The organism is Flavobacterium sp. UBA7680, from assembly GCF_002482975.1.
Classification (GTDB): domain Bacteria; phylum Bacteroidota; class Bacteroidia; order Flavobacteriales; family Flavobacteriaceae; genus Flavobacterium.
Genome location: NZ_DLHA01000058.1, coordinates 128137 through 185807, shown reverse-complemented (window position 1 = coordinate 185807; position 57671 = coordinate 128137). Strand labels below are relative to the sequence as shown.

Here is a 57671-nt window from a genome sequence, read left to right as displayed (position 1 = left end):
AAATTACAGTTCGATCATAAACATGATGAAAGTAATTAAAGATTTTAATTTAATCATTTCCGGAAATAACAATAAAAAATACGGTGAAGAAATCAAGAAATTGATTATTGACAACGGCTTAAGCAATCAGGTTTTTTTGACTGGAAAAGTATCTGATGAAGGAAAACAGTTTTATATGAAAAATTGTACTGCATTTCTTTTTCCGTCAATTCGCGAAGGTTTCGGACTTCCGCCAATTGAAGCGATGAGTTTTGGTAAACCGGTATTTTTATCTGATAAAACTTCGCTGCCTGAAATTGGAGGTGACGTATCCAATTATTGGAACAATTTTGATCCTGAATACATGAAAGATATTCTTTTTAACGGATTAACGAATTTTGACAATAATAAAACCGAAATCGAAAATCAGCTTAAAAAAAGAGCTGCAAGTTTCGATTGGAAAGTTGCAGCTGCTGAATATTTTAATGTTTATAAAGAGATTTTAAAATAAATCTTATTTATTTAAATGCTTAAACCACTGCCCGACGTTTTTTTTCCAAATGAAAAAATCTGAGGGCAGAACTTTAAAAAAGTCGAGGTTATTTTTGATTTCATTAAAAGTTGAGCCTTTAACAAACGCCAGTTTTTTCCATTTTTCTGGTTCCATGTAAAAGAAGTTTCGCATGCTTTTGTAGTTGCACTCGTTTACGGTTTCCCATTTATTCAGAAACTCTTCTTTATTGATATCGGTATCATGTCCCCAATTGTTAAACTTCATTTCCAGTTCTTCTTTTGTTCTGGATATGCATTCGTGTAAAATTGGGCCTTTAAAATAAATGATTCTCTTGCGTGTTTGTCTTCCTATTTTGTAACTAGGATAATTTGTAGCCACCATAATTTTGGTTGGCTTTTTAACATACAGTACTCCTTTATCTAATCTTTTATAAAGATTAATAAGGCATGGAGATATTTGAACCTGATTTTTTTCAGGATTCTTCAAGAAATGGTTTTTAGATTTTAAGAATTTTACAAATCCTTTGAAATCCAAAAAATATTCATCTGCATCTAATTGAATGAGCCAGTTTCCTATGCCCATTTTTTCGGCAAGAATTTTTCGTTCCAAAACTTCACATTGCATGCTGGTCAGCTCCGGATGATAAAAATTATCTTCTAGTATTTCTATTTTAGAATCGACATCAATCGTCCTCAACCATTGAAAAAAATCGTCTTCTATAACAAAAGATTCTCCTTTCCAGGTCTTTCTTTCCTTATCAATTGCTAAAAAAATTGAGTCAGATTCTTTATATACTTGTGGAATAGCAATTTTAAGCAATTCATAATCATACGACACTAAAAATCCGACCTGAATTTTTTTCATTTAATTAAATTTGTTAGGGGCAAAGATAAAAACATTCCGAAATTATCTACGAAATTTGCTTTCGAATTTTTAAGATAATTTTAACTTAAACATTATCTTTGCCTTATAAAACAAAAACCATGCAAATTCTTCAATTTCCTGAAATTTCTGTGATAATTCCTGTGTTTAACGCTGCTTCATTTTTGCACGAAAGCATTGAAAGTATCTTAAGTCAAACATTCTCAGACTTTGAACTTATCATATTAAACGATAAATCTACTGATGAAAGTTTAGAGATAATTAAAAAATTTCAAGCTAAAGATAATCGAATAATTATTATAGACAAAGAACAGAATGTTGGACCTGCAAACCTTAGGAATGAAGGTATTAACGCTGCAAAAGGCACTTATATTGCATTGATGGATGCTGATGATATTGCTTTGCCAACTCGTTTTGAAAAACAAATTGAAGTATTAAAAAACAATCCTGAAATTGGAGTCTGCGGAACATGGTTTACCTTTTTTGGATCAAAAAAAGATAAAATCATAAAGCATAACACAAATCCTGATGCTATGAAAGTATCTTTTTTACACAGTTGTAACATTGGGAATCCAACTGTAATGTTCAAAAAAGAGGTTTTAGGAGATTTAAAATTCGATAATGATTATGTTCCCGTTGAGGATTATGATTTATGGAGCAGATTATTGGCTAAAACTAACTTTTATAATATTCCCGAATCTTTATTAAATTACAGACAACATAATAACAATATCAGTAAAACAAAAATTAATAATGTAAACCGATCTGTAAAAAGAGTAAAAATAAATCAACTGGCTGCACTTGAAATTAATCCTGCAGATCCAAAAATTGATTTTTACCTAAATGCTGTTTCGTTTAAAAAAGGGCTTTCTCCAGAAGAAATTATCGAAACTATTAATGCATCAAAATTTCTGCTTTCGCAAAATGAAAAGTTGGGATATTTTAATCATGAGATTTTTCAAAAACATATCACTAAAAATTTAATCCGCATTGTTCGAAATGCAGGTTCTTATAAACTTCCATTTTATAAGCATTTGAAAAATAACGAAAGTAGATTATTCCAAAAAATAAACTTCGTTGATAAAGTGCTTCTCTATTTTAAATCCTTAACCGGGAAGTAATAATTAGATATTTGTTTTAATATAACGCCACAGGTATTTCATTTTTAATGACAGATTGGCTTTATCTAAAAATTCACTTATAGCTTTCTCTGGTTCTTCAATAGTTTTATACTGATCCGTTTTACGTAATTTTAAAGCTTCAAATGCTGAAGCTTTTAATAAGGTTGCCATAACTTTTTTCATGTTATTAGTTCTGGCCTGCGGAATATTATCAAGTATTTCTTTTATATTTAAATAAGAAGAATATCGCTGGAAAAAAGGTGTTTTTAAGGAATAAACCCCGCCTGAATGCCATCTGTAAACTGCGCCTTGAAAATTTAGAAATGCTCCTTTTCCATTGCAAAGTGCTAATGCATAAAGTGTATTATCTTTTCCGTACTTGAATTTTTTATAATCTAAAGGATCAACAGCTTCTTTTCTAAAAAGACTTGTTAAGGTATAAGTGCAATAAGGTTGAAAAAGGGTATTAAAATCAATCGTATAAACAGCTGGCAAAGTGTTGCTGAAATCATTAGGAATTAATTCTGTTTCTTTTTTGGTAAGGAAATCTGTCCAGGTAATTGCATAATCAGGATTGTTTTCTAAAAAGTCTACTTGTTTTTGCAGTTTTAATTCATCGATCCAATAATCATCTCCTTCACATAAGGCGATGTATTTTCCTTGCGCCATGGGAAAAGTAATATCACTCCAAAAATTAATCTTTTGAGAATATTGATTTTCTTTCTGTAAAACGGTTTTAATAATTAAGGGATATTTTTGGGCAAATTCAGTAACAATACTGGCTGTATTATCTGTTGAAGCATCATCATGTACAATGATCTCAAATGGAAATGTCGTTTTCTGATTTAAAAAACCTTCTAAAGTTTCTGTAATAAATTTTTCATGATTAAAAGTATCGCATAAAATACTAACGATTGGTTTTTGTATATCGCCAGTCCAATTTAAAATAATGCTGTTTTGATCTCTCATGAAATAGTATTTCAATTTTTTAATTATTTTTTTAATTGTATTCTAAAAGTCCAGTTTCTTTGCCGGAATACCAAAAACGGTAGTATTTTCTTTTACATTTTTGATCACAAGACTACAGGCACCAACTGTAGCGCCTTTGCGAACAGTTACACGCGGAAGCACAGTTGCACGGGTATTAAGAGTCGTTTCTTCTTCCAAAACAACAAAACCTCCCGTAAAAGAATATGAACTTAAATGTGCCCATTTACGAATTTTAGTATCATGTCCTAAACCAACATATCCTTGTATAGTTACAAAATCTTCGATAATGCAGTCATTACTGATATTTGCGTACATGAAAACCAGTAAACCAGTACCTACAACAGCATTTGTATTTAATTTTGTAGAGGGATGAATTAAATTAATAAACTTACCTCCTTTTGCCGTAATCAGTTCGGCGTAATGTTTTTTCCATGCAACAGTTCCTAACGCGCAGACAAAAACATCATTTTCTTCAATTTTATAATCTTCGACAGAAGAAATAATCGAAGGATAATTTTCAAAACCATCAAGCGCATCAATCTTATCGTCAAGGAAACCTTTTATTACATATTCGAGATTATAACCTGAACATTGTATTGCAAGGTCATAAACTTCACGTCCAAATCCTCTTGCACCTACTATTACTAAATTTTTCATTATTCTATAATTAAGTTACAGGCAGCCCAGGAATATCCTACTCCAAAACCAGCTAATATTAAATTTTTAATGTTAGTTAGTTTTTCTTGTTTTTGAGCTTCATATAAAGCGATGGGAATTGTTGATGAAACGGTATTACCACAATGTTCCATTGCAATAAAAAACTTTTCTTCAGGAATTTTTATCTTTTTTCTTAAGTGATTCAGCATGTATTTATTTGCCTGATGAAAGATAAACAAGTCGATATCTTCTTTAGATAAGTTTGATTTATCTAAAATAGCTTCTGTAAGTTTTGGAACAAATTCACCTGTAAAATTGAAAATTTCAGTTCCGTTCATGAACAAATTTTTATCGTTTCTCACGTTTCCAAATTCATCCTGAATATCTTCATTTTCATTAGAAACCGGAAAACGCATTCCGCCCTGTTTTACAATTAAGTTTTCTGCCCCTTTTCCATCGGTGCCAAAAATAAAATTACCTACTGAACAAAAACCTTTGTCGCTTGTAATTAAAGTTGCCGCTGCGGCATCTCCAAAAATCGTTTTATTACTTTTATCTTTTGGATGAATAAATTTTGAATAGGTCTCTGAAGTAATCAACAAAACATTTTTTGCCATTTCACCTGCAATCAAACCTTTAGCTAAACTCAATCCGTAAACAAAACCCGAACATCCTAAATTAAAATCTAAAGCTCCAACTGAAGTATTTAATCCTAATTTATCCTGAATAATACAAGCTGTTGTAGGTAAAAAATAGTCAGGGCTTTGCGTACAAAACAATAAATAATCAATTGTAGACCGATCAATATTATGTTCTGCAAATAATTTTTCTGCAGCTTTAACCGCCATGTCTGATGAAAATTCATCACCAGCACTTATATGTCGGGAATTAATTCCTGTTTTTGAACTTATCTTTTCAATATCCCATTCTGGAAATGCCTGATTAATTAAATCATTAGATAAAATTTCTTCAGGTAAATAATATGATATGGCTTTAATATTTGCTTTCATCTTCAAATTATATGGTTGAAGTCCTTCCGCCGTCTAATACTAAATTTTGTCCGGTAATCCAGCTGCTTGCGTCAGATAACAAAAACACAATTGGATTGGCAACCTGAACAGGATCTCCGTATCCTAAAGGATATTTTTTTTCGTCTTGCTGAATTACTTCTAATGATAAATCTTCAATAGATTTTGATGTAATTTCTGTTTTTACCATTCCCGGCGAAACGCAGTTTACACGTGTTTTACTTGATGCAAATTCGTTTGCCCAAACTTTAGAAATCGCAATTAATGCGCCTTTACTGGCTGCATAAATTCCGTTTCCTTTCATACCGAATAAACCGGCAATTGAAGAAACTAAAACAATGGAGCTTCCTTTATTAATTTTCTTTTTTTTGAAAATCAAATTAACCAAGTAAGCAATTGAATCAAAGTTGATACTTCGCATTTCATTCATTAATTCTTCTGAATAAAATTTAACGGGCGCCAAAGACACTATTCCTGCCGAATGCACAATTCCGTCAACATTTTCGATTGTATCAACAATAGATTTAATATCTTCCATTTGAGATAAATCTGCCGTTATGAAACTATTTTCATTTCCGCATTCTTCTATTAATTTTTTCAAAAAATCTTTACGTCTTGCAATTGCTATAAAACTTCCGCCTTGTCTTGTAATGGCTAAACAAGTTTCATAACCAATTCCCGAAGATGCCCCGGTTACTAAAATTTTTTTTCCTGATAAATCAAATGGATTCATTGTATTTGTTTTTGTTCTTTTGTTTATTAAAATATTCGTAAAACTTTAAAATTCTAAATTCTTCATCGCCAAATATTGGAGAATGGTCTTTAAAGTTTTTCAAGTTAGACTGAATATTTTCTACAATTTTTTTATCTTCATTTAAAACTAAATCCAAAGAATCGTTTGAACTTGTATTTATAAAATCAATAATATTTTGTTCTGATTCGCTTAACTCTTTTTCAAATTTTGGAGCAAAATAGCGTACTCTTAAATTTGTTTTTGAAGGAGATTCGGGAAGCATAAATCCTAAATAAAACCCTTTTCCTTCAACTGAACTTACAAATGCATTTGGATAAAGATAAAAATGTAAATATCCCTGCGTTTTAAAAGTTCTTCCTGCCAAAGATTTTTCGATAATTTTATTTGGTTTTACATCTTCGCCTTTTGGAAATTCGCACCAGCTGTGCGCATCAAAAAAATCAAATTTCTCGGGAGGAACAGATCCGAATCCCATTTTTGCAAATGAATTTTCGTGAACCGATGTACAATGATAGCATTCCAAAACATTTTCTATCAAAAGTTTCCAGTTTACTTTATGCTCAATTGTATAATCGATTGTTTTTGAGCCAAAATGCTGGCTTATTTCTTCAAGCGGTGTAAATATATTTCCTAAATACTGCTCTAAAGTTTTATCAAACTTATCATTAAGTTTTAAAAAGATAAAATCACCACAAAAGGCAACTTCATATTCTTTAAGTCTTAACTCGTTTATGTGATCTCTTTCGAAAGAATTTCGGCACATTAAACCCACGACATTTCCTTTTTTTCCGTAAGTCCAATTATGATACAAACAAGATGAAACTCTGTTTCCAAAAGGTTCTTCGTGTATAGTATTAAATCTGTGAAGACAAACGTTTTGAAAAGACTTTATCGTGCCATTAAAATTTTGAATAAAAATTTTATCGCCGTAATATTCAAAAGTTACAAAATCGTTGTTGTTTGAGAGTTCATTTTTGTGAGCCGCTAAAATCCAGGATTCATTAAAAAACAAGGATTTTTCTTTTAAATAAACTTCATCATCTATATAATCCAGATTCTTTATCATATTTCTATTAAATCAGAAATCACAACATTATCCAGCTTAATTTTTGCTGTTCCCCAAGATAAACCAACTCCAAATCCGCAAACTATTAAATCTTTAGAAGTGTTTGTTAAACTCTCTTTTAATTCGGCAGTAATAGTTAAAGGAATTGTGGCTGAAGAGGTATTTCCAAATTCTTTTAAGGAATAAGGAACTTTTTCAACCGGCAGTTTTAATTTTTTGACAATCATTTTATTCATCATCAAGTTGGCCTGATGAAATACAAAATGATCTATTTTATCAATATCAATTTCAAATTTTTCAACAAGTTTTTTTACGGTTTTAGGAGCTTGTGAAATTCCGAAACCAAAAACGTCCATTCCGTCAAGAACTAAGTTGCAGGCATTCCGACTGATTCCTTCTTCAATATCTTTTACAATAAGGGAATCTTCATTTATTCTGTTTCTTGATCCTCCATCAGGAACAATAATAGCTTTATATCCTGAACCATCTGTACCTAAATCAAAAAGTAAGTTTTCTGCTTTTTCATCAAATTCAAATGCTGTTGCACTTCCTCCATCACCAAAAAGCGGAACGGTACTTTTATCTTTTTTAGACAATAGTTTACTGCTTGTATCTCCGGCTAAAAGCAAACCTTTTTTTAAACCAGTTGCTTTCATCATTCCGGCAATAATAGACATTCCGTAAACATAACCAGAACATCCCAGTGGAACATCAAAAGCAATACAATTAGTAGACAAACCCAATCTGTCCTGAAGTATCGCGGCAGAAACAGGTAAAATATAATCGGCAGTCTGAGAAACAAAAACCAGGATTTCAATTTCGTCTTTCTGCCAATTTAAATCTTTAATAAGCTTTTCGGCGGCTTCGCAGCATAAATCAGATGTGCAAATTTCTTTTGTAGCAATACGTCGTTCTTCAACTCCGGTTGCATCAATAAATTTTTGAATTTCTTCTGATGTTAATATATCTAAATCGATATTCAGTTCCTTATTTTTAGGAACGCAGCAGGAAATACCTTTTATTGCAATATCATTTACTGAAAAAGCTGCCATTTAATTATGCTTTATTTTTAATTATTTCGAAGATGTCATTTAATGAATTTGAAGATTTAATTTCATCTCCTGTTAACTTTACATCGTATTCTTCATCTGCCATTGCAATTAATGATAAAGCTGTTAATGAGTTCCACTCATCTAAATCTCTAAAAACAGTTTCCTGCGTGATTAAAGCTGCATCTGTATCATCTAAAATATCTGCAAAATTTTTCAAAAAAGCGTTGATTTCCATAGTAATCTTAAATTTATTTTGTGTTCATTTTTTACATTAATCATACCAAATATCAAAAACACATCCTTATTAATTGGATTCAAAACTTTAACTTCCTGTTTACCAATCAGGTTAACCAAAAGTTTTACTTCTTAAAATGTTATAATATTCAGTTATGTCAAAAATTAAGGTTTCTTTTCCTAATTTTACCCCGCAAATATAACAATAGTTTATCCGTAATGATAAATTAAACTCATTAAATCCATAATTAAATGATTCCTGTAACCAAAACTTTTTTGCCCCCGCAAGAAGAATATAATTCTTATGTAAAACGTGCATGGGATAAAGTTTGGCTAACAAATAGAGGCGAACTTACTTTAGAATTAGAAGATAAGCTTAAAAATCTTCTTGACGTTTCTAATTTGATAATTACTAATAACGGTACAATTCCTATTCAAATTGCCTTAAAACTTTTTGGAGAAGGCGGTGAAATTATTACTACACCATTTTCATATGTTGCAACCTCTGCGGCAATTGTATGGGAAAACTGCAAGCCTGTATTTGTAGATATCAATCCGGATTATTTAACGATTGACGAAACCAAAATCGAAGCTGCCATAACGCCAAAAACAACTGCCATATTAGCAACCCACGTTTTTGGAAATCCGTGTGATATTATTGCTATCGAAAATATTGCAAAAAAACACAATCTAAAAGTCATTTATGATGCTGCACATTGTTTTGGAGTTAAATTCAATAACCAGTCTGTATTTAATTTTGGTGATGTAAGCACTTGTAGTTTTCATGCCACTAAATTATTTCATACGGGAGAAGGCGGTGCTATGTTTTGCAACGATGATGCTATTTTTCATCAGCTTTATTACAGTCATAATTTTGGACACAATGGTCCTTTAGCCTTTCATGGTTTAGGGATAAATGCTAAAATTTCTGAGCTGCAGTCGGCAATGGGGCTTGCGGTTCTTCCTTATATGGATCATATCGTTTCTGAAAGAAAAAAAGTAGTTGATTTTTACAATAACAATTTAAATTTCAATACTGTAAAAACTTTAAAAATAAGAGAAAATACAGAATGGAATTATAGTTATTATCCTGTAATTTTAGATTCTGAAGAAACTTTATTAAGAGTTTTAGAAGCTTTAGCAAAAGACAATATCATTCCACGACGTTATTTTTATCCTTCTCTAAATACTATAGAATATACAAAAGGAGAAAAAATGCCTATTTCTGAATCTATTGCATCAAGAATTTTATGTTTACCACTTTATGTGGGAATTTCTGAAGCAGATTTAGAAAATATAACGCAAATTATAAATACACAAACAGCATAATAACAGTATCTGTTATTATTAAAAATATTTTAGGTCATGAGTCAAGATATAAATACTGAAGTCCACAATGCTTATGAAGTGATTAAAGAAGGCGGAATTATTCTTTACCCTACAGATACTGTTTGGGGAATAGGTTGTGACGCTACTAATCCTGAAGCTGTTACCAAAATCTATAAATTAAAACAACGCGCCGAAACACAAAGCATGATTGTTTTAATGAATGGAGAAAAAATGATGTACAACGTTTTTAAGAACATTCCCGAAGTTGCCTGGCAGATTATGGATTTATCTGAAAAACCAACTACTTTAATTTTAGATGATGCCAGAAATGTAGCTCATAATGTTATTTCAGCCGATAAATCTCTTGGAGTTCGATTGGTAAAAGAACCTTTTTGTTTCAAATTAATGGAAAGAATGAAAAAACCATTGGTTTCGACTTCTGCAAATATTTCAGGTCAGCCAACTCCAATATCTTTTAAAGACATTAATCCTGAAATCATTAAAGGCGTTGATTATGTTGTAAAACTAAATCAGGACAAAATCGCCGGAAAACCATCAACGATCATAAAATTGACAAACGATTCACAGGTAAAAGTTATTCGTAGGTAATTTTAGATTTTAGAGTGTAGATTTTAGATTTTTTGAATAAACAACTCAGAATCTTATCAACTCAAAATGGCTTCGACTTCGCTCAGCCTGACAGGTCTATAATGTCATCCTGAGCGAAGTCGAAGGATATTTCAATTAGAACTTAGAATCTTAGTAGCTCAGAGCCTTAGAAAACTTTGTTCCTTTGTAACTCTGAACCTTTGTAACTAAAAACTAAACAACTTTAAGACTCTCAATCAGCCAATCGATATCTTCTTTTGTATTGTAATGGCTAAATGAAATTCGGAGATTTGGTAATTTTAAATCATCCTCTGAGAGCATTTCTTTTAAAACATGCGAAGGTTTTATACTTCCGGATTGGCAGGCACTTCCTCTGGAAACTGCAATTCCTTTCATATCTAAACTAAATAAAAGCATAGACGTTTTATCTGAAGAAAAAGGAAGCGTTATATTAATGATATTATAAAAATCATCTTTTTTTCCGTTGATTCTAAAACCAGGAAAATTAAGTTCCAATTGTTCTATAAGATATTTTTTAAGGTCAGAAATATGAATTCTTTCTGCCTCTAAATTTTCATAAGAAAGAGACAACGCTTTTGCCATTCCGGCAATTTGATGCACGGCTTCAGTTCCTGCACGAAGGCCTTTTTCTTGTTCTCCGCCAAAAATTAAAGGCTGTAAACCAGAATTTTTTCGGATAAAAGCAAAACCAACACCTTTTGGTCCGTGGAATTTATGCGCACTTGCTAAAATAAAATCTACAGGAATTTTTTGAAGATCGATTTCCGCTTTTCCAATCGACTGAACGGTATCTGAATGAAACAATGCATTATATTGTTTGCAAATAATTCCAACTCTATCCAAATCTAAAACAGTTCCAGTTTCGTTGTTCACATGCATTAAACTCACAATTGTTTTCTTTTCATCAGAAAGTAAATTAGAAAGATGCGTTAAATCAATACTTCCGTCTTGATTAACATTCACATAATCAACCTGAATATTATAATCAGACTGCAATGCTAAAACGCTGTATAAAACAGCGTGATGTTCAATTTTTGTAGTTATGATACGCTCTGCTTTTAAATCTTCAACCGCCGATCTCAAAATCCAGTTATTTGCTTCCGTTCCGCCAGAAGTAAAAATAATTTCCTGTGCAGAGCAGTTTAAATGCTTGGCTATACTTTTTCTTGAAAGTTCTAAAACTGTTTTGGCATTTCGTCCAAAACTATGCGTAGAAGACGGGTTACCAAAATCTTCTGCCATAATTTTAGTCATTTCCTGAATGACTTCAGGTCGCATAGCAGTTGTTGAGGCGTTATCGAGGTATACTTTTTTCATTGATGCAAAGTTATGAAATATCAATTGTCTAATCTAAAAGTTCATTTGCCAAATTTTTCACTATTTTTGACCCAAATAAAATTACGATGAAAAAATATGTAAGCCTTTTAATATTGGCTCTTTTGTTAAACAGCTGCGACGACGGCGATTTAACTGTAGATACAATCAATTTTGAAGATATCCAAACTTCGGCAAGCTGTCCTAATTCAAGCACTGACGAGACTGCTCCAACTTTAATTTATAAATTAAAAACTCAGGAATCATTAGTAATGCAGCTGCCTGCAAACAGTATCAAAAACGACGCTACACCAGTTGGCGACCCGCTTACTTACGACATTAACAATTCAACTTATCGTGTGCTTTACAGAGCTTACGACGGCAAAGTTGAAGTTAATAATATTTGCGGTACAATACCTCCAAGAACACCAAATGTAACAGAAGAATGGCAGGCTACAGCAGGTATAATTGAAATTACATCAACACAGGTTACAGGTGATAAAAGCCAAACTGACGGAAGTACAAGAATTACAGGTTACAATCATCAAATTGTTTTTAGAAACATTACTTTCTTAAAACCTGCCGGTCCTCAAACAGAAGAAGAATTTGTTTTTGGAAATTACACGACTGGGCCAGATCCGCTAAATTTAGTTTTTACAACTCCAGCATTACAATGTACAGATAAGAAACAAGTTTATAATTTTAATCCAACTTCTTATATGCAGGTTAATAATCTGAGCCAGGATCTTATTCAACAAGTAGTAGGTACAAGATCTGCAGCAATAACAGCAACAACAAACAATATAAATTATACTACTTTTAAATCTAATACAGGAACTTTAACCAGCAATTATTTTTGTATAAGTCCGGCACCTTCAGCACCAGCTATAAGCACAGTTTGGAATAGCGTAGCGGATAATAATGGTACGGTTGAAGTTACAACAACAGCAACAGGAACAACAAGTGTTGTTTACAAACATACTATTAAAATAAAAAAGGTGAGTCTTAAAAAAGGAAACAGCAGCTTTTATTTAGCAGATGAATTTGTTCTTGGCACAATAACTGATCCTCCTGTAACCGTTACAGCTAAAAAATAGCAAAAAATATTCTTACAAAAAACGTCTGTTTTTTGATCCGGTTTTTTATTAAATCAGATTCAAAAAACAGACGTTTTTTTATGCTTAAAAATAAACGATTTTAAGACTTTAAAATTCTTTTATTTATTGTTTTGGCGAATATAAACTTCGGTTGCGCCTAAGCCATATTTTTGATAATTGGCATCCTGAAAATCAATTCCGTCGTAACGGCCCAATAAAAAATCAAGTTCGGCTTTTAAAATTCCTTCACCGACACCGTGAATAAAAACGATTTTTGGAATGCGGTTTTTGATCGCAAATTCGATATGTCTTTTTGCGGTTTCTGTCTGCAGCGTCAGGATATCATAATTTGACATTCCACGTTTATTTGGAACCAGTTTTTCGATATGCAAATCAAATTCCGGAGCTGCTATTTCGCGTTTATCTTTCTTTTCTTTGACAAAACTTCTTGGTTTTGGCTCTGTTTTTTCTTTTGAAATCTCTTCTAAATCAATTCTTTTAATAGAATTCATTAAATTACTGGAATCCTGAATTTTAAGCAATTCATTGACAAAAAATGTCATCATGAATCCATCTTCAGTTTCTATCAAAACTTCTTTATTTTTAACCGAAACTACTGTTCCGTTTATCGCTTCGTCTAAAACCGAAACTTTATCTCCTTTAGTCAACATCCTGCTCCTCTTTTTCTTGATTTTTACTCGGCGTTTTTGCGCTTAACTGCATCATTCCATACATAAAAACGGCAATTGCAATTACCATTATATAGATATTTTTATCATCAGAAACTTGCTCATATAATGCAACTGAAATGGCAAGAATCATAATTAAAATTTTAAAAGCTTTCATTTTCTAAAGTTTAAGAATCCAAAAGTATAAAACTTTAAAATAGAAGTTTCTTTCTTCTGAAATGTTATCGAATATTTTTTTGTAAAATTGTAAAAAATTACGCTGTGAATTTAGAGCAATATATGATCCCCTGCCTCTTCAAAAAACTCTTCGGAGTTGAATGTCTGGGCTGTGGTTTTCAACGTTCTTTATTCTTACTTTTTCAAGGTGAGTTTTCGGCCGCTTTTAGGATGTATCCGGCGATCTACACTACCCTATTATTTTTAATTTTACTGGCTTTATATTTTTTAGATAAGTCCAGAAATTATCAAAAAATCATCTGGAAAGCTGCAGGCATAAACATCATTTTTATGTGCCTGGGTTATTACTACAAACACTTTTATCTTTGATAATTTAGAACTCTTTATTTCTTAATCTGATTTAAAATATCATTCATCATCTCGATTTGAACTTTCTGAATTTCGATTAATTCCTGCTGCTGGTGCATAATTAAATGATCAATTTTATCGTGAATCATTCTTATTTCCAATTCAGATTTCAGGTTAATCATATAATCTTTTTTGGCACGGTTTCGGTCTTTTTCTTCCTGACGATTTTGACTCATCATAATTACGGGCGCCTGAAGTGCAGCGATACAGGATAAAATCAAATTCAATAAAATAAACGGATACGGATCAAAACCTTTATCCAATAAAAAATAAACATTCGAGCCAATCCAAACGACAATAAAAGCCACAAACGAAATAATAAAAGTCCAGCTTCCGCCAAAATCTGCCACTTTATCAGCTATTCTTTGTCCGAAACTTCTTTTTTCATCTTCATCTTCAACAATACTTACAATTGATTTATCTTCTTTTAAAGAAGAAATAACACTTTTTTCAAGATCCGAAAGGGTTCCAATTTCAGTCGATAAATAATTAGAAATATATTTTTGACGGTATTCATTCAATTCCTGAACCGAAATACTGTCATCGTCGCAAAACGAAGGATGATCTTTTATAATAAGACCTAAAATAGGATCGTGGATGGAATTACCGGAAATTTTCTCACTTTCGGGAAAAGAAATATCAGAAATCGAACTTTTAAAAGTTGAATTATTTTTCATTTTTGTGGATTTTAACCGCTAATTTACACAATTAACTTCTTAAGAATCATATAAAATATAACCAATTATTAATCTTTTATTTATCACAAATACAATTCTGAAAGCAAAATTTCTTTAGTTAAATCATGTCCTTATTTACAAAAAACGCCTTACTTTTAACGTTTTAAAATATCCACTCAATTTTACTATTGTGACTAAAGACAATATCATACAAAATATTAAGGCTCTTAAAAGCCATTCAAATATAAACTACGGTATCAAAACCAAAACTGAAGATTTTACCGAGAAGCTTTTTTACACTCTTTTTGATTCAAATGCGGCTCTTGACGAAAGTATCGATGAACTTGAAATCCGCTTTAAAGAAATAGCCGTTTTAGCCTGCAAAAAACCTCAAAATTTATGCGAATCAATTTGGGACAAATTTGTGGCAAAACTTCCGGGCGTTTTAGAAAAATTAAATCAGGATGCCGAATATATTCTTGAAAATGATCCTGCATCAAACAGCATCGATGAAGTTTATTTAGCTTATCCGGGCTTTTATGCCATTGCCATTTACAGATTAAGCCACGAATTGTATCAGCTAGATTTATTGCTTTTTTCAAGATTAATGAGCGAATATGCGCATCGAATTACCGGAACTGATATTCATGCCGGTGCCGATATTGCTTCGCCATTTTTTATAGATCACGCTACAGGAATTGTTATTGGCGAGACGAGCGTTATTAAAAAACATGTTAAGATTTATCAGGGTGTGACACTTGGAGCTTTGAGTGTAAGTAAAGACATGAAAAATGCGAAAAGACATCCAACCGTTGAAGCAAATGTTTGTATTTATGCCAATGCTACGATTTTAGGAGGCGAAACCATTATTGGAAAAAACAGTATTATTGGCGGTAATTCATGGATTACTAAATCAATTCCCGAAGATTCGATTGTATTGAATACCACCACAACAGAAGTTAAAATAAAAGAAAAAAAATAAAATGGGTCCACAGAAGTTACTAAACCTAATTGGAAATACTCCATTAATGGAAACCGTCAATTTGGTTAAGAATAAAAACGTTAAGCTTTTACTGAAACTGGAAGGAAATAATCCCGGCGGAAGTGTAAAAGACAGAGCGGCATACAATATGATTGCCGCAGCTCTTGAAAGAGGAGAAATTAAAAAAGGAGATAAATTAATTGAGGCAACAAGCGGCAATACCGGAATTGCGCTTGCGATGATTGCTCAATTGTTTCAAATAGAGATAGAATTAATTTTACCTGAAGATTCTACAAAAGAAAGAACACAAACGATGCGTGCGTATGGTGCTACAGTTATTTTAACGCCTGCTGAAGAAGGAATTATTGGTTCAAGGGATTATGCCGACAAAAAAGTGGCAGAAGGCGGTTATATCATGTTAAATCAGTTTGCGAATGACGACAACTGGAAAGCGCATTATAAAACCACAGGCCCAGAAATTTGGAATGATACTGATGGAACTGTAACGCATTTTGTTTCGGCAATGGGAACTACAGGAACTATCATTGGAACTTCGACTTATTTAAAAGAAAAAAATCCTGCTGTTCAAATTATTGGTGCACAGCCAAGCGACGGTTCTCAAATTCCGGGAATTCGTAAATGGCCTCAGGAATATTTACCTAAAATTTTTGATGCTTCAAAAGTAGATACTGTTATAGATGTCAGCGAAGAAGAAGCACGCGAAATGACTAAAAGATTAGCGCTTGAAGAAGGTGTTTTTGCCGGAATGAGCAGCGGCGGCTCTGTTGCCGTAGCCCTTAAAATCGCTGAGCAATTAGAATCTGGAGTTATAGTTGCCGTTATCTGCGATCGCGGTGATAGATATTTGTCTTCGGATTTATTTGATTAAAAAGAGGGACAAAGTGACAAAGGTTCAAAGGGACAAAGGGTTAGCGCAACTACGTTTTTATAAACTGGTTACAACAGCTTATAACTCCCTATAAGACGCACTGCTGTGCGCCTCTACAAAAAACCTTTGCAACTTTGTAACTATGAACCTTTGTAACTAAAAAGAAAATGCTTTACAGAAAACTAGGAAAAACAAACTTTAATATATCTGAAATCTCACTTGGAACTTGGCAGGTTGGGGGAAAATGGGGTTCGGGATTTAATGATAAAACTGCTGATGAACTTATCAACACGGCAATTGACAACGGCGTAAACTTCATCGATACTGCCGATGTTTATGAAAACGGATTAAGTGAAACTGCTGTTGGACGAGTAGTTCGTTCTCGTTCTGAACGTATTTACGTTGCGACAAAATGCGGACGTCAGATTAATCCGCATGTGAATGATGGATATCAGCCTAAAGTACTTCAGAAATTTGTTGAAGACAGTCTTAAAAGAACCGGATTAGAAACTTTAGATTTGATTCAGCTGCACTGTCCGCCTACGGAAGTGTATTACCGACCTGAAATTTTCGAAATGTTTGACCGATTGAAAGATCAGGGCAAAATTTTGAATTTAGGCGTGAGTGTCGAAAAAGTCGAAGAAGCTTTAAAAGCAATCGAATATTCGAATGTAACAACGGTTCAGATTATTTTCAATTTATTTCGTCAGCGTCCGTCACAATTATTTTTCTCAGAAGCCAAAAAGAAAGATATTGGAATCATTGCGAGAGTTCCTCTTGCAAGCGGACTTTTAACGGGTAAATTTGATGCAAAAACCACTTTTGACGCACAAGATCATAGAAATTTCAACAGAAACGGAGATGCTTTTGATAAAGGCGAAACTTTTTCCGGAATCGATTATGATTTAGGTTTAAAAGCCGTTGAAGAATTAAAAGCTTTATTTCCTGAAACTGCAAACCTTGCTCCTATTGCTTTGCAATGGATTTTGAGTTTCAATGAAATTAGTTGTATTATTCCCGGAGCTTCAAAAGAAAGTCATGTACTTTCTAATTTATCAGTATATGATTTACCAAAATTAAGTTCGGAGAAAATTTCTGAAATGAATAAAATTTACGAAAAGTATATAAAGCAAGACGTACATCATCTTTGGTAAAACATAAATGAATAATCTCAAAAAAAGGGAAGTTTTATTTAAATAAAACTTCCCTTTTTTTATACATCTACCCTATTTTATTGCTTAAATATCTTTAAACAGCTTTTATATAAGCTTAAAGTTCTCTTCTTTGCATAAAATATTATATAGTAGGATATTTTTTTCGTTTATTCGCGCAACCATTTTAAAAAACTAACATCTTCATAACAAAAAACTAACCAAATCATAACTATGAAAAATATAAGTTTCTATTTAAAAATTGTATGTCTTTTAATTCTTTCCCGCGAAAGAGATGATGAAGAATTAATGGATGAGCAAAAAAATTAAGTTCAAAAAGAAAAAGCTCAGCATCTTAGTATCTCAGAACCTTAGAAACTTAGATCTCAAATTCAATCCTAAACTCAGCACCTTTATTTTTGCCTTCACTTATGGCATTTAATCGGCCTTTATTTTTTTCGATAATTTTTTTGCATAAATAAAGTCCGATTCCGGTTGAGGATTCGTTAGCAGTTCCTAAACGGCTCATTTTGGTGAATTTTTTAAATAATTCTTCCATCTGATTTTTATCAAAACCAATTCCTCTATCTGCAACAGTAATAACAAGATTTGAATCTTCTTTATAAATTCTGACTTTAATATCACTGTCAAAATAAGAAAACTTAATCGCATTACTAATTAAATTTACCAAAACCTGAACCAGCAAACCTTCATCAATCCAAAGTTTAGCTTCGTAGGTTTCGACACTTAAATTCAAAACTATATTTTTATCTATTAATCGCTGTTCAACCTGTTCATTGATAAAAGGAAGAATATTTTCAAAATAAATAGTTTTAGTTTCCTGATTTACTTTCAGAACCTGATCTTGTTCTTTTAATAGTTTAATGAAGTTTTCGATGTATCGGAATTGCAAATTAGTCGATTCACAAATTAAATCGGCCAAATGTTTAACAGATTCTGACGGATTTTCGCTTAAGATTAATTTCGCCAAACCTTGCGGATTTCCGGCAAAGTTTTTTAAATCGTGTGAAAGCATGTAAATTAAATCCTGCTTTTCATTTATAAAACTTTCAGCTTCATAAATCGATTCCTGAATATTGCACATTAAAAGTCCGGCTTCATCAGTATATTCTGTTGGTAGAATTGATAATCTTCTTTTATTTCTATAATCATCTAATGATCGTGAAGCAATAGAAATAGGTCGTATCAGCTGTTTTAAAACTATAAGGGTTACAACGGTTGCTAATAATGTCATTATTAATGAAAAAATCAGAATCGATGCTGGTGAGATAGTGTGTTCGAAAAAAAGAACAAAAAATAAAATTCCAATTAATGGAATATGTATTCCTATAAAAGCGACAAATAAAAATTTTAACGCATAACTTTTTTTCAAAAAGCTAATTTGTGAAAGATTATGATACAACTTCATAAAAACATAACAAAACTATTGATAATATATTGTAGCTTGGGGCTGAATATCAGGAACAAAGTTAACTTTTAAAGTTTATTAAACTAGTAAATTACACAATTTGATAAAATATTTTGAAAATAAAATTTGTAAAAGTTTACAAACCCTTATTTTTGCGCTATGGGAAGAAAAAATACAGACAAAGTTGTCTTTCATCAAATTCAGGTTCTTGATGCCGGAGCAAAAGGAGTCTCAGTAGCAAAAGCTCCTGACGGAAAAGTAATCTTTATTCCGAATGTCGTTCCTGGCGATGTTGTTGATGTACAAACATTCAAAAAAAGAAAAGCATACTACGAAGGAAAAGCCGTGAAATTTCACGAATTATCAGAACATCGTATTGATCCAATCTGTGATCATTTTGGTGTTTGCGGCGGATGTAAATGGCAAAACATGAAATACAGCCAGCAGCTGTATTACAAACAAAACGAGGTAAAAAATCATTTACAGCGTATTGGAAAAGTTGAATTACCGGAATTTGAAACTATTTTAGGTTCAGATAAACAATTTTTCTACAGAAATAAAATGGAATTTTCGTTTTCTAACAGCCGTTGGTTAACTGAAAAAGAAATTGGAAGCACAGAAGATTTAGGAAACAGAAATGCTTTAGGATTTCATATTCCGAAAATGTGGGATAAAATTCTTGACATCGAAAAATGTCATTTACAAGAAGATCCTTCAAATGCCATTAGAAATGAAATTAGGGAATTTGCTAACGAACATAATTTAGCGTTTTTTAATCCGAGAGAACATTCCGGATTATTAAGAACTCTAATGATTCGTACGGCTTCGACTGGCGAAATCATGGTTTTGATTCAGTTTTTTGAAAATGATAAAGCAAACTGCGAATTGGTTTTAGATCATTTATACGAAAAATTTCCGCAGATTACCTCTTTACAATATGTGGTAAATGCGAAACAAAACGATACGATTTACGATCAGGATATTAAGCTTTATAAAGGAAGAGATTATATCTTAGAAGAAATGGAAGGTTTAAAATTTAGCATCAATGCTAAATCTTTCTACCAGACTAACTCAGATCAGGCTTACGAATTATACAAAATAACTCGTGATTATGCAGGATTAACAGGAGAAGAAACTGTTTACGATTTATATACAGGAACGGGAACTATTGCGCAGTTTGTTTCTAAAAAAGCAAAAAAAGTAATTGGTGTAGAAAGTGTTCCAGAAGCAATTTTAGACGCTAAAGCAAACGCTGAACGCAATAATATTACGAATTGTGAGTTTTTTGTTGGAGACATGAAAGTGGTATTCAATGAAGCTTTTATTGCACAACACGGAAAACCTGATGTTATTATTACAGACCCGCCGAGAGACGGAATGCATGCTGCCGTAATTGATCAGATTTTAAAAATTGCTCCAAAAAAAGTAGTTTATGTGAGTTGTAACTCTGCAACACAAGCACGTGATTTAGCCTTAATGGACGAAAAATACAAAGTTACCCGCGTACGTCCGGTTGATATGTTTCCGCAGACGCATCATGTTGAAAATGTTGTACTTTTAGAACTTCGATAATTATAAAACGCTAGATGAAAAAAATAATTTCTCTTTTATTAGTCTTTACATTTGGTTTATCCAGCTGTGAGAAAGATGATATCTGCGACGCAAACACACCTACTACTCCAAGATTAGTAATTAAATTTTACAGCAGTGCAGATCCGTCTACACCAAGAAGTGTAACCAATTTAAGAGTTATTGGTATTGGCCCGGGCGCTGATCCTAACGGAATTGTTTTTAATGAAAGTGGTACAACTACAACAAAATATCTGGCAAACGGAAATACTATTTCTATACCGCTAAAAATTGATGAAGATATCACCGGTTATAAATTTATATTAGACTCTGATGATCCAAATCCGGATGTCACAAACAGCGATATCATAACATTCAACTATACACGTCAAACTTCATATGTATCCAGAGCTTGTGGTTTTAAAACCATTTTTATGCTTAACGAGCAAACTACTGAGATACCTAATACTTCTGGCTATATACGTACAGATGATCCTGATACAGGAGATGGCGTTTGGATGAAGACTTTAAATTTAAAAACCCGTAACATTGAACTGGAAAATGAAACACACCTTGAAATATTATTTTAGTCTTTGTTTCGTTTTTGCAATGCTTTTGGGACATGCTCAGGAAATCAAAGATTCGACAACAACAAAACCAATAGTTACCGAAAAACCAAAAGCTAAAACAGCAAAACCTGCGGTTCAGGAAGTTAAGGCAGACACTATTGTTCCGCCTAAAACAGACCGTTACGGTTTGCGTGTAGGTGTTGATTTGTACAAATTAACCAGAGGTTTTTATGACAAGGATTATAAAGGTGTAGAATTTACCGGTGACTGGCGTTTAACAAAAAGATACTATTTAGCTGCCGAATTGGGTTTTGAAGACAAAACTACTGATGACGACAGATTAAACTCTACAGCGACAGGAACCTATATTAAAGGAGGTTTTGATTACAATTTGTATGACAACTGGCTTGATATGGAAAACCTTATTACAATTGGTTTACGAGGTGGTTTCAGTTCTTTCAGCCAAGACTTAAACAGCTATAAAATTTACAATTCAAATCCGTATTGGGGAGAAAAACCTTCAATTGAAGCAAATCAAAAAAACAGCGGTTTAAGTGCTGCATGGCTTGAAGTTGCTGGAGGAATTAAAGCAGAAGTTTTTGATAATCTATTCGTAGGTTTTGGCGTTCAGTTGAAGCTTTTGGTGATGAACAATAAACCTTCGGGCTTTGATAACCTTTATATTCCGGGTTTCAACAGAACTTATGACGGAAGTTTTGGTGTAGGTTTTAACTATACCGTTTCTTACTTCATCCCTATTTACAAGAAAAAGGTAATCGTGCCTGAAATTCAGAAACAAGCTCCTAAAAAGAAATAATTTTTACAAAAATAAAAGCCACGAATTCGTGGCTTTTTTTATACTTATTTAAGACAACTGAAATTCAACAGCCGCTTTTGCGTGTATTAAAGTTGTATCAAAAATGGGAACTGACAAATCTCCTTCTTTTATTACTAAAGGAATTTCGGTACAACCTAAAATAATTCCTTCTGCACCGTTCTGAATCAGTTCGTTAGCAATTTCTATATAACGTTTTTTCATTTCATCCGTTACAATTCCTCTTCCCAATTCTTCGAAAATCGTATAATGAATAAAATCTTTATCATTTTCGCTGGTTGGAATTATAGCTTCGATACCTTGTGCAGCCAGTTTATCTTTAAAAAAGTCCAATTCCATTGTAAACTTAGTTCCCAATAAACCAACCTTTTTTAATTGCTTCTTTTGAATTTCAACCGCAGTTTCAACCGCAATATGAATAACAGGTAAATCGATCGCTTCCTGAAGTTTATCTGCAATTAAATGCATCGTATTAGCACATAAAATAATAGCTTCTGCCCCGCCCGATTTTAAAAATTCGCAGCCTTTAAAAAGCATCTTAAAAGTAGAATCCCAATCATTATTGTCATTATTCTTTTTAATATCAGCATAATTAAAAGAATATACCAAACATTCAGAGAAGTTTAAACCTCCCAGCTTTTCGTTAATTCCCAGATTTATAAGTTTGTAATAATCTGTAGTCGAAACCCAGCTTATACCGCCAATAAGTCCAATTTTCCTCATATTGCTGATTTTAAAAATTTATCCAATAACTCTAATCCCTTTTATAAAAATCCATTTCATAAAAAGTTTTTCGCCGTCTTTTGTCTTCACAGCCTGAAATTTAGGCGCAATAATAGTTGCCGCAACAAACGACGTCATCGGAATCCAGATTCCGGTTAATCCTGTATATTCTGCAATTATAAATCTTCCTAAAATAAATAGAATCGCGAAACTTCCTAATTGGTATAGAAAAGCTCTTACTTGTAGTTTTGTCATTTTTTTCTTTTTTGAGGTTCAGAGTTACAAAGGTTCAAAGGGACAAAGTTTTTAAACCTCTGTTCCTTTGAACCTTTGTCCCTTTGTTACTATTCCGAAACTTGAAATTTCGTTCTCTTACTTCCTTCGTACATTTCGTATTTTACCAAACGTGCTTCAAGACTTCCGTTAAAAAGTTTGATTTTTCTTGACGGTTTTAATCCAACAAATTTTAAAGCTTCAAGATTTGCTGTGATGAACCAGGCATTTGTTCCCGGATAATTTTTCTTTAAAGTATCTCCAATGTTTTTGTAGAATTCTTCCATGTGAATATCTAAACGTTCATCATACGGCGGGTTAAACACAACGTGAAGTTTTCCTTCAACCGCTTTTTCGCTGTCAAAAAAGTTATTATCTTCAATCGTTACATAATCTTCCAGATTCGCATTTTTGATATTATCTTTAGCTTTGCTTACCGCACTTGGCGCTTTATCAAAACCTTTTATAGTGTAATGAAACTCTTTGGTTTTCTTCATCAAACTGTTTACAATCTGATCAAATAAATCATTGTCCCAGTCTTTCCATTTTTCAAAGGCAAACTCTTTACGGTTAATATTTGCCGGAATATTGCAGGCAATCATCGCCGCTTCGGCAAGGAAAGTTCCAGAACCGCACATTGGATCTAAAAAGTGACTTTGTCCTTCCCAGCCTGATAATAATAAAATTCCAGCTGCCAAAACCTCGTTTATAGGCGCAATATTCGTTGCCGTTCTATAACCACGCTGATGCAATGAATTTCCTGAAGTATCTAACGCAACCGAAACCTGATCTTTATCAATATGAACATTGATTCTCAAATCCGGATATTGTTTATCAATACTTGGTCTTTGTCCCGTTCTCTCTCTAAATTGGTCAACAATCGCATCTTTACATTTTTGAGAAACAAATTCAGAATGGTTAAAATAAGTCGAATGCACCGTAGCATCAATCACAAAAGTTTGATTGGCATTCAATAACTTAGACCAGTTTATTCCCGAAATTCCTTTATATAATGCCTGCTCATTATTAGCTCTAAAAGAGTAAATAGGTTTAAGAACTTTTAGTGCCGTTCTAAGCGATAAATTAGCTTTGTACATAAAACCTTTATCTCCTTTAAAACTAACCATTCGCACTCCTTTTTCAACATCCTGAGCCCCAAGCGCACGCAATTCCTGTTCTAATATCTCCTCAAAGCCAAAAAAACATTTGGCTATCATTCTAAAATTTTCTTCCATCTTTATTTTTGTATTAAAAAACAACTCCAATCACATACAGATGATAACGTTTATTTAGGTATCCTCGCGAAATAGTTATTTTTCGGCAAAAATACACTAAATTTGCGGTACTTTATATTAATTGAAATAGAATAAATGTCTGACGCACCCAACTCATCAACACCAAATCAGGATAGAAATACCGAAAACTGGTTTACATCATGGTTTGATACTCCATATTATCACATTCTGTACAAGGATAGAAACTATAGAGAAGCTCAGATTTTCATGGACAACTTAACGCATTATCTAAATCTGCCTGAAAAAGCAAAAGTGCTTGATTTAGCCTGCGGAAAAGGACGTCATTCTATTTATCTGAATCAATTAGGTTTTAATGTTTTAGGTGCTGATTTATCTGAAAACAGTATTGCCGAAGCCACTAAAAACAGTAACGAACATCTTCACTTTAAAGTGCACGATATGCGCGAACCTTTTGAAGAAAAATTCGATGCTATTTTTAACCTTTTTACAAGTTTTGGTTACTTCGAAAATGACGATGATAACCTGACAACTCTTAAAGCCATCAGAGAAAGTTTATCTGAATATGGATTTGCCGTTATTGATTTTATGAATGTAAATCAAGTAATTGAAACTTTGGTTCCTCAAGAGGTTAAAACTGTTGACGGAATTGATTTTCACATCAAAAGATACGTTGAAGACGGCCATATTTTTAAAGAAATTGATTTTGAAGACCAAGGCAGAAAATTTCATTTTACCGAAAAAGTAAAAGCCCTGACTTTGAAAGATTTTCAGGATTTAATGGATGAAGCAGGAATTTATCTTTTAGATATTTTTGGAGATTACAAACTCAAAAAATTCCATAAAACCGAAAGCGAAAGATTAATCATGATTTTTAAATAGGTTTAATTGGTAAACCGTTTATTTGTTTAACCGTCAAACCGATTAAACAAATTCAACGATTAAACGATTAAACAACAAAAAACGATTAAACAAAAATGAACTATTTATTACCCTTATTTTCTGTACTTTTAGGATATAGTGTGGCTTTGTTTTTAAAACCAACCAACAAAACCAATTTAAAATTACTACTCGCATTTAGCGGTTCATTTTTGTTATCGTTAACCGTAATGCATCTGCTGCCAGAAGTTTACAGTTCTCACAATCATAAAATTGGTTTGTTTATAATGGTCGGGATTCTGTTTCAGATCGTTTTGGAATTTTTCTCCAAAGGTGCTGAACACGGTCATGTACACGGTCACGCAAAAATGTCGCAAATTCCATGGCTTTTATTTATAAGCCTTTGTATTCATGCCTTTTTAGAAGGTTTTCCGGTAAGTCATCATCATGATTTAGCCGTAGGAATTGCAATTCATCATTTACCAATTGCCGTGATTTTAACGACATTTTTCATTAATGCCGATTTAAACAAAAAAGCCATTTTTGCTTTCATGCTGACTTTTGCCATCATGACGCCGCTTGGAACCGTAGCATCTGAATATCTCCCTATTTTAAACGATTATTATACCGAAATAACAGCAATCGTAATTGGTATTTTATTCCATATCTCCTCAACAATTATTTTTGAAATTAGCGAAGGACACAAATTTAATGTAGCTAAAGTATCCATGATCGTTCTGGGAATTCTATTGGCATTCTTCTTATAATTAGGGCGTGTCAGTATTTAAGAAAAGGCCCAATCAACTTTGCGTTCATTGGGCCTTTTCTTAAATACTGCCGGGCTATCCGCGCTACTTCGGTAGCCTGCTCCTATCCCTCACGCAAAAGAAGTTTCATGTTTCAAGTTTCAGGTTTCAGGTTTTACAATATCAAAATTCATAATTCATAATTAATAACTCATAATTAACAATTAATTCCCCGTTCTCTTTTTCTCATCCTGGTTTCCAAAAGCGCGTTCTTTTACATTTATCTTCTTATTTCCAAAATTGTAAACCACAGACAAACGAACGAATCTATTACTCTGATTTTCATTGTAAACTTGTTTTACCCCATTTACAACCGAAGTAAAATCTTTTAAATAAGACGTATTAAAAATATCATTTGCCAAAAATGCAATCTGCATCGTTTTATTAAACAAATCCTGTTTAAAACCAATATCAAAACTAGAAGTATATCCAATTTCATATAAACCGCTTTTAAAAGGCGTGCTATAACTAAAATCAATTTGAAGTTTAGAAGTTTTTCCTAAAACAAAAGTATTATTTGTAGAGAAATCAATTTGCAAACTGTTTGACGGCGTTGCATCTAAATCTTTTATAAAATCTGTTTTTGCTCCCAAAAAGTACAATGAATTTTCACTTGACCACCATTTTGTAAAATTGGCCGAATAGCTTTCTCCAATACCATAATTTAAGTTTTTAAAATAATTCTCACGCGTTACAACCTGTGTATTCGTTTCAGGATTTGCAGTAAACAAAACACCATAACCATTTGTAACTACATTAACAAAAACACTAGTTCTCAGGATTTCTTTATAAGAATGAGCAAACTCAAAATTATCACTAAATGAAGGTCTTAAAAATGGATTTCCTTCAGAATAACTATTACTATTAATATAAACCTTAAACGGATTCAGTAAATCAAAACGAGGTCTGTTGATTCTTTTTCCGTAATTTAAGCTAAAAGTATTGTTTTCATTTTTCTTGTAAGAAGCATAAACGGTTGGAAATAATTTCAAATAATTATTGACTGTTTCCTGATTCATTGTTTCAGAAAAACCATTTGTCTGCGTATTTTCTAATCTTAATCCCATTTGAAAATTCCATTTTTCACCAATTTGTTTATCTCCATTAATATAAACTGCCTGATTATTTTCGGTGTATTTAAATCGGTTAGATTGATTCAGATCTAATTCTGGAGTTCCCGAAATTGTATTATAATAAAATACATCGCTTACACTATTTGTAAAACTCATTTTGGCGCCATAAGATAAATTCAACGCTTGAAACGGATGTTCCATATCGGCCTTAAAACTCCAGTTATCAATATCCTGATTCGAGATATTTTGTCCCGACTGATTTACATCAACAAAAGTCATATCTGGCGTATAATTATTGGCAACAAAATTTCTGTCAAATTTTGAACTGTAGTTAAAATAATCCACATCAACAGATAATTTCCTTTTTAAAGAATCTAGTTTGGTAATTAAATGCGCATTATAAGTTTGATTTTTCGATCCTTTATCTGTGAAACTATTATTCAGTGTAACATAATCCAATTGATTTTGATTGTTATAATTATCAATTCTGATATCTGATCTAAAATCTGGATTATTTCTGTCATTTAAATATTGAATACCAATCGTTGTACGCTCAGAAAGATCATAATCCAAAGCCAGTTTCCCCGAAAGGTTTTCGTTTTTTACTTTTGTTTTACTGTACATATGAGAAAGTCCATCAGGAAAATACATTTTCAAATCATCTGTCGCATTCAAATAACCTGATTTTCCGTTAATACTCGCAGAAAATCTAAACTTATTTTTATTGTAAAAGAAGTTATCCCTTAAAGTAAAAATCTCAAATTTATTTTGATCGTAAGAAACCGTAGTGGTGTTTTTCCAAGAATCGCGAACACCTTTTTTCATTATAATATTAATCAATCCTCCAGTTCCTTCAGCATCATATTTTGCCGGCGGATTACTTATAATTTCAATATTTTTAATATCACCTGCCGAAATAGATTTTAAAAAGTTATTCAATTCCTCGCCTGCCAATTCAATCATTCTTCCGTCAATCATAACTCTCGAAGTTCCTTTTCCTAAAATCGTAATCATGTCGTTTTTTACCACAACTCCAGGCGCCGTATTAATAGCGCTTAAAGCGTCGCCGCCAACCGTTGTAACATTATTTTCAGGATTGTAAACCAAACGATCAATTTTCTGCTCAACTGTTTTCTTTTTTGACTGAATAACAACTTCTACTAAATTAGTTGCGCTTTCTTTCAAAATAATTATTCCCAAATCAGTATCCTTTTCAATTGTAATTTCTTTTTCATAATCTGTAAATCCCAAAAGATTGATTCCTATTTTATAAAATCCTTTTTTAAGATTGAACTCAAAATGACCATCTTGTTTAGTTGTCGCTCCCTCAATAATTTTTCCTTCAGAATTTAAGATGGAAACATCTGCCCATTCTAATGAAGTTGTTTCGCTGGTTATGTTTCCTTTCAATTTAAATGATGATTGTGCTAAACAAAATAAAGGCAATAATAAAAAGATAAGGAGGTTTGTTTTTTTCATGATTTCTAATTTTTAAACTTGTTTCGATTAATTTGAAGCAAAGTTGCCTTAGAAAATCTCCATACGCGACCGACAAAAAAAAGTCGAACCAATTTCTAATCCGGAAATTGGTTCGACTTTATTAAGCACGAAGTACGACTTTTTACAAACTACTTATTATGAAGCGTTTCGATAAGCTGTAGGCGTTAAATTGGTGTATTTTTTGAAAGAAGTATTAAACGAAGATTTAGAGTTAAAACCAACTTCGTATAAAATTTCCAGAACCGTAAGCTGGCTTTTAGATTCATCTTTTAGAATATGCATGGCTTTTTGAATGCGATATTCATTTACAAAATCAAAAAAATGCTGATCCATTTGATGATTAATCAAAATTGATAAATCCCGAACCGGAATATCAATTTGATTGGCCAATTCCTGAATGGTAAGCGACGGATCAAGAAAAGGTTCTTTCTCGGTCATATATTGTTTCAAAGTTGTTATTTGAGTGTTGATCAAATCGTTTTGAGCATTTACCAATTCTGGTTTTTCTTCAACTTTTGGCAGAATGTCTTTGGTCAGTTTCAGTTTTGAATTAACACCTCTAAAAAGTTCAGGATGATTTAAAGCTTTCATTATAAACCAACAAGTGATGCATAAAGCTATCGTTCCAACAAGAACATTTGCCCACAGAAATATTTCACTGAAACCACTGTAACGCAATAAATTTTTTAATGCTACAATAATATGTGCCGTTAGAAATACGCATGTAATTTGAAAAAGCCATTTGTAAGTCGCTGTGCTTGCATTTGCATAATTTTCTAAATAGATTTCTCTGTACTTTTTCACAATCAAAAACACAGATACAATATAAAATACATATTGACATTCTACTAAAATCTGGATAAAGTAAATCTCCGGCATTAAATTAAGCCCCGAAGCGAAAGTGTCTTTATCTACATCTACGCTCAGATAAATCCTCGGAATAAAAACTAAATTGACAATTATAAAAGGCAGTAAATGAACTAAATGTTTCCATTTCAACCTAAAATCAGAATAACAGACAGCCAATACAAAAAGATAAAACAAAGGCATTTCAAACAAACAGGTTGTCGATCTAAAAATCTCAAAATTTAATTCTCTGCGAGTACTTGCATCAATGAAAAAACCACTTAGGTCAATAGCCGAAAAAATAAAAAACCAAGCAAATAAGCGGTTTGCCAATTTATTCTCTGTTTTGACCGTAAATAAAAAAAAGGCAAGCAATAAAGAAACAAAAACGGAGATTTTGCCAATCCCCTGCAATAAATCTAATTTATCCATTTATCTTTTAATATTTAACAAATATAATATTTTAGTTCATTTAGCAAGGTTTTGAAATTATTTCAAGAGAAATAAAACCAATGAAAAAAGTTTAAAAATGATAACGAGTTTGTCTTTCAATTTTTCCTGATTTGGAATAAAAAAGTTTAATTTTGGAGGATAACTATTTCGACAAAAAATGACCTTTACAAAAACAACCGAACAATCTTCAAAATACGAACATTTAGAAAAAATGTCAGTTCACGAGCTGCTGACTAATATTAATAACGAAGACAAAACTGTTCCTAATGCTGTAGAAAAAGCAATACCGCAAATTGAAGCTTTAGTAGCTCAAGTTGTTGCTAAACTAAAACTTGGCGGGAAAATATTTTATATCGGTGCAGGAACATCTGGACGTTTAGGCGTTGTAGATGCCTCAGAATGTCCTCCTACTTTTGGAGTTCCGTTTGATTTAGTAAACGGAATTATTGCTGGCGGCGACACTGCAATTCGCCGCGCAGTAGAAAATGCCGAAGACAACGCAACACAAGCCTGGATTGATTTACAAGCACATAATATTGGTGCAAATGATGTTGTTATAGGAATTGCAGCTTCAGGAACTACTCCGTATGTTATTGGCGGTTTAGAAACTTGTAATCAAAATAATATTTTAACGGGCTGTATTACCAATAATGCGGGAAGTCCGCTGGCGCTGACAGCAAAATTCCCTGTTGAAGTTGTAGTCGGGCCAGAATTTGTTACCGGAAGTTCGAGAATGAAAGCCGGAACTGCTCAGAAACTGGTTTTAAACATGATTTCGACCGCAGCGATGATTCAGCTAGGAAAAGTAAAAGGAAACAAAATGGTCGATATGCAGTTGAGTAATATCAAACTGGTTGATCGCGGGGTTAAAATGATTATGGGAGAAATTCCAGTTTCCTATGAAGAGGCTTCTGAATTATTGAAGAAATACGGCAGCGTTAGGAATGCTGTTGATAATTATAATAAATAAAGGTTTTCTGCTCCAGTTTGTCATTTCGAGGAACGAGAAATCGCACTCGTAAATCGACAAAGATTGGAGATGTAGATTACGGAGTTTCTTGTGCGATTTCTCGTTCCTCGAAATGACAAAATTGCGATGAACCTGAAACAAAAAAGACTTGAAACAAAACAAATGAGTACAAACAAACAACTATTAGGAAAAGGAATTAAGTATTTAACAGGCGCTTTGCCTTTGATGTTTCTTGGGCCGTCACTGATTTATAATGCATTTATGAATCAGCATACTAATTGGCATTATTTAGTTCTCGGAATTGGAATTGTAGCTTGTTTGAGTTCTATGCTTTTGATTTTTTTAGGACTGAGAATCATTATGAAAGCTTTGTTTAATGACTAAAAAATCGTCTAAATAAACCCGACAGGTTTTAAAAACCTGTCGGGTTTGATCATCTCTACAATTCAAATTCTTATCTAAAACACAATGGAAGAAATAATTCACATTCAAAAAACATTCGAGAAAGTTATTTATATCGATAAAAAAATAAACAATCGGGAGTTTGAGGATTGTGTTTTTAAAAACTGTGATTTTTCTAATAGTAATTTTAATTCTAATAGTTTTCTTGACTGCGAATTTATTGATTGCAATCTCTCAATGACAAGTTTGGCGGGAACAAGTTTAAAAAATGTAACTTTCAAAAACTGTAAACTTCTCGGAATTGGTTTTCACGAATGTGATGATTTCTTATTTCAGGTTCATTTTGAAGAATGTACGCTGGATTATGCCATATTTTCAAATAAAAAAATGCCTAAAACTAAGTTTATAAATTCGTCCCTTCGCGAAGTAACTTTTGTTGGAACAAATCTAACAAGTTCTGTTTTTGATGATTGTAATTTAGATGGCGCTATTTTTAATGAAACACAATTGGCCGCAGTTGACTTTAGAACGGCTTACAATTATAAAATCGATCCTGAATTCAACGCGATGCGAAAAGCACAATTTTCGACTCAGGGAATTGTTGGACTTTTAGATAAATATGATATTAAAATTGTTTAAAAAAAGCCACGAATTCCACAAATTTACACGAATTAAAATTTAAGTATTTTCTATAAAAAAATTCGTGACAATTCGTGGAATTCGTGGCAAAAAAACAAATAATTCCAGCTTATGAAAATTGATGAATCTTATTTAGAAAGTGTTAAAAAGCAATTTTTGTATTATAAAATGCTTGGCGAAAAAGCAATTGAGCAATTAGAGCCTGAACAGCTTTTTGTTTCTGTTAATGAAGATACAAATAGTATTGCAACGATTATAAAACATATTTCAGGCAATATGCTTTCACGCTGGACTGATTTTTTAACTTCTGATGGCGAAAAAGAATGGAGAAATCGTGATGCTGAGTTTGAAAATTATTTAAAGTCTAAAGAAGAAGTTGTGGAAATTTGGAACAAAGGCTGGGATTGTTTAGAAAATGCTTTGAATAGTTTAAAACCAGAGCAGCTTTCTGATATTATTTATATTCGAAATGAAGGTCATACTGTTATTGAAGCCATAAACAGACAACTGGCGCATTATCCGTATCATGTTGGTCAGATTGTTTTTTATGCCAAACAATTAAAAAAGAGTTCCTGGGAAAGCTTATCAATTCCGAAGAATAAATCGGGAAATTATAATGCCGAAAAGTTTGCCAAAGAAAAAGAAATCAAGAACTTTACTGATGATGAATTAAAGAGATTGAAATGATCGAATATCATGCTAATATGGGAGGATTTTGGTACTGGATTTTAATTAAATTCTGCAGAACAAAATTATCTGATGAGCAGGCTGACAAAAATAGAAGGCGGAATTTATTTTTTCTATGTTTCTTAAATATCATTTTTGTCTCGATTGGAATACTATTTTTAATTGATCCGAAATTTTTCTAGCCCTGATGGAAGCGGCATCCTTTTGTGGCGGGGTTCGCCACAAAAGATATAGCGGACAGCAGGATTAGCTCCTAAAAAAACAACTTATTTAAAATGAAAAAAATACTATTCTTATTTCCGGTACTGGCTTTGGTATCCTGTTATAACGCTGAACACAATTGTAAAGATTTTAAAACCGGAAAATTCAAATTCGAGTTTGAAGTAAACGGTGTTAAAAAAACTACTTTTTTTGAACGCAAAGACAGTATCGAAATTGAAACTTTTGACGGAAAAACAGATACTTCAATAATACGCTGGGTAAGCGACTGCGAATATGTTTTACAGAAAAAGCATCCAAAAAATATGGCTGAGGAAAAAGCAATCAGCATGAAGATTTTAACGACTGCAAAAGATTCTTATACGTTTGAATTTGGAATGGTAGGTTCTGAAGAAAAACAACGCGGTAAGGTTTTCAAAGTTGAGTAAAAGTTAAAGTCCCATTTGGGGCTTTTTTTTATGCCACAAAGAAACTAAGACTCAAAGTTATAATTCCTTTGTGGCTTGGTGCCTTTGTGGCAAACTTAAATAATTAAAGGTGTTTCTTTTACATTTCTATTTTAAATAGTATTTTAGAACTCTAATCTAACCAAATGAAAAATACCATTTCGCAAAGAGTTGCCGACTTTTTAAAAAACTATCCACCTTTTAATTTCCTGCATCCAAAGGATCTTGAAAAGCTTTCGGAGCAAATTTCAATTGTTTACAAAGATAAAGACGCCGTTATTTTTGCTGAAAATGATCAAACACATGATTCTTTTTATGTAGTTCATAAAGGTGCAGTTGCCTTAAAGAAAAGCACAAAGAATACGGTTCTGGATATGTGTGACGAAGGTGATATTTTTGGATTGCGTCCGCTTTTGGCACAGGAAAATTATATTATGGAAGCTGTAGCTCATGAAGAAAGCATTTTATATGCTATTCCAATCGCAGTTTTTAAACCTTATGCATTAGAAAATAGAAATGTTGGTAATTTCCTGATAGAAAGTTACGCTTCGAATACTAGAAATCCGTATTCAGATATTCACAAAGATAAATTATATGGCGATGATGATTTGCTAAATGAAAACCGACATTCGAGTAATGATTCATTTGACTTAGCACCAATTAAATATTCAAAAAAAATTGTTACCTGCAGTCCGTCAACAACAGTTAAGGAAGTTGCCAGGATCATGAATAAGAAAAAAGTCGGCGCAATTTTAATTGTAGATGAAATGCTTCCAATTGGTATTTTGACGGATAAAGATCTCCGCAATAAAATTGTTACCGGAGATTTCCCTATAACTACGACTGCCGAAACCATAATGACGAAACCCGTTATTACGTATCCTAAAAAAATGACCGTTACTGAAGCACAAATGGCAATGATGAAAAGCAGTATCAGCCATTTATGTCTTACCAAAGACGGAACTATTAATACTAAAGCAGTTGGAATTTTATCAAAACATGACGTAATGGTGGCTTTAGGAAATAATCCGGCTGTTTTGATTAAAGCTTTAAAGAGAGCTAAAAAAACAAAGGAAATAAAACCTATCAGAAACCGAATTATGCAATTACTCCAGGGATATTTAGACCAAAATATTCCGATGACTTTGATTGCTAAAATCATAACGGAACTGAATGAAGCCTGCACTACACGTGTTATCGAAATTTGTTTAGAAAAAATGAGCAGTCCGCCTCCGGTTAAATTTGCATGGCTAGCACTAGGCAGTCAGGGACGCGGCGAACAAATGCTTCATACCGATCAGGATAATGCAATTGTTTATGAAAATGTAAATGAAGTTTTTAGAGATGAAACACGAATTTATTTTTTAAAATTTGCTGCGCTTGTCAATAAAGGACTTTTTGATATTGGTTACGATTACTGCCCTGCCGAAATGATGGCTTCAAATCCAAAATGGTGCATGAGTCTGGATGAATGGAAAAGTCAGGTGCATCATTGGATTACAAATCCGGGAAAAAATGAAGTTTTACTTTCTTTTATTTTCTTTGATTACAGTAAAACTTATGGGGATGCTGAAATAGTCAGTCAATTGTCAGATTCCATTTTTGAAAATGTAAAAGCAAATCCTATTTTTTATGTTCACTTGGTAAGCGGCGCTTTGCAAAGCCCTTCTCCTACTGGTTTTTTTAGACAGTTTTTAGTTGAACAAGACGGTGCAAACAAAGACAATTTTGACATTAAAAGAAGAGCTTTAATGCCTTTAACTGATGCTGCACGTGTTTTAATTTTATCACATTCGGTTAAATCGATCAGTAATACGGCAGAACGTTTTGAGAAACTGGCAGAACTAGAACCAAATAATAGAGAATTGTATTTATCGTGTTCTTATTCGTTTAAAGCTTTATTGAAATTTAGAACAAAACAAGGGCTTCTGCATCACGATTCGGGACAGTTCATTGCTTTGGAAAGTTTATCAAAAATGGAAAAGATTAAACTGAAACGTACTTTTAAAACGATTAAAGAACTTCAGGAACTTATTTCTGTACGTTTCAATATCTCAAATTTGGTATAACGATGGGTTTATTTAATTTTTGGAAAAAAGAAGAAAATCTCTTCAATGAAAATATCACAATCGAAGAAACCCGATTTGTTGTTCTGGATACTGAAACTACAGGATTTGATTATGAAAATGATCGCATTTTATGTATTGGAGCATTGGTTCTTCAAAACGGAATAATCTCGATTCAAAATAGTTTTGAGATTTATCTTGAACAAGATCATTATGATAAATCGACAGCTCAGATTCATGGGATTTTAAGAGATTTCATTATCAAACGTCCTTCTGAATTAGAGGCCTTAGAACAATTTTTATCTTTTCTTGGAGATTCAATTATCATTGCACATCATACCATTTTTGATGTTACAATGATTAATAAAGCACTCGAAAGAAATAATTTACCTCAACTTACTAACAAATCTTTAGACACGGCTTATTTATACAAAAGAACTTTGATCAAATCGCATTTGTTTGAACGAAAAGATCATTATACCTTAGATGATCTTGCAGATAAATTTGATATTTCAAAAAAAGATCGTCATACTGCTTTGGGTGATGCTTATATTACTGCTATTGCGTTTTTGAAAATTGTGAAGAAGTTGAGAGAGAAAAAAGAGGTTAATTTGAATTCTCTTTTTAAATAAGCAAAGCTTACTAATTATTAATTTTATTAGAAAATTCACTTTCTTTATTTATTAAATAAATTGAATTATTTTTTAAACTCTGTTTTTTAAATTTTCCAAGAGAATCGGGCTTTCTGTATATTTTTTTAGAAGCATATCCTTCTCGTTCTAAGAATATTGTATAAGGTGAATTTGATTTTACTTTGATACTAAAATAACCAGTGCTGTCTGTTTGAGTCGTATCACCTTTAATATTTATATGCACGTTTTTAATTGGTCGCTCTGTATCATAATCATAAATATAACCATTCAATTCATCTTTACCGGCACAAGAACAAAGTAGTAATATTAAAAAAAACAATTTATTTTTCATTCTCCTTTTTTAATTTGTAATTCTTTCTTGAAAACAAATTTAGGCTGGTGAATAGCAATAAGAAGTCTATGATAAATTATAATAATATAGCTTTAGGGTAAATTTTACTGCTAGAAATAAAAAAACGCTAAGAAATCAAATTCTTAACGTTTTTTTTATTTTTAGTCTAAAACCAAACCTATTTGACCATCGTCATCTAATTCTGTTTCTACAGGATCATCTTCTGATACTTCTGGTTTTTCAGGGATTTCTTCGACTGGCTCTTCGTAAGGAAGCGGGTCTAATAAATTAACCTGTTTTAGTTTATCTGTAGTTAATTGATTTCCTAAAGCTTTAAAACCTTTTACAGCTATAAAGTCTTCAACATCAATATGTAAATCTTCTTTTTGAACTCCTTTTACTTTCGCAAAAACCAATTGTGCCACCGGACGATAATCTGTTGAGACAATTTCTAATTGCGAATTTGGATGGTCTGTAATAAAGCTTTCTTCTTTACCTTCATTTTCAACAAGGAAACGTTTTAAGAAATAACGCTCTTTTTCTCCATCATAATAAATAGCAGAAATTGGTTTTTTAGGTTTCCATTTCTCCAAAATAATCATATCTTCCTCAAAATGAGTTGATAATTCCGGAATAATCACTTTTAATTTACCTGTCTGGCTAATAACTAAGATTTTATCGCTTGGTTTAAATTCACCTAACAATTCACCTCTGGCATCAACATTTAAACGCTTTACGGTATCATCAAACCAAACTTTTCTTGGCAGTAAAGTCGAAATTCCTTTTTCTTTTAATTCGATTTTCTTGATTGGATATTTTGTTACCAAATTTCCTTTCGAGGCACGGCCTTTAATAGCTAGTTTAGCAAAATCAATATCGAATTTCAATTTTTTGATTGTTCCTACCTGACGCAATAATATCGTTACAACCTCAGCTTCTCCGTTTGGATTATGTGAAAAATAAACAACCTGCGAACCGTTTGTTCCGTTTGTTAAATCATAAGCTTTATCACGCGTTACTCCGGTAACATTGAAACGTTTTATATACGATGGACCTGATTTACCATCACGGTACATCATATTATAGATGGTACGTTTATCACTCTTATCAAAAACAGCAACGTGTATAATATCTTTTCCAATAAATGTTTTGGCATCGACTTTTGTTATCATCAATGTTCCGTCGCGTAAAAACACAATTACATCATCAATATCAGAACAATCTGCAACGTATTCGTCTTTCTTTAAACTGGTTCCTACGAAACCTTCTTCACGGTTTACAAACAGTTTTGTATTACGTAAAACTACTTTTGTAGCCTCAACATTATCAAAAACACGAAGTTCAGTCTGACGTTCGCGGCCTTTTCCGTATTTCTCTTTTAATTTAGTAAAGTATGCAATTGCAAAATCTGTTAAATGCTCCAGATTATGCTCTACTTCTTTCATTTCGTCTTCTAACTTCGCGATAAAATCATCGGCCTTATCAGAGTCAAAACGAGTAATACGAATCATTGGTATTTGAGTCAAACGTTGTAAATCATCGTCGTTAATTTCTCTGACGAATGATTTTTTGAAAGGCTCAAATCGGTCGTATAAATATTTATAAAGTGATTCTCTATCAGAATATAATTTGAAATCAATGTACATTTCTTCACGAATGAAGATTTTTTCTAAAGTAGAAAAATGCCATTTATTTTTTAATTCTTCTAACTGAATCTCTAATTCCTGACGAAGTAAATCAACGGTTCTGTGTGTTGAAATTTTCAACATTTCAGAAACTCCAATAAACAATGGTTTGTTGTCTTCAATAACACATCCTAAAGGCGCTACAGATGTTTCGCAGGCTGTAAAAGCAAACAATGCATCGATTGTTTTATCTGGTGAAACGCCCGGAAAAAGATGAATTAAAATCTCAACATCAGCAGCGGTGTTGTCTTCAATTTTCTTGATTTTGATTTTACCTTTATCATTGGCTTTCAAAATACTATCAATTAAAGTCGATGTATTGGTAGAAAACGGAATCTGTGTAATTACCAATGTGTTTTTATCTAATTGCGAAATTTTAGCACGTACACGCACACGTCCGCCGCGAAGTCCGTCATTATAATTGGACACATCGGCAATACCTTGCGTCATAAAATCAGGATAAAGCGTAAAAGCTTTCCCTTTTAAAATCTTGATCGAAGCATCAATTAACTCATTGAAGTTATGAGGCAGTACTTTTGTAGAAAGTCCAACCGCAATACCTTCTGCTCCTTGCGCTAAAAGCAATGGGAATTTTACCGGAAGATTGTTTGGTTCTGCACGACGCCCATCATATGAAACTCCCCAATCTGTAATTTTTGGAGAATATAAAACCTCCAAAGCAAATTTAGATAAACGTGCCTCAATATAACGCGAAGCTGCAGCTCCATCGCCTGTTAAAATATTTCCCCAGTTTCCCTGGCAGTCAATTAACAAATCTTTTTGACCAATTTGTACCATTGCGTCACCAATACTTGCATCTCCGTGTGGGTGATACTGCATGGTGTGACCTACAACATTGGCAACTTTATTATAACGACCATCATCCAGCTCTTTTAAAGAGTGCATAATACGACGCTGAACAGGTTTAAATCCGTCCTCGATAGCAGGAACTGCACGTTCCAGAATTACGTATGAAGCGTAATCCAAAAACCAGTCTTTGTACATTCCGGTTACTTTGGTAATAACGTCTTCTCCTTCTTCTTCCTGATTTTCGTAAAAATGCTGTCCTTCAAAATGTTTAGCATCTACGTTGATAATCTCATCGTCATCTTCATCCTGATTGTCATCTGTCAGGTTTTCATCTTGATTATTCTCGTCGTCGTTTGGAATTATGTTATCGTCTTCTTCGTCTTTCATTTTATATGCTGAATTATTTCAGTATTTTATTTTAAAACTTTATTGTTAACTATTTTAGTTGTTTTCAAACTATCCAAAAACAATCTTTCTTTTTCTTCCTTTTCTTCTGTATCCACAAAATATTTAATTCCTGCTTTTTTGAAAAAGTCTTTTACATCATCTTTGCAATAATCCCAATTTTCTCTGAGATTATTAGACGATTCAGAAGTTCCACATTCAAAACAAAGTTCCATATGTCCTATAATCCTATTTTTATTATTGTAAAAAAGCATTAAATTTCTTGGCATATAACAGCTTGAATAAGGAGCAACATCGCCTTCAACTTTACAATGAATTTTAATCAAATCAAATAATTCTTTTATTTGAGTTTCTTTCAACAATGTAACTTTTTCATTAATCATCGAAGTATCGAAATCAATCTTATTATTTCGAATAATTTCTTCTCTATGTCTTAATGTGTCCCAGGATAATCGATCTGGATAAGAAAATATTTCTATCTTTTTAATTGCTTCTTTTTCAAGATCAAAAGCATCTGAATAGTCCTGTTCTCTTTCTCCTTCAAAACCTTTATTTTTATTGCAGGAAACCATCCCTAGAATAATTGATAAAGCTAAAAATTTTTTAAACTTCCTCAAGTTCATCAATCTCCACTTTCAAATTCTTGATAATAAACTCTTGTCTGTCTGGCGTATTTTTTCCCATGTAGAAAGATAATAACTGCTCAATCGAAGTATGTTTATCCATCATAACCGGATCAAGGCGGATTGTATCTCCAATGAAATTCTTAAACTCGTCTGGAGAAATCTCTCCCAAACCTTTAAATCGGGTGATTTCTGGTTTTGGTTTTAGTTTCTCGATTGCGTCTTTTCTTTCTTCTTCAGAATAACAATAAATTGTTTCTTTTTTGTTTCGAACCCTGAAAAGTGGTGTTTGCAAGATATACAAATGCCCTTCTTTAATTAATTCTGGGAAAAACTGCAAAAAGAAAGTAATTAGAAGCAAACGAATGTGCATTCCATCGACATCGGCATCGGTTGCGATTACGATGTTGTTGTAACGTAGTTTTTCTAAACCGTCTTCGATATCTAATGCAGCTTGCAGTAAATTGAATTCTTCGTTTTCATACACAATTTTCTTCGTCATTCCGTATGAATTCAAAGGTTTACCACGCAAACTGAAAACCGCTTGGGTATTCACGTCACGCGACTTTGTAATCGATCCGGAAGCCGAATCTCCCTCGGTAATAAAAAGCGTACTTTCTAAGTTTCTTGGGTTTTTAGTATCTGGAAGATGCGCACGGCAGTCTCTTAATTTTTTATTGTGAAGATTGGCTTTTTTAGCACGATCTGTCGCCAGTTTTCTAATTCCTGACAATTCTTTTCTTTCGCGTTCTGCCTGAAGAATTTTGCGTAACAAAGCTTCAGCAGTCGGCGGATTTTTATGCAGGTAATTATCTAATTTGGTTTTGATAAAATCGTTTACGAAAGTACGAACAGAAACTGCTGGCGTTCCATCATCAGAACCCATATCTGTAGAACCTAATTTGGTTTTGGTCTGAGACTCAAAAACCGGTTCCATAACTTTAATACTAATTGCACTCACAATCGATTTTCGAACATCTGATGCTTCGAAATTCTTATTGTAAAACTCACGAATCGTTTTTACAACGGCTTCACGATAAGCCGCTAAGTGCGTTCCTCCCTGTGTTGTATTCTGACCATTGACAAAAGAGTGATATTCTTCGCTGTATTGCGTTTTACTGTGTGTTAACGCAACTTCAATATCATGATCTTTTAAGTGGATAATTGGATATTCTAAATCATCTTCACTGATTGTTTCTTCTAATAAATCGCGAAGTCCGTTTTCTGAATAATATTTTTCTCCGTTGAAAATAATAGTCAAACCATTGTTTAAGTAACAATAGTTTTTGACCATTTTGATTACGTATTCTAAACGAAATTTATAGTTTTTAAAAATTGTTTCATCTGGCGTAAAAGTTACTTTGGTTCCTTTACGTTTTGTGGTTTCGATTATATCTTCTTCAAGAACTAAATTTCCGGCAGAAAACTCTGCTCCTTTTTGTTTATCATCACGAACAGATTCTACACGAAAATAATTTGAAAGTGCATTTACCGCTTTTGTTCCGACACCATTCAAACCAACTGATTTCTGGAAAGCTTTAGAATCATACTTTCCACCTGTATTCATTTTCGAAACTACATCGACCACTTTTCCTAACGGAATTCCACGTCCGTAATCACGAACCGAAACCGTTTTATCTTTTATCGTTACCTCAATAGTTTTTCCTGAGCCCATTACGAACTCATCGATACAGTTATCTAAAACCTCTTTTAAAAGAATATAAATACCATCATCCGGCGAAGATCCGTCTCCCAACTTCCCGATATACATTCCGGGACGCATACGGATATGTTCTTTCCAATCGAGTGATCGAATATTATCTTCGGTATATTGATTTTGCTCTAGCATAAGGTGAATTGGATTTTTGGCTAATGTACCATTTATCGGCAAAAAATGAAAGCGTATTTCTTTTTTGTTACGAATAATAACAGCTTTTAAATCTATTTAAATTGATTTTAAAAAAATACGACCGTTAAAAATATAAAAAATCAGCTATGAAACAAAAAAATACTATTTGATTCCGAGCACTTCTTTTGCCAACGCAATCATTTCGGGCGTTCCCGTATTTTTGTTTTTTTCGTCAGAAAGTTTGACTACTCCCTGCCAATGCGTATTATCAGGTTTTGTATCGGTTAATTTTATCACCATATTCATGGCAGGAAGCCCAACATCGTTAGTGAAATTTGTTCCTATTCCGAATGACATTTTGATTTTGTCCTGACAGAAGTCAACTATCGTTTTTACTTTTTCAAAATTTAAGGAATCTGAAAAAACAATGGCTTTTGATTTTGGATCAATTCCCATTTTAGTATAATGTCCAATTACTTTTTTAGCAAATTCAATTGGGTCGCCGCTGTCATGTCGAACGCCGTCAAAAAGTTTGGAATATTTTTTATCAAATTGATTGAAAAATATTTCTGTAGTGTAAGTGTCTGTTAAGGCAATTCCGAGATCACCGCCGTAAACTTGTGTCCAATGTTCTAGACTTATGGAATTGGCCATTTTAAAGCCGTATTGCGCAGCATGAAACATAAACCATTCGTGTGCATGTGTACCTAACGGGCGTTTATTATTGACCATTGCAAAATGTACATTGCTGGTTCCTATAAAACTTTGCCCTCCAAAAGTTCGTAAAGTTTCGTTTACCAAATTATGAACATCATAAGAATGGCGTCGTCTTGTACCGAATTCTAAAATAGAAACGCCTAGTTTATTGTAATTGTCTATTTTATCTTTTGTGAGGTTTTTAATGGCTTCGTCATTCAAGCGAATTAAATGATTTGATTTATAAAAAAGTTCGGAAATCAGAGCCATTAATGGAACTTCCCATAAAATAGTCCGATACCAAAAACCTTCAACTGTAACTTTAATTTCTGATCCTTCCTGACTAATCTGCACTTCTGATGGATCAAAACTATATCCTTGCAGAAAATCTAAATAAGTTGGATCAAGATAAGGGCAGTAATGCGACAGATAATTTTTTTCTTCTTTGGTTAAACGAAGATCTGCCAATGCATCTACAGAACGACGAAGTAAATCTGCAAAACCAGCCGGAAATTTATGTTTTCCACGGTTTATAAATCCGTATCGAACCTTTGCCTTTGGAAAAAGCCTTATTACAGCATGCTGCATTGTAAATTTATAGAAATCATTGTCTAAGATCGATTTCAAAAAAGTTGTCTCCATATCGCATTAATTCAATTCCTGAATTGCTAAGATACGGCAATTCAGGAAAAGAAGAAAATGATATAAATCAAGATTAACTTAACTTTCTCTACTTTATTATTATTTTAAAAGAAGCAAGAGCATTTTGAGATCGGTAAAGTGTAATAAATTGTCCCATTTTCTTTTTACATAAAATCTCAAATTCTAATATATTCTCTTGTTCTTTTAAATTTAACATCTCAAGATTTTCATCATCATTATTAAAACAGTGTAAGTCATTAAATTCGGACAAATTTTTAATTTTAAACAATATCTTATCTCCTTCATTTGCAGTAATAATACCTGATTGTGGCAAAAAAATCTCACATTTTTTTTCTATCATTTCATCATAAATCAATGCTCCATTCAAATACGATTTTTCATCTATTTTAAAATCTTTATTTTCAGATTCTGGGAAATGTTTCGCATAAAAATATTTCGGATCCATATCAAAATATATTGGTGTAAACTCTTTAACCGCAGTTTTTGTTTTATAATCAAGATAACCCTCTCCCCATGTAACATCAACCAAAGTCCATTTTCCATCAATTTCTACCATATTCCAGGCATGATTAGAATACAATCTTTTTCTACCAATATCATTTAAGTCTACTTTAGCATCTCCACTGATTACCTTTACTTTCAATCCACACAATGCACCGATTTGTTCATATAAATTCGAAAAATCTTCACATACACCTTTTTTACTTCTAAACGTTTTCTTTATTTGATTATCGCGATAATACTCCATTTGTTTATCAATCTGAGATCCATCTTTAGAAGAAAACGTTTTTGTATCTGAAGGACTAAAAAACTTTTTTGCATCATAATTTATATTTAAAGTCACCCAGCTGTAAATTGCCCTAGCTTTATCACGTTCTGAGGCAAAATCTTTCTGGATTCTTTCTGCCAGTTTTTCTACGCTTCCAAAATTGGGATATTTTAATACAATACTGTCAATAGCATTATATTTTTGAGAATAGGCTGAATTTATTAAAGTGATACTCCAAAAGAAGAATACAAAGAATCTTTTTTTAATTGCCATTATTTAAGATGTAGATTGAAATAAATTAGTTGATTTTTCTTTATTTTGGAACAACTTTAAAAGACAAAATACTATTTGTATCTACAAAAATTGTAATGTATTCGCCAATATTATTGTCGTAGGGAATTTGAAATTCTAAACCGCCTCTTTTTTCTTTTGCGTTTTTAATCAAAACGGGCTGATTCCTTTTATTTAAATAAAGAACCTGATCTGACTTTTTTACATTTTTAATTTCAACATCAATTTTATCTCCATATTTAGCTTCGATAATTCCTGTATCTGGAGATTTAATTTTAAAATCGTTTTCAATTGTTTTGTTGTAAATTAAAGGTCCGTTAAGAAAAGCATCTTTATCTAATTTATCTCCCAAATAAGAACCTGAATCAGGAAAATGTTTAGCGAAGAAATAATCAGGATCTGTATCAAAGTAAACCGATGAAAAATCATTGACCATTCTGCCTTTGCTATTATCAAAATAACCCTGTCCCCAAGTCACATCAATCAAACGCCATTTTCTGTCAATTAAAACAATATTCCATGCGTGATTTGAAGAGGTCGTTTTTCGGCCGATATCTCTTAATGAAATTTTAGAATCTCCTCTGATTATTTCAGATTTTAATCCTGTTAGTTCGGCTAAATGCTGATACAAAGCAGTAAATCCTTCACAGACAGCTTTCTTAGAACTAAAGGCTTTTTGCCATAATCTATCATTCAGTTCTTTGATTTTGCGTTGTTTTTCTGCTTCGGTAGAATAACTAAATCCATGCGTTCTAGGCGGATTCAAAAAAGCATTGTAATCGTACTTGATATTGAAAGCAATCCAGCTATAAATAGCTCGTGCTTTATCACCATCGGATTTAAAATCTTCCTGAATTCGTTCTGCTAATTTTTCTGTCGTATTAAAATTTTTAGGATATTTTAATACGATTTTATCAACTTCATTATATTTCTGTGCAAATGTTGAAAAAGTGAAAATCATATTCAACAAAAGGAATATAAAAGCAATTTTTTTTTGTGGCATTTAAAAATTTAATTTGATAATATCTTTGAGTTCTTTATCTAACTCAACGTTAGAAATTTTATTTTCTTGTAAATCAAAATTCGCGCCAAATGTTGGTAATGAAAAAGTTCCTTTAATTTCAGCTCCATATCTTGGCAAAGCATTTCGCGCAATTTCTAAAACGGAAGCGCCTCCTCTTGATCCAGGCGAAGTTGCTAGTAATAACATTGGTTTTTGCTGAAAAACTTCTTTCGTAATCCTGGAACTCCAATCGAATAAATTTTTGAATGCTGAAGAATAATTATTGTTATTCTCGGCAAGAGAAACGACTAAAATATCTGCGCTGGCAAGTTTAGCTAGAAATGCTTTTGCAAGTTCGTGCTGCCCTACTTCTTTTTCAAGATCAACACTAAATAATGGCATTGCGTAATCGTTTAAATCTAAAACTTCGACATCGGCATTTTCGAATAAACCTGCTGCGTAAGTAGCTAATTTTTTATTGATCGAATGCTGACTGTTACTTCCTCCAAAGGCGATAATTTTCATGGTTTTTCTTTTTGTAATTTTTCTTCTATTGGTTCTTTTTTTGGTTCGTCGATTTCGTAAATTTCTTTTGCTATTTCTACCGAGTACTCATTTGGATAAATTTTACCTCCGTAAGATTTTGCATATACTTTGGTAAATTCTGCTCCAAAATACAGAATAATTGCCGAATAATAAACCCAAACTAAAATAATTATCACAGATCCGGCAGCACCATAAACAGAGGCTACTGTTGAGCTTCCTAAATAAAAACCGATGGCAAATTTACCAATCATAAAAAGTATAGCCGTAACTCCTGATCCTATAAAAGCATCTTTCCACTTGATTTTTCCGTCTGGCAATGTTCTAAAAATAATAGCAAAAAGAGTGGTAATACTTGCCAGTACAATAACTATATTAACTATATAAAATAAATAAACTGTGCTCTCTGGAAAATAAACTTTTAAACGTGAACTAAGTAAGTCTAAAGTTGTACTTATAAAAAGACTGACCAGCATTAAAAAACCTACTGAGGCAATCATTGAGAATGACATTAAGCGGTTTTGAATAAATTTCTTAATTCCTTTATCTGGTTTCGCACGTAATCCCCAAATAAAATTAATAGAACTTTGTATTTCGGCAAAAACTCCTGACGCTCCAATTAATAGCATTATGATTCCAAATACGGTTGCAAAAACATTATCGCCAGATAATTGTACGTTTTTAATAGCTTCCTGAATTTGACTTGCTGCGCCGTTACCTACCAAACCATTAATTTGTCCGTACAATTCTCCTGTTACGGCTTCCTCTCCAAAAAAGAAACCACAAATTGTAATGATAATAATCAATAAAGGCGGCAATGCAAATATGGTATAGTATGCAAGTGCCGCACTAAGCTTAATGGCATTATCATCGTTAAACTCTAAAAAGGTATTTTTTAGTAGAAACCATGTTTTGGAGAATATATTTTTGATTTTCATTTACTGATTTTTAGATATTCTCTCAAATTTACGCAATAATGAAAAATTTTGGATTCTTGATTTTTAATGGAATTTTACATTTTTTCCATCTACCGACCATATATTTTTCTACCAACCATATATTCCTAACGGAATATTTTACGCATGTATAAAAAAAATTGGCTACCGATATTTAATTCCTAACGGAATTTCCTGTTATGCATAAATGCCTATTTATTGCTAACAGAATAATCTCGTAGAGATTTAATATCGGTAACCAAAAAAACTAACGTACAGCAATTGTCCCGTAAGGACTATATATTATTTATAATGACAAAAAATCCCTTTATCATAAACAGTCCACAAACTTGCTTTTTGGTTTGCCGCTTTTAAAGCGTTATTTGCCCAAGTATTACAGGTATAAAAAAGACTATAACTTCCTTTTGCTTCATAAAAAGCATCTTTTTTTCCGTAACTGTGGCCTTCAATCCATTCCGGATGAGTTGGATTACTGAAACTATCTGAAATATAATTTACCAGACTTTGATAGTTTTCTTTTGAAATCAAAATGCGTTTGCAATCTTCGCCTTCTCGTAATTGTTTGAAAAATGTAGTATGCATTGCCGATGAACTGATTCCGAATGCAGCTTTACAAGCTGTACTTGCTTTTAAATCTGACCACTCCGGCGTATCTAAATAAAAGCCTTTATCACCCCAGCCAAAAGCGATATAATTCATTAACGAATCTTTTGATTGGGTTTGGTTAAACTGAATTTCGTTACGCCAGTCTTTGATTTCATTTTTTATAGGAACGACAATATCTGTATGAACGCCATTTGAGAGAATGTAAATAGGAACGGCATTTTGCTCTTCGACCTGAGCAACATCTGAATTAACGGTGATTTTAGAAATCAGATAAACGGATACTACATAAAGGACAAGAAAACTAAAGATTCCGAAAAGTGTCCATTTTAAAATTTTGAAAGTTTTTTTTAGCATTTTGATTAGGTTATTTTAAATTAGTAATTGGTAATTTTTCTGTAACCAATTTTTGAGCCAAAAATTTTGTTTCCTGAAAATGGTACACGGATTTTACGGATTCGCTTTCGCGAAAGTGCGGATTTAAACGATTTTTTTTATTCTCATTTTTGTCAGGCTGAGCGAAGTCGAAGCCCACGCAAAGATTAGCAATACTATATGGAGCTTCTTACGTGGGCTTCGACTTCGCTCAGCCTGACAATAGAAAGATCAAGTTTAGAGCATAAAAAAACTGCTGAATTTCTCCAGCAGTTTTAGTCTATTCTCTATAATCTTTATTCTATTCTCTAGAAAAAAAATTAAACGTTAAAACGGAAATGCATTACATCACCATCTTTTACCACATATTCTTTTCCTTCAACTTTAAATTTTCCAGCTTCTTTTGCTTTTGCTTCAGAACCGTATTGAACGTAATCTTCGTATGAAATAACTTCGGCACGAATGAAACCTTTTTCAAAGTCGGTGTGGATAACTCCAGCTGCTTGCGGTGCAGTTGCTCCAATATTGATTGTCCATGCACGAACTTCTTTTACACCAGCTGTGAAATAAGTCTGTTGTTTTAATAGTTTATAAGCTGCACGAATTAAAACTGATGCTCCTGGCTCTGTTAATCCCATATCTTCAAGGAAAACCTGACGCTCTTCGTAGCTTTCTAATTCTGTGATATCAGCCTCTGCTCCTACTGAAAGAATAATAACTTCAGCATCTTCATCTTTTACCAGTTCACGAACCTGATCTACATATTTGTTTCCGTTTACAGCTGAATTTTCGTCAACATTACAAACATATAAAACTGGTTTTGCAGTAATTAATTGAAAAGATTCCATTAAAACTTCTTCATCATTACCTTGAGGAGTAATTGTACGAGCTGATTTAGCTTGTAATAATGCTTCTCTAATTCTGTCTAAAAGTGCTTTTTCGGTTTGCGCTTCTTTATTTCCTGTTTTTGCAGCACGATTTACTTTCTCTAAACGTTTTTCAACCGTTTCTAAATCTTTTAACTGCAATTCAATATCGATCGTTTCTTTATCGCGAATTGGATTTACGTTTCCGTCAACGTGAACAATATTATCATTATCAAAACAACGTAAAACGTGAATGATAGCATTACATTCTCTAATGTTTCCTAAAAACTGATTTCCAAGACCTTCACCTTTACTTGCTCCTTTTACCAAACCTGCAATATCTACGATATCAACGGTTGCCATTTGTACACGCTCTGGTTTTACTAATTCTTCTAATTTGTTGATTCTCGGATCCGGAACGTTTACAACACCAATATTAGGTTCGATTGTACAAAACGGAAAGTTCGCACTCTGCGCTTTTGCATTAGATAAACAATTAAATAATGTTGATTTTCCAACATTTGGTAATCCTACAATTCCTGCTTTCATATGTAGATAAATTTGTTTTTTATTGATTCCGACCCTTATAAACACTGGACTTATTGATTAAAAATCAATTATTTAGCATTTAACCAAATCACATACTGAATGTTTTTTCTTATAAATTTTATTTTAACAAAATGATACATTTTGCCCCTAAAATTTTGCAAATATAAGATTTAATAGCTGTTAACTATACAAAAAATGACGATATATACATTTCTAGTACTTTTCTTAAAAAAAAATAAACTTTATAATAATATTTTGTTAAATAATGCTAATTTTATCACAATATTTAACAAACCACATACCATTTTTTTAACCAAACAAGATTTAACATGAGAAAAATTGCAATTTTATTTTTTCTATTTAACACCGTCTTCATTTTTGCACAGAAGCAAATTTCGGGTGTAGTAAAGGACAATACAGGAACTCCACTGCCTGGTGTCAACATTATTGAAAAAGGAACTACCAATGGTGTTTCTACGGATATTGACGGATCTTATAAAATAACAGTAAAAGAAGGCGCTTCATTACTTTTTACTTATGTAGGATATACGAGTGTTACCAGATTAGCAAATGCATCACAAATTGACGTATCATTATCTGAAGAAGGAGGACAAAATCTTGACGAAGTTGTTGTTACAGGATCTAGAACAGCCGTAAGAAGTAATACTACCACCGCGCTGCCCATTGATGTACTGTCCACCAAAGATCTTACTTCGACAGGACAAGCAACATTTGACAAAGCACTGCAATACAAAATTCCATCTTTTAATACTGTACAAACCCCTGTAAATGATGCAACATCATTACTGGATCCGTACGAAATTAGAAATTTGGGACCAAGCAGAACTTTGATCCTTATTAACGGTAAACGTAAAAATTTAAGTTCTTTACTTTATGTACAAACTTCTCCGGGACGTGGAGAAACTGGTGCAGATATTTCTGCAATTCCAACAGATGCAATCGAGAGAGTTGAGATTCTTCGTGATGGTGCTTCTGCTCAATATGGTTCTGACGCCATTGCAGGAGTTATGAATATCATTTTAAAGAAAAACATTAACAATAGCTCAGTAACTTTAAGAAGCGGAATTACATCTGAAGGCGATGGAGAAATGCTAGGCGTAAGTTTAAATAGCGGCACAACAGTTGGCGAAAAAGGTTTTCTAAACTACACTATTGATTTTTCTAAAGTAAAATTGGCAAACAGACCAGGAACTGTTGATGCTCAAGGTGAAGCTAATGACTTTTTAAGCGGAACACCTGCTGATGTTGCAACGGTAAATCAATTTCTTAGCAAATATCCTGATGCGAGAAACATTAATGGCTCTCCTGAAACTGCAGCAGCAAAATTCTTAATTAACGGTGGAAGCCCTGTTAGTGATAATACTAATTTGTATTACAACGCTGCTTATGTTTACAAAAAAGTAAACTCATTTGCCAATTTCAGAACTCCATATTGGAGACCTTTATCAGGCGATCCTTATCTGAATGATTTATTTGGGAACGGTGATCCGGCTAATCCATCTTATGAAGGATACGGACCAACTTTTGAAGGAGATTTAAGTGATTATAATGGTACACTTGGGTTTAAAAATGTAACAAACGGATGGAACACTGATGCAAGTGTAACTGTAGGTGGTAATAAACAAACCTATACCGTTAATAATTCTGTAAACAGATCCAGCATTCTTGATGCAGATGGCAATGAAACTTATAGAGAAAACAGTCCTATTTCGTTTAAACCCGGAGGAACTTCTTTTAATCATGTTGTTGGAAATATCGATATTTCTAAGATTTTATCTGATCATATCAGCATTGGATTTGGTTCTGAGTTCAGATCAGAATACTTTACGGTTATGGAAGGTGATCAGGCATCTTGGGATGGAGCCGGAGCAGACTCTTTTGCCGGGAATTTACCAGAAAACTCAGGAAAATGGAACCGTTATAACGTAGGGGTTTATTTGGATGTTGCTTTTGATATTACAAAAGACTTTTTAATAAACGGAACGGTTCGTCATGAAGAATATAGCGATTTTGGTGGTGCAACCGTTTGGAAAGCCAGTACAAGATATAAATTCCTTGATGATAAAATTACTTTAAGAGGATCTGTTTCAACAGGTTTCAGAGCGCCAACCTTACACCAGATTTATACTCAAAAATCACAATATTCTTTTGTTCCAGGTCAGGGAATTCAAGTAAGCGGAATCGTGAACAATGTTTCACCTCAGGCTCGTAAATTAGGTGTTTCTCAATTACAACCCGAAAAATCAACAAGTGTTACAGTTGGTTTTGGAGCAAAACCTTTCAAAAATTTCAACATAACCGTTGATTACTACAATATTAAAATAGAAGACAGAGTAACATTGGGAGATAAACAATATGAAGTTGTACCAACTACAGGAGAAGTTATTGGTGAAGTTGCCTATTTTTCTAATGCTTTTGATTCTAGAACTTCTGGATTGGATGTTGTTACAGGTTACAATAATATTGGCATAGGAGAAGGTAAATTAGGTTTTAATTTATCAGGAAATGTCACTTTTGAAAATAAAAGAATTTCCGGTATTAAAAACAACAGTTCATTCAGTGATATTTTAAATTCACTAACATTTACATCAAGACCTAAAACAAAATGGATTTTAGGTATAAACTATGAAATTGGAAAATTCGGTTTTTCTCTTAATAATACTTATTTCGGAGAATCTACTTTTAATCAGGATGGTCTAGTATCTAATGAGGTAAGAGATGCTGATGGAAAACTAGTAAGAATTCCTGGAAGTACTGAAACAGAACGTGATGATTCAGCAAACCTCAAAACACAATTCCTTGCTAAAATCGTTACTGATTTAGGTGTAAATTTTAATGCTACTGAAAAATTAACAATCGCATTAAATGTAAACAACTTATTTAATATTTTACCAGAATGGAAATTTGTTGCTGAAAACGAAGCCGGAGCAGCATTATTAGCAGATCCTGCGCAAGTTAAAGCACAATCTAACTTAATTACCTTCAACCAGCGTTATTCCAGAATGACATATGATGGTTCACACTTCAGTCAATTAGGAACAATGTTCAACTTATCTGTAAACTATAAGTTCTAAGTTTCAACTTTGTTTAAATATTTTAAAGGGTTGTCCTATGACAGCCCTTTTTTTATAATTTTATAATTAAAACTCAGTATTATGGCTAATTTATATGATGGCCAAATGGCCGCAATTTACGATGCGATGTATCAAACTTTTGTCAATTATGACGAAGAATATACTTTTTACAATAACCTTATTCAGGAATACAAGGCTTCTACTACCCTTGAAATTGGGAGCGGAACCGGAAATCTCGCAAAACGATTCAACGCAAACAATCAAAACTATCAAGGTCTTGATTATAGCAATGATATGATTGCAATTGCTAAAGAACGAAATAAGAACAGTTCTTTTATTCAAGGTGATATGCGGGATTTTAAACTCGACAAACCTGTAGATTCTATTTTAATAACGGGACGATCTACAAGTTACCTAATTACCAACGATGACATGAATCGAACTTTTGATTCTATCTATAAAAATCTAAATGAAAACGGAATTTTGATTTTCGATTTTATTGATGCCAATCGGTTTATTCCTTTTACAAAAGAAAATCCGATAATTATTCACGAAGCCGAATTTGAAAATATTAATTACAAAAGAGAAAGTCATTGGGATACAAATAATGCTCTAGAAAATTTTATGCTCGAATGGACTGCTCAATATTATACTGTTATAAATGGAGAAAAAGAAGTTATTGAAAATGATTTTTCAACCGTTCGTGTTTTTACACTTAATGAAATGCAGCTTTTTTTATATCTAAATAATTTTGAAATACTCAAAACTATAGATCGAAAAACATATGCTTATGATACTTATGTTATTGTAGCACAAAAAAAATCCTGAACTTATTAATGTTCAGGATTTTTATATCTTTTAAATGAATTACAATTTAAAATCTAGAGAAGCAATAATTGCCTTTTCTTCATCAGTAGCAACAAATCCTGAAATATCCCAGTAATTCGTCAATATTTTATTCTTTTTATTAAATAGCGATTTCTCTTTAAAAACATCACTTTCGTTATAAGTAAAATTTTGTTTATTGAAATTGGTGGTTGTAAAACTATTACGAACCTGAATTTTCTTAACCTGATCTTTTAAAATAAGATTATAAGCTATTTCTTCATTTGAACCCAATAAATAATAATTCTCCCCGTCTAACCTGTAATCAACATTTATAAATGACCTTGTAATATTTTTAGAATTTACCTCCGTTTTCTCTACCATTTTATCAAGATTCTGCGGCGTAACATCAATTTTAAATTCAATAATCAGTTTTTTTTCAGGATCATAAACAATCTCAAAATTATCAATAGCCTCTTTTGCTTTATCCAGAGGCGTAATATACATTACATAATAATCCTTATTTTTAGCATGGCCTCTTATAACAAAATCATATTCTTTTTTTGCTTTCGGATCTAAAAGCGGATCAAAATATTTAAAATCAGAATAATTTTTCATGATATTATTCAAATCATAACCTCTTAAATCTGCGCTTACATCTGTTTCCAGCAAGCCATAAGATCTGTTTTGCTCTACCAAAAGTGTTGTTGAAGGATTTCCCGAAAACTGAAAATTAACCAATCCGTCATTATAGTACGAATACTTATTATCCAACATAAAAAACTCTCTCACATATACTTTTAGTCTGTAAGAGGATGCCAGTTTTTTTGATGAATTATCGACAAGTTTTTGAAGTACTTTTTGTGGAGACTGCTTAGAAAGAACAATTTCATCTAGTTTGTTGTTATTACTTTTTAGATAAACAATAAATTTTTGATCTCCGTTTAAAGATGTCCAGCGTACCGTCAGAGTTTCATAATTAGTTTCTGAAACCTGTACATTAGAACCGCCGGTAAGCATAAAAGTAACTTTGCCTTCTTTATTGCTGGATAATATTTGTTTTGTTTTTAGAATAACAACTGTGGCATTTTCAATAGGAAGCTGTGTTTCTATATCTTTTACTACAATAGAATATTGTTCTTCCTGCGAAAAAACTGTCAAACTAAATAAAACAAAAAATAAAAGTATGATTTTCCTCATATGCTTATTGAATTTTCATCTAAAGTATTAAATTTTTATTAAAAAAATAAGCGATAAAATATAAAATATTACAAACCAACGCAATAAGTTTTTAAGATTTAGAATAAAGCAAAAAAAATCCCAAGTTTAGCACTCGGGATTTAATTATATTATTTGATAAAGTTTTTGATGTATCCGTAAATAAACAAAAAAGCTAATAAACAAAGTATTAATTCATTGTAATCAATCCAGTAATAAAAAAGGCTGTAAATCTTGTTTTCGTATTCGTCTTCTTTATTTTCTAAAATCGTTACTTTTTCATTTAGCTCAAAATTAGTTACCAGTCTCAATTCTCCTTGGTCATACCTAATTGTGTCATTATCTTTATAGTATTCTACTTCAGGAATATTTCTATTAATTAATACTGCACCTCCTCTTCCGGAAGTATGTGAAGATGTTATATTGCGAATACCAATTATTTTACCTTCATAAAAATTGTAGTTATCAAGATTTTCTACTTTAAGAAATATAAATCCGGTATAAACTATAAATAAAGAGAACGTTATTGAATTATTTATTATATACTGACGGAGTTTACTCGCCATGTAAAAACGCTTGTCTGTTCAACAAGGTTTCTTCATCTTCTACGTGATTATCATCTGGTACGCAACAATCAACAGGACAAACAGCTGCACATTGAGGTTCATCATGAAACCCTTTACACTCTGTACATTTTCCAGGAACGATATAATAAATTTCATCAGAAATTGGAGTCTGTGCATCATCAGCATCAACTTCAGTTCCGTCAGGTAAAATTACAGATCCTTTTAGGCTTGTACCGTCTTTATATCTCCAATCATCTGCTCCTTCATATATTGCTGTATTTGGGCATTCTGGTTCACAAGCCCCACAGTTTATGCATTCGTCAGTTATAATTATTGCCATCTTTTTGTTCGTTACGTGTTAAAAGTTATTAGGATTTGAATTTAAAACACCAAAGATTTTAATCTACTTTGCCTTTAACTTAATATAGCTTATTTTTGTGCAAAATTACAATCAAAACAATTCATAAACAAACATTATGACATTAGAAACAAAAAAAAGTGTTTTTGTTGAATTAGGAAAATTTCTAAGTCAGTTTTCTGAAGAGCAGTCTGCGAAAAAATCTGACGTTTTATATAACGATATCTTTTTTGATGATTTCGAAAAACTAATCCATTTATCACAATCTCATAATGGCTGGTACACACCTGAACAAGTATATTTTGCAATAAAATCCTGGGCTGATGCTTTAACAGAAGAAAACATCAGCAAATGGATTTCTCAATATTCTTCCGACTTTGCTCAGAATGACAAAAAGGAAAAAACAGTTGCGTTAATCTTGGCAGGAAATATTCCGCTTGTTGGTTTTCATGATTTTCTGTCTGTTTTAATCACCGGAAACAAAGCATTAATAAAAACATCCTCAAACGATCAGCATTTACTCCCGTTTTTAGCAAAGTATTTAATTGCTGTTGATGAAAATTTAAAAGATAAAATCACTTTCGTGGATGGAAAACTGGAAAATTTTGATACTGTAATTGCAACAGGAAGCAACAATACAGCTCGTTATTTTGAATATTATTTTAAAGATAAACCTTCGATCATCCGAAAAAACAGAAATTCAGCTGCCGTTTTAAACGGAAAAGAAACACACGAAGAATTAGAAGCTCTTGGTGAAGATATTTTTAGATATTTTGGTTTAGGATGCCGAAATGTATCTAAACTTTTTGTTCCGAAAGGCTATTCATTTGATGCTTTTTTTCAGGCTATTTTTAAATATCAGGACGTTATTCATTACGAGAAATACGCAAATAATTACGATTACAACAAAGCTGTTTTCTTAATGAGTAATTTCAAATTATTAGATAACGGATTTTTGACTTTAAAAGAAGATTCGAGCTACGCCTCGCCTATTTCGAGTGTTTTCTATGAATATTATGAAAATCTGGAAGATTTAAAATCGCGTCTGGAAACCGATGCAGAGCAAATTCAATGCATTGTAAGCAGCGATTTAACAAAAAATAGTGTTGCATTTGGTCAAACCCAAAATCCGCAATTGTGGGATTATGCAGATAACGTTGATACTATAACGTTTTTGTTAACAACAAAGTAAAAAAATGTTTAATTATTTCGAATTATTTATCGCTTTTTCAGCTCCTATTGCCGAAATTTGCGTTTTTAAAATTTCGACTATTAACAACAACCATGAAAAAACACAACTACAGCGCAGGACCAAGTATTTTACCTCAGGAAGTTTTTGAGAAGGCATCAAAAGCAATTTTAAATTTTAATGATTCAGGATTATCTATTCTTGAAATTTCGCACCGAAGCAAAGATTTTGTTGCTGTTATGGATGAAGCTCGTTCGCTGGCTTTAGAATTATTAGGTCTTGAAGGAAAAGGATATCAGGCTTTGTTTTTACAAGGTGGTGCAAGTACTGCATTCTTGATGGCTCCTTATAACTTATTAAAAGAAAACGGAAAAGCAGCTTATTTAGATTCAGGAACGTGGGCAACTGCGGCTATAAAAGAAGCAAAACTTTTTGGAGAAACTATCGTTGTAGCTTCTTCAAAAGATGATAATTATACACATATTCCAAAAGGTTACGAAATACCAGCCGATGCTGATTATTTTCACTGTACAAGTAACAATACCATCTTTGGAACTCAAATGCAGGAATTCCCATCGACTAACATTCCAGTTGTATGCGACATGAGTTCTGATATTTTTTCTCGTCAATTAGACTTTTCTAAATTTGATTTAATTTATGCTGGAGCTCAAAAAAATATGGGACCTGCAGGAACTACTCTTGTTGTAGTTAAAGAAGAAATTTTAGGTAAAAACGGAAGAACAATTCCTAGCATGTTAGATTATGCTAAACATATCAAAGCAGAAAGTATGTACAATACTCCTCCTGTTTTTTCTGTATATGTTTCATTACTAACTTTACAATGGATTAAAGAAAAAGGCGGAGTTGCTGCTGTTGAAAAATTAAACAACGCAAAAGCAGATTTACTTTATGCTGAAATCGACAGAAACCCATTATTTAAAGGTGCTGCTGCAGTAGAAGATCGTTCTAAAATGAACGTGACTTTCTTACTAAACAACCCAGATCATACAGAAACTTTTGATGCTTTATGGAAAGCTGCAAATATTTCTGGATTACCAGGACACCGTTCTGTGGGCGGTTACAGAGCTTCAATTTACAACGCTATGCCTATCGAAAGTGTTCAGGTTTTAGTTGATGTAATGAAAGCTTTAGAGTCTAAAGTTTAGTTCTCAGTCTCAGTTTACAGTACCAAAAAGAAAAACCCAATATACTTGGTTCATCGATTAAACAATTAAACTATGAACCAAATAAACAAAATATCACACAATGAAAGTATTAGCAAATGACGGAATTTCTAAAAGTGGAATTCTAGCCTTAGAAAAAGGCGGATTTGAAGTTATAACTACAAAAGTAGCTCAAGAACAAGTAGCTAACTTTATCAATGAAAATAATGTAAGCGTAATTTTAGTGCGCAGCGCAACTAAAGTTCGTAAAGATATTATCGACGCTTGTCCAGGTATCAAAATCATCGGTCGTGGTGGTGTTGGTATGGA

Annotated in this window: 57 protein-coding genes and 1 pseudogene (1 of these 58 running past the window's edge); 26 read left to right on the top strand and 32 right to left on the bottom strand. The window is 32.5% G+C overall.

Translation table 11 applies throughout. From position 1 onward, the window contains the following. A protein-coding gene (locus tag B3C18_RS24475) for a glycosyltransferase family 4 protein (protein WP_291153055.1) crosses the window boundary here: on the top strand, positions 1–490 show its end. 584 nt of this gene lie to the left of the window's left edge; the window shows 490 of its 1074 coding nt (coding positions 585–1074); its start codon lies beyond the left edge, outside the window; its stop codon occupies positions 488–490. Positions 491–493: 3 nt separating this feature from the next. Here B3C18_RS24475 and B3C18_RS24470 read toward each other — a convergent pair whose 3' ends face one another. Further along, positions 494–1357, bottom strand: coding sequence for a hypothetical protein (locus B3C18_RS24470; RefSeq protein WP_291153051.1), 864 nt, complete (start codon positions 1355–1357; stop codon positions 494–496). Positions 1358–1476: 119 nt separating this feature from the next. Between B3C18_RS24470 and B3C18_RS24465 the strand changes: the two genes are divergently transcribed. Further along, a complete protein-coding gene (locus tag B3C18_RS24465; protein ID WP_291153048.1) occupies positions 1477–2496 on the top strand; it encodes a glycosyltransferase family 2 protein in 1020 nt (339 codons plus the stop codon). 3 nt (positions 2497–2499) lie between these two features. On the opposite strand, the gene B3C18_RS24460 is transcribed toward B3C18_RS24465, so the two are convergent. From B3C18_RS24460 to B3C18_RS24430, 7 genes are read right to left on the bottom strand one after another with little or no spacing between them, the layout of a single operon-like run. Continuing rightward, on the bottom strand, positions 2500–3465 hold the full coding sequence (locus tag B3C18_RS24460; protein WP_291153045.1) for a glycosyltransferase: 966 nt from the start codon (positions 3463–3465) through the stop codon (positions 2500–2502). A 42-nt stretch (positions 3466–3507) separates the two neighbouring features. Continuing rightward, the gene (locus tag B3C18_RS24455; protein WP_291153042.1) at positions 3508–4143 is read right to left on the bottom strand and encodes an acetyltransferase; all 636 of its coding nucleotides are present in this window, start codon (positions 4141–4143) and stop codon (positions 3508–3510) included. Continuing rightward, positions 4143–5153, bottom strand: a complete 1011-nt coding sequence (locus B3C18_RS24450) for a 3-oxoacyl-ACP synthase III family protein (RefSeq protein WP_291153040.1) — start codon at positions 5151–5153, stop codon at positions 4143–4145. Before B3C18_RS24450 ends, B3C18_RS24455 begins: the two co-directional genes overlap by 1 nt. A 7-nt stretch (positions 5154–5160) precedes the next feature. Continuing rightward, on the bottom strand, positions 5161–5904 hold the full coding sequence (locus B3C18_RS24445; protein WP_291153038.1) for an SDR family NAD(P)-dependent oxidoreductase: 744 nt from the start codon (positions 5902–5904) through the stop codon (positions 5161–5163). After that, positions 5891–6991, bottom strand: coding sequence for an aromatic ring-hydroxylating oxygenase subunit alpha (locus B3C18_RS24440; protein ID WP_291153035.1), 1101 nt, complete (start codon positions 6989–6991; stop codon positions 5891–5893). Before B3C18_RS24440 ends, B3C18_RS24445 begins: the two co-directional genes overlap by 14 nt. Beyond that, entirely contained in the window at positions 6988–8043 is a 1056-nt protein-coding gene (locus B3C18_RS24435; protein WP_291153032.1) for a 3-oxoacyl-ACP synthase III family protein, read from the bottom strand. The genes B3C18_RS24440 and B3C18_RS24435 overlap by 4 nt, the downstream gene beginning before the upstream one ends. 4 nt (positions 8044–8047) lie before the next feature. Continuing rightward, positions 8048–8278 (bottom strand): phosphopantetheine-binding protein, encoded by a 231-nt coding sequence (locus B3C18_RS24430; RefSeq protein ID WP_053473634.1) that lies wholly within the window; start codon positions 8276–8278, stop codon positions 8048–8050. Between the two features lie 251 nt (positions 8279–8529). On the opposite strand from B3C18_RS24430, the gene B3C18_RS24425 reads away from it, so the two are divergent. Both B3C18_RS24425 and B3C18_RS24420 read left to right on the top strand, forming a co-directional pair. Beyond that, the gene (locus tag B3C18_RS24425; protein ID WP_291153025.1) at positions 8530–9606 is read left to right on the top strand and encodes a DegT/DnrJ/EryC1/StrS family aminotransferase; all 1077 of its coding nucleotides are present in this window, start codon (positions 8530–8532) and stop codon (positions 9604–9606) included. A 36-nt stretch (positions 9607–9642) separates the two neighbouring features. Further along, positions 9643–10215, top strand: a complete 573-nt coding sequence (locus B3C18_RS24420; RefSeq protein ID WP_291153022.1) for an L-threonylcarbamoyladenylate synthase — start codon at positions 9643–9645, stop codon at positions 10213–10215. A gap of 213 nt (positions 10216–10428) precedes the next feature. On the opposite strand, the gene B3C18_RS24415 is transcribed toward B3C18_RS24420, so the two are convergent. Continuing rightward, positions 10429–11553 carry a cysteine desulfurase family protein gene (locus B3C18_RS24415; protein ID WP_291153019.1) on the bottom strand — a complete coding sequence of 375 codons (1125 nt, stop codon included), beginning with the start codon at positions 11551–11553 and terminating at the stop codon, positions 10429–10431. A gap of 86 nt (positions 11554–11639) precedes the next feature. Here B3C18_RS24415 and B3C18_RS24410 point away from each other — a divergent pair, with 86 nt between their 5' ends. Then, positions 11640–12647 carry a hypothetical protein gene (locus B3C18_RS24410; RefSeq protein WP_291153016.1) on the top strand — a complete coding sequence of 336 codons (1008 nt, stop codon included), beginning with the start codon at positions 11640–11642 and terminating at the stop codon, positions 12645–12647. 119 nt (positions 12648–12766) lie between these two features. On the opposite strand, the gene B3C18_RS24405 is transcribed toward B3C18_RS24410, so the two are convergent. After that, on the bottom strand, positions 12767–13318 hold the full coding sequence (locus tag B3C18_RS24405) for a Smr/MutS family protein (RefSeq protein ID WP_073482492.1): 552 nt from the start codon (positions 13316–13318) through the stop codon (positions 12767–12769). Beyond that, entirely contained in the window at positions 13308–13493 is a 186-nt protein-coding gene (locus B3C18_RS24400; protein WP_053473640.1) for a hypothetical protein, read from the bottom strand. Before B3C18_RS24400 ends, B3C18_RS24405 begins: the two co-directional genes overlap by 11 nt. A gap of 122 nt (positions 13494–13615) precedes the next feature. On the opposite strand from B3C18_RS24400, the gene B3C18_RS24395 reads away from it, so the two are divergent. Further along, positions 13616–13882 carry a DUF2752 domain-containing protein gene (locus tag B3C18_RS24395; protein ID WP_349680593.1) on the top strand — a complete coding sequence of 89 codons (267 nt, stop codon included), beginning with the start codon at positions 13616–13618 and terminating at the stop codon, positions 13880–13882. 14 nt (positions 13883–13896) lie between these two features. Here B3C18_RS24395 and B3C18_RS24390 read toward each other — a convergent pair whose 3' ends face one another. Then, the gene (locus tag B3C18_RS24390) at positions 13897–14598 is read right to left on the bottom strand and encodes a DUF1003 domain-containing protein (protein ID WP_291153006.1); all 702 of its coding nucleotides are present in this window, start codon (positions 14596–14598) and stop codon (positions 13897–13899) included. A 190-nt stretch (positions 14599–14788) separates the two neighbouring features. Between B3C18_RS24390 and epsC the strand changes: the two genes are divergently transcribed. From epsC to B3C18_RS24375, 3 genes are all read left to right on the top strand, one after another. After that, entirely contained in the window at positions 14789–15580 is a 792-nt protein-coding gene (epsC, locus tag B3C18_RS24385) for a serine O-acetyltransferase EpsC (RefSeq protein WP_291153003.1), read from the top strand. A 1-nt stretch (position 15581) separates the two neighbouring features. Then, entirely contained in the window at positions 15582–16469 is an 888-nt protein-coding gene (cysM, locus tag B3C18_RS24380) for a cysteine synthase CysM (protein WP_291153001.1), read from the top strand. Positions 16470–16636: 167 nt separating this feature from the next. Next, on the top strand, positions 16637–17623 hold the full coding sequence (locus B3C18_RS24375; protein ID WP_291152997.1) for an aldo/keto reductase: 987 nt from the start codon (positions 16637–16639) through the stop codon (positions 17621–17623). 376 nt (positions 17624–17999) lie between these two features. Here B3C18_RS24375 and B3C18_RS24370 read toward each other — a convergent pair whose 3' ends face one another. Beyond that, on the bottom strand, positions 18000–18875 hold the full coding sequence (locus tag B3C18_RS24370; RefSeq protein ID WP_291152994.1) for a sensor histidine kinase: 876 nt from the start codon (positions 18873–18875) through the stop codon (positions 18000–18002). 333 nt (positions 18876–19208) lie between these two features. Between B3C18_RS24370 and rlmD the strand changes: the two genes are divergently transcribed. The 3 genes from rlmD to B3C18_RS24355 are packed head-to-tail and all read left to right on the top strand — an operon-like array spanning position 19209 to position 22004. Further along, positions 19209–20621, top strand: coding sequence for a 23S rRNA (uracil(1939)-C(5))-methyltransferase RlmD (gene rlmD / locus B3C18_RS24365; RefSeq protein ID WP_291152990.1), 1413 nt, complete (start codon positions 19209–19211; stop codon positions 20619–20621). 14 nt (positions 20622–20635) lie between these two features. Next, positions 20636–21208 carry a DUF6452 family protein gene (locus tag B3C18_RS24360; RefSeq protein WP_291152987.1) on the top strand — a complete coding sequence of 191 codons (573 nt, stop codon included), beginning with the start codon at positions 20636–20638 and terminating at the stop codon, positions 21206–21208. After that, a complete protein-coding gene (locus tag B3C18_RS24355; protein ID WP_291152984.1) occupies positions 21180–22004 on the top strand; it encodes a DUF6048 family protein in 825 nt (274 codons plus the stop codon). Before B3C18_RS24360 ends, B3C18_RS24355 begins: the two co-directional genes overlap by 29 nt. Positions 22005–22052: 48 nt before the next feature. On the opposite strand, the gene B3C18_RS24350 is transcribed toward B3C18_RS24355, so the two are convergent. From B3C18_RS24350 to B3C18_RS24340, 3 genes are all read right to left on the bottom strand, one after another. Then, positions 22053–22745, bottom strand: coding sequence for an aspartate/glutamate racemase family protein (locus B3C18_RS24350; protein ID WP_291152981.1), 693 nt, complete (start codon positions 22743–22745; stop codon positions 22053–22055). 18 nt (positions 22746–22763) lie between these two features. Then, complete coding sequence (locus B3C18_RS24345; RefSeq protein WP_053473652.1) at positions 22764–23000, bottom strand: hypothetical protein; 237 nt, start codon at positions 22998–23000, stop codon at positions 22764–22766. Positions 23001–23089: 89 nt separating this feature from the next. Further along, positions 23090–24253: a THUMP domain-containing class I SAM-dependent RNA methyltransferase gene (locus B3C18_RS24340; protein WP_291152979.1), complete on the bottom strand. Its 1164-nt coding sequence runs from the start codon at positions 24251–24253 to the stop codon at positions 23090–23092. A gap of 135 nt (positions 24254–24388) precedes the next feature. On the opposite strand from B3C18_RS24340, the gene B3C18_RS24335 reads away from it, so the two are divergent. Then, the gene (locus B3C18_RS24335) at positions 24389–25153 is read left to right on the top strand and encodes a class I SAM-dependent methyltransferase (RefSeq protein ID WP_291152976.1); all 765 of its coding nucleotides are present in this window, start codon (positions 24389–24391) and stop codon (positions 25151–25153) included. A gap of 95 nt (positions 25154–25248) precedes the next feature. Beyond that, a complete protein-coding gene (locus tag B3C18_RS24330; RefSeq protein ID WP_291152972.1) occupies positions 25249–25917 on the top strand; it encodes a ZIP family metal transporter in 669 nt (222 codons plus the stop codon). A 203-nt stretch (positions 25918–26120) separates the two neighbouring features. On the opposite strand, the gene B3C18_RS24325 is transcribed toward B3C18_RS24330, so the two are convergent. After that, a complete protein-coding gene (locus B3C18_RS24325) occupies positions 26121–28508 on the bottom strand; it encodes a TonB-dependent receptor domain-containing protein (protein ID WP_291152968.1) in 2388 nt (795 codons plus the stop codon). 156 nt (positions 28509–28664) lie between these two features. Next, positions 28665–29807, bottom strand: coding sequence for a helix-turn-helix domain-containing protein (locus tag B3C18_RS24320; protein ID WP_291152966.1), 1143 nt, complete (start codon positions 29805–29807; stop codon positions 28665–28667). A gap of 178 nt (positions 29808–29985) precedes the next feature. On the opposite strand from B3C18_RS24320, the gene murQ reads away from it, so the two are divergent. From murQ to B3C18_RS24285, 7 genes are all read left to right on the top strand, one after another. Next, the gene (murQ, locus tag B3C18_RS24315) at positions 29986–30798 is read left to right on the top strand and encodes an N-acetylmuramic acid 6-phosphate etherase (RefSeq protein ID WP_291152962.1); all 813 of its coding nucleotides are present in this window, start codon (positions 29986–29988) and stop codon (positions 30796–30798) included. A gap of 162 nt (positions 30799–30960) precedes the next feature. After that, entirely contained in the window at positions 30961–31182 is a 222-nt protein-coding gene (locus B3C18_RS24310) for a DUF6095 family protein (RefSeq protein ID WP_053473765.1), read from the top strand. A gap of 84 nt (positions 31183–31266) precedes the next feature. Then, positions 31267–31839, top strand: a complete 573-nt coding sequence (locus B3C18_RS24305) for a pentapeptide repeat-containing protein (protein ID WP_053473659.1) — start codon at positions 31267–31269, stop codon at positions 31837–31839. 111 nt (positions 31840–31950) lie between these two features. Next, positions 31951–32526, top strand: a complete 576-nt coding sequence (locus B3C18_RS24300; RefSeq protein WP_291152956.1) for a DUF1572 family protein — start codon at positions 31951–31953, stop codon at positions 32524–32526. A gap of 275 nt (positions 32527–32801) precedes the next feature. Beyond that, entirely contained in the window at positions 32802–33173 is a 372-nt protein-coding gene (locus B3C18_RS24295; RefSeq protein ID WP_291152953.1) for a DNA topoisomerase IV, read from the top strand. 164 nt (positions 33174–33337) lie between these two features. Next, on the top strand, positions 33338–35260 hold the full coding sequence (locus B3C18_RS24290) for a DUF294 nucleotidyltransferase-like domain-containing protein (protein WP_291152949.1): 1923 nt from the start codon (positions 33338–33340) through the stop codon (positions 35258–35260). Between the two features lie 2 nt (positions 35261–35262). Beyond that, positions 35263–35889: a 3'-5' exonuclease gene (locus tag B3C18_RS24285; RefSeq protein ID WP_291152946.1), complete on the top strand. Its 627-nt coding sequence runs from the start codon at positions 35263–35265 to the stop codon at positions 35887–35889. A gap of 10 nt (positions 35890–35899) precedes the next feature. On the opposite strand, the gene B3C18_RS24280 is transcribed toward B3C18_RS24285, so the two are convergent. The 11 genes from B3C18_RS24280 to ychF form a co-directional block, all read right to left on the bottom strand. Further along, a complete protein-coding gene (locus B3C18_RS24280) occupies positions 35900–36241 on the bottom strand; it encodes a carboxypeptidase-like regulatory domain-containing protein (RefSeq protein ID WP_291152944.1) in 342 nt (113 codons plus the stop codon). A 161-nt stretch (positions 36242–36402) separates the two neighbouring features. Further along, entirely contained in the window at positions 36403–39123 is a 2721-nt protein-coding gene (locus B3C18_RS24275) for a DNA gyrase/topoisomerase IV subunit A (protein WP_291152941.1), read from the bottom strand. Between the two features lie 26 nt (positions 39124–39149). Next, entirely contained in the window at positions 39150–39764 is a 615-nt protein-coding gene (locus tag B3C18_RS24270) for a hypothetical protein (RefSeq protein ID WP_291152939.1), read from the bottom strand. Then, the gene (locus B3C18_RS24265; protein ID WP_291152937.1) at positions 39745–41613 is read right to left on the bottom strand and encodes a DNA topoisomerase IV subunit B; all 1869 of its coding nucleotides are present in this window, start codon (positions 41611–41613) and stop codon (positions 39745–39747) included. Before B3C18_RS24265 ends, B3C18_RS24270 begins: the two co-directional genes overlap by 20 nt. 162 nt (positions 41614–41775) lie before the next feature. After that, a complete protein-coding gene (gene pncB, locus B3C18_RS24260; protein WP_291152935.1) occupies positions 41776–42951 on the bottom strand; it encodes a nicotinate phosphoribosyltransferase in 1176 nt (391 codons plus the stop codon). An 88-nt stretch (positions 42952–43039) separates the two neighbouring features. After that, positions 43040–44014 (bottom strand): transglutaminase domain-containing protein, encoded by a 975-nt coding sequence (locus tag B3C18_RS24255; RefSeq protein WP_291152933.1) that lies wholly within the window; start codon positions 44012–44014, stop codon positions 43040–43042. Positions 44015–44054: 40 nt separating this feature from the next. After that, a complete protein-coding gene (locus B3C18_RS24250; RefSeq protein WP_291152930.1) occupies positions 44055–45035 on the bottom strand; it encodes a transglutaminase domain-containing protein in 981 nt (326 codons plus the stop codon). Then, positions 45036–45560 (bottom strand): NADPH-dependent FMN reductase, encoded by a 525-nt coding sequence (locus B3C18_RS24245; protein WP_053473680.1) that lies wholly within the window; start codon positions 45558–45560, stop codon positions 45036–45038. Further along, positions 45557–46516, bottom strand: coding sequence for a YihY/virulence factor BrkB family protein (locus B3C18_RS24240; RefSeq protein ID WP_291152926.1), 960 nt, complete (start codon positions 46514–46516; stop codon positions 45557–45559). Before B3C18_RS24240 ends, B3C18_RS24245 begins: the two co-directional genes overlap by 4 nt. Positions 46517–46816: 300 nt before the next feature. After that, positions 46817–47494: a TIGR02117 family protein gene (locus tag B3C18_RS24235; protein WP_291152924.1), complete on the bottom strand. Its 678-nt coding sequence runs from the start codon at positions 47492–47494 to the stop codon at positions 46817–46819. A 338-nt stretch (positions 47495–47832) separates the two neighbouring features. After that, a complete protein-coding gene (ychF, locus tag B3C18_RS24230) occupies positions 47833–48927 on the bottom strand; it encodes a redox-regulated ATPase YchF (protein WP_053473683.1) in 1095 nt (364 codons plus the stop codon). Positions 48928–49256: 329 nt separating this feature from the next. Here ychF and B3C18_RS24225 point away from each other — a divergent pair, with 329 nt between their 5' ends. Together B3C18_RS24225 and B3C18_RS24220 are read left to right on the top strand one after the other, a co-directional pair. Further along, positions 49257–52022 (top strand): TonB-dependent receptor, encoded by a 2766-nt coding sequence (locus B3C18_RS24225; protein WP_291152915.1) that lies wholly within the window; start codon positions 49257–49259, stop codon positions 52020–52022. Between the two features lie 81 nt (positions 52023–52103). Next, positions 52104–52850 carry a class I SAM-dependent DNA methyltransferase gene (locus tag B3C18_RS24220; RefSeq protein ID WP_291152913.1) on the top strand — a complete coding sequence of 249 codons (747 nt, stop codon included), beginning with the start codon at positions 52104–52106 and terminating at the stop codon, positions 52848–52850. A 39-nt stretch (positions 52851–52889) separates the two neighbouring features. Here the strand turns inward: B3C18_RS24220 and B3C18_RS24215 are convergent, their stop codons facing one another. The 3 genes from B3C18_RS24215 to B3C18_RS24205 form a co-directional block, all read right to left on the bottom strand. Continuing rightward, on the bottom strand, positions 52890–54047 hold the full coding sequence (locus tag B3C18_RS24215; RefSeq protein WP_291152910.1) for a hypothetical protein: 1158 nt from the start codon (positions 54045–54047) through the stop codon (positions 52890–52892). Between the two features lie 149 nt (positions 54048–54196). After that, positions 54197–54631: a hypothetical protein gene (locus B3C18_RS24210; RefSeq protein ID WP_291152907.1), complete on the bottom strand. Its 435-nt coding sequence runs from the start codon at positions 54629–54631 to the stop codon at positions 54197–54199. After that, on the bottom strand, positions 54621–54971 hold the full coding sequence (locus tag B3C18_RS24205; RefSeq protein WP_291152905.1) for a 4Fe-4S dicluster domain-containing protein: 351 nt from the start codon (positions 54969–54971) through the stop codon (positions 54621–54623). Before B3C18_RS24205 ends, B3C18_RS24210 begins: the two co-directional genes overlap by 11 nt. Positions 54972–55107: 136 nt before the next feature. Between B3C18_RS24205 and B3C18_RS24200 the strand changes: the two genes are divergently transcribed. The 3 genes and pseudogenes from B3C18_RS24200 to B3C18_RS24190 form a co-directional block, all read left to right on the top strand. Continuing rightward, positions 55108–56181, top strand: coding sequence for an acyl-CoA reductase (locus B3C18_RS24200; protein ID WP_291152901.1), 1074 nt, complete (start codon positions 55108–55110; stop codon positions 56179–56181). Between the two features lie 92 nt (positions 56182–56273). Beyond that, a complete protein-coding gene (gene serC / locus B3C18_RS24195; protein WP_291152898.1) occupies positions 56274–57344 on the top strand; it encodes a 3-phosphoserine/phosphohydroxythreonine transaminase in 1071 nt (356 codons plus the stop codon). Positions 57345–57444: 100 nt separating this feature from the next. Next, positions 57445–57671, top strand: a pseudogene (locus B3C18_RS24190) (3-phosphoglycerate dehydrogenase); the annotation flags it as partial.

What these genes read in the sequence shown, in the direction of transcription:
- B3C18_RS24470 (WP_291153051.1), bottom strand. Translation starts at nt 1,357, where the DNA reads ATGAAAAAAATTCAGGTCGGATTTTTAGTGTCGTATGATTATGAATTG.
- B3C18_RS24465 (WP_291153048.1), top strand. Translation starts at nt 1,477, where the DNA reads ATGCAAATTCTTCAATTTCCTGAAATTTCTGTGATAATTCCTGTGTTT.
- B3C18_RS24460 (WP_291153045.1), bottom strand. Translation starts at nt 3,465, where the DNA reads ATGAGAGATCAAAACAGCATTATTTTAAATTGGACTGGCGATATACAA.
- B3C18_RS24455 (WP_291153042.1), bottom strand. Translation starts at nt 4,143, where the DNA reads ATGAAAAATTTAGTAATAGTAGGTGCAAGAGGATTTGGACGTGAAGTT.
- B3C18_RS24450 (WP_291153040.1), bottom strand. Translation starts at nt 5,153, where the DNA reads ATGAAAGCAAATATTAAAGCCATATCATATTATTTACCTGAAGAAATT.
- B3C18_RS24445 (WP_291153038.1), bottom strand. Translation starts at nt 5,904, where the DNA reads ATGAATCCATTTGATTTATCAGGAAAAAAAATTTTAGTAACCGGGGCA.
- B3C18_RS24440 (WP_291153035.1), bottom strand. Translation starts at nt 6,991, where the DNA reads ATGATAAAGAATCTGGATTATATAGATGATGAAGTTTATTTAAAAGAA.
- B3C18_RS24435 (WP_291153032.1), bottom strand. Translation starts at nt 8,043, where the DNA reads ATGGCAGCTTTTTCAGTAAATGATATTGCAATAAAAGGTATTTCCTGC.
- B3C18_RS24430 (WP_053473634.1), bottom strand. Translation starts at nt 8,278, where the DNA reads ATGGAAATCAACGCTTTTTTGAAAAATTTTGCAGATATTTTAGATGAT.
- B3C18_RS24425 (WP_291153025.1), top strand. Translation starts at nt 8,530, where the DNA reads ATGATTCCTGTAACCAAAACTTTTTTGCCCCCGCAAGAAGAATATAAT.
- B3C18_RS24420 (WP_291153022.1), top strand. Translation starts at nt 9,643, where the DNA reads ATGAGTCAAGATATAAATACTGAAGTCCACAATGCTTATGAAGTGATT.
- B3C18_RS24415 (WP_291153019.1), bottom strand. Translation starts at nt 11,553, where the DNA reads ATGAAAAAAGTATACCTCGATAACGCCTCAACAACTGCTATGCGACCT.
- B3C18_RS24410 (WP_291153016.1), top strand. Translation starts at nt 11,640, where the DNA reads ATGAAAAAATATGTAAGCCTTTTAATATTGGCTCTTTTGTTAAACAGC.
- B3C18_RS24405 (WP_073482492.1), bottom strand. Translation starts at nt 13,318, where the DNA reads ATGTTGACTAAAGGAGATAAAGTTTCGGTTTTAGACGAAGCGATAAAC.
- B3C18_RS24400 (WP_053473640.1), bottom strand. Translation starts at nt 13,493, where the DNA reads ATGAAAGCTTTTAAAATTTTAATTATGATTCTTGCCATTTCAGTTGCA.
- B3C18_RS24395 (WP_349680593.1), top strand. Translation starts at nt 13,616, where the DNA reads ATGATCCCCTGCCTCTTCAAAAAACTCTTCGGAGTTGAATGTCTGGGC.
- B3C18_RS24390 (WP_291153006.1), bottom strand. Translation starts at nt 14,598, where the DNA reads ATGAAAAATAATTCAACTTTTAAAAGTTCGATTTCTGATATTTCTTTT.
- cysM (WP_291153001.1), top strand. Translation starts at nt 15,582, where the DNA reads ATGGGTCCACAGAAGTTACTAAACCTAATTGGAAATACTCCATTAATG.
- B3C18_RS24375 (WP_291152997.1), top strand. Translation starts at nt 16,637, where the DNA reads ATGCTTTACAGAAAACTAGGAAAAACAAACTTTAATATATCTGAAATC.
- B3C18_RS24370 (WP_291152994.1), bottom strand. Translation starts at nt 18,875, where the DNA reads ATGACATTATTAGCAACCGTTGTAACCCTTATAGTTTTAAAACAGCTG.
- rlmD (WP_291152990.1), top strand. Translation starts at nt 19,209, where the DNA reads ATGGGAAGAAAAAATACAGACAAAGTTGTCTTTCATCAAATTCAGGTT.
- B3C18_RS24360 (WP_291152987.1), top strand. Translation starts at nt 20,636, where the DNA reads ATGAAAAAAATAATTTCTCTTTTATTAGTCTTTACATTTGGTTTATCC.
- B3C18_RS24355 (WP_291152984.1), top strand. Translation starts at nt 21,180, where the DNA reads ATGAAACACACCTTGAAATATTATTTTAGTCTTTGTTTCGTTTTTGCA.
- B3C18_RS24350 (WP_291152981.1), bottom strand. Translation starts at nt 22,745, where the DNA reads ATGAGGAAAATTGGACTTATTGGCGGTATAAGCTGGGTTTCGACTACA.
- B3C18_RS24345 (WP_053473652.1), bottom strand. Translation starts at nt 23,000, where the DNA reads ATGACAAAACTACAAGTAAGAGCTTTTCTATACCAATTAGGAAGTTTC.
- B3C18_RS24340 (WP_291152979.1), bottom strand. Translation starts at nt 24,253, where the DNA reads ATGGAAGAAAATTTTAGAATGATAGCCAAATGTTTTTTTGGCTTTGAG.
- B3C18_RS24335 (WP_291152976.1), top strand. Translation starts at nt 24,389, where the DNA reads ATGTCTGACGCACCCAACTCATCAACACCAAATCAGGATAGAAATACC.
- B3C18_RS24330 (WP_291152972.1), top strand. Translation starts at nt 25,249, where the DNA reads ATGAACTATTTATTACCCTTATTTTCTGTACTTTTAGGATATAGTGTG.
- B3C18_RS24325 (WP_291152968.1), bottom strand. Translation starts at nt 28,508, where the DNA reads ATGAAAAAAACAAACCTCCTTATCTTTTTATTATTGCCTTTATTTTGT.
- B3C18_RS24320 (WP_291152966.1), bottom strand. Translation starts at nt 29,807, where the DNA reads ATGGATAAATTAGATTTATTGCAGGGGATTGGCAAAATCTCCGTTTTT.
- murQ (WP_291152962.1), top strand. Translation starts at nt 29,986, where the DNA reads ATGACCTTTACAAAAACAACCGAACAATCTTCAAAATACGAACATTTA.
- B3C18_RS24310 (WP_053473765.1), top strand. Translation starts at nt 30,961, where the DNA reads ATGAGTACAAACAAACAACTATTAGGAAAAGGAATTAAGTATTTAACA.
- B3C18_RS24305 (WP_053473659.1), top strand. Translation starts at nt 31,267, where the DNA reads ATGGAAGAAATAATTCACATTCAAAAAACATTCGAGAAAGTTATTTAT.
- B3C18_RS24300 (WP_291152956.1), top strand. Translation starts at nt 31,951, where the DNA reads ATGAAAATTGATGAATCTTATTTAGAAAGTGTTAAAAAGCAATTTTTG.
- B3C18_RS24295 (WP_291152953.1), top strand. Translation starts at nt 32,802, where the DNA reads ATGAAAAAAATACTATTCTTATTTCCGGTACTGGCTTTGGTATCCTGT.
- B3C18_RS24290 (WP_291152949.1), top strand. Translation starts at nt 33,338, where the DNA reads ATGAAAAATACCATTTCGCAAAGAGTTGCCGACTTTTTAAAAAACTAT.
- B3C18_RS24285 (WP_291152946.1), top strand. Translation starts at nt 35,263, where the DNA reads ATGGGTTTATTTAATTTTTGGAAAAAAGAAGAAAATCTCTTCAATGAA.
- B3C18_RS24280 (WP_291152944.1), bottom strand. Translation starts at nt 36,241, where the DNA reads ATGAAAAATAAATTGTTTTTTTTAATATTACTACTTTGTTCTTGTGCC.
- B3C18_RS24275 (WP_291152941.1), bottom strand. Translation starts at nt 39,123, where the DNA reads ATGAAAGACGAAGAAGACGATAACATAATTCCAAACGACGACGAGAAT.
- B3C18_RS24270 (WP_291152939.1), bottom strand. Translation starts at nt 39,764, where the DNA reads ATGAACTTGAGGAAGTTTAAAAAATTTTTAGCTTTATCAATTATTCTA.
- B3C18_RS24265 (WP_291152937.1), bottom strand. Translation starts at nt 41,613, where the DNA reads ATGCTAGAGCAAAATCAATATACCGAAGATAATATTCGATCACTCGAT.
- pncB (WP_291152935.1), bottom strand. Translation starts at nt 42,951, where the DNA reads ATGGAGACAACTTTTTTGAAATCGATCTTAGACAATGATTTCTATAAA.
- B3C18_RS24255 (WP_291152933.1), bottom strand. Translation starts at nt 44,014, where the DNA reads ATGGCAATTAAAAAAAGATTCTTTGTATTCTTCTTTTGGAGTATCACT.
- B3C18_RS24250 (WP_291152930.1), bottom strand. Translation starts at nt 45,035, where the DNA reads ATGCCACAAAAAAAAATTGCTTTTATATTCCTTTTGTTGAATATGATT.
- B3C18_RS24245 (WP_053473680.1), bottom strand. Translation starts at nt 45,560, where the DNA reads ATGAAAATTATCGCCTTTGGAGGAAGTAACAGTCAGCATTCGATCAAT.
- B3C18_RS24240 (WP_291152926.1), bottom strand. Translation starts at nt 46,516, where the DNA reads ATGAAAATCAAAAATATATTCTCCAAAACATGGTTTCTACTAAAAAAT.
- B3C18_RS24235 (WP_291152924.1), bottom strand. Translation starts at nt 47,494, where the DNA reads ATGCTAAAAAAAACTTTCAAAATTTTAAAATGGACACTTTTCGGAATC.
- ychF (WP_053473683.1), bottom strand. Translation starts at nt 48,927, where the DNA reads ATGAAAGCAGGAATTGTAGGATTACCAAATGTTGGAAAATCAACATTA.
- B3C18_RS24225 (WP_291152915.1), top strand. Translation starts at nt 49,257, where the DNA reads ATGAGAAAAATTGCAATTTTATTTTTTCTATTTAACACCGTCTTCATT.
- B3C18_RS24220 (WP_291152913.1), top strand. Translation starts at nt 52,104, where the DNA reads ATGGCTAATTTATATGATGGCCAAATGGCCGCAATTTACGATGCGATG.
- B3C18_RS24215 (WP_291152910.1), bottom strand. Translation starts at nt 54,047, where the DNA reads ATGAGGAAAATCATACTTTTATTTTTTGTTTTATTTAGTTTGACAGTT.
- B3C18_RS24210 (WP_291152907.1), bottom strand. Translation starts at nt 54,631, where the DNA reads ATGGCGAGTAAACTCCGTCAGTATATAATAAATAATTCAATAACGTTC.
- B3C18_RS24205 (WP_291152905.1), bottom strand. Translation starts at nt 54,971, where the DNA reads ATGGCAATAATTATAACTGACGAATGCATAAACTGTGGGGCTTGTGAA.
- B3C18_RS24200 (WP_291152901.1), top strand. Translation starts at nt 55,108, where the DNA reads ATGACATTAGAAACAAAAAAAAGTGTTTTTGTTGAATTAGGAAAATTT.
- serC (WP_291152898.1), top strand. Translation starts at nt 56,274, where the DNA reads ATGAAAAAACACAACTACAGCGCAGGACCAAGTATTTTACCTCAGGAA.